Source organism: Pseudomonas rossensis (genome assembly GCF_039888995.1).
GTDB lineage: Bacteria > Pseudomonadota > Gammaproteobacteria > Pseudomonadales > Pseudomonadaceae > Aquipseudomonas > Aquipseudomonas rossensis.
In genome coordinates, this window is the sequence record NZ_JBBWCB010000020.1 from 1 (window position 1) to 57,671 (window position 57,671).

A 57,671-nucleotide genomic window follows, 5' to 3' on the forward strand; every position below is an offset into this window, starting at 1 on the left:
GGCGGGGATGGATAGGGCCAGCGGCAATCTTGAAGCTGCAAGCCGCAAGAACGGGCAAAAGCGGCTTTGCAGGATGTCGTAAATGGACATGCCACCACGGCCCTGTGGGAGCGAGCTTGCTCGCGATAGCGGCGGGTCAGTCACAGAAATGTTGAATGTGCTGCCGTCATCGCGAGCAAGCTCGCTCCCACAGGGACTGCGGTGTTCTTTAGAGGAGTTTGTGCTCCATCGCGTACTTCACCAGTTCCGCCAGGGAGGTGATGTTGAGTTTCTGCATCAGCCGCGCCTTGTGGGTGCTGATGGTTTTACTGCTCAAGGCCAGTTGCTGGGCGATGTCGTTGACGTTGGCGCCCTGGGCCAGGCGTTCGAACACCGAGAATTCGCGCTCAGACAACAACGAGTGCAACGGCCGCGAATCGGTCAGGCCGACTTCGAAGACCATACGGTCGGCCAGGTCCGGGTCGATGTAACGCCCGCCCGCCGCGACCTTGCGGATCGCCGTCAGCAGCAGTGCCGGATCGCTGTCCTTGGTCGCATAACCCGCGGCGCCAACCTTCAACGCTCGGGCGGCCATTTGCGCTTCGTCGTGCATCGACAACACCAGAATCGCCGGCGGATTGTTCAGCGCGCGAATCCGCGGAATCGCCTCCAGCCCGTTAACCCCGGGCATGGAGATGTCCAGCAAGACCACTTCGCAGGGAACATGGCGCAAGGTCTCGAGCAATTGCTCGCCATTACTCGCCTCCCCTACCACCAGCAAATCCTTGGCCAGGCCGATCAATTGCTTGATGCCTTCGCGGACGATGGTGTGGTCTTCGGCTACCAGTACACGGATCACTTACTTCTCCTCATCCAGCGGCACTCGCACGCTCAGGGTCGTGCCTTCACCCGGTTCACTCTCAAGCGACAATTGCCCGCCCATGATCAACACTCGCTCGCGCATGCCGACCACCCCGAAGGAGGTTGACCTACCGGTTGCGGGGACAAATCCTACGCCATCATCGCTGACGGTCAGACACAACTCGTCGCCTTCCAGCGCCAATGTCAGTTCGACAGTATGCGCCTGGGCATGGCGCATAACATTGGTCAGCGCTTCCTGAAGGATCCGGAACAGGCCAATAGCCTTGGCATCACTGAGCACCGGCAGGTTCTCCGGCACCTGCACCAGACACGGAATCTGCGTGCGCGCCTCGAATCGGCGGGCCTGCCACTCGATGGCCGAGGCGATCCCGGCGTCGAGAATCGGCGGTCGCAGCGCTGTGGCCACGTCGCGTACCAATTGGAACAGCTGCGCTATCAGTCGCTTCATGCTGTTCAAGCGTTCGTTCAGACCGGGGTCGAGCTGCGCGTAGGCCAGTTCGCACATGGAGGTTTCCAGCTTCAGCACGGTGAGCATCTGACCCAGCTCGTCGTGAACTTCCCGGGCGATGCGGGCCTTTTCCTCCTCCCGCACGCTCTCCAGGTGCGCGGACAATTCGCGTAACTGCTCGCGAGAGCTGGCCAGTTCCAGTTCGATGCGCTTGCTCTCGCTGATGTCCCAGACGATCCCGTCCCAGACATAGGCGCCGTCTTCGAGTCGGCGGGTGATGGCCTTGATTTCGGCCCAGCGCTGTTCGCCGGATCGGGTGAGAATCCGTCCCTGCCACGACCAGTCACTGTCGGTATCCAGCGCATGGTCCTGGGTTTGGTGATAACTGGCCTTGTCGTCGGGGTGCACCAGGCTGCGCAGGCCTTTGTCGCGATGGGCCAGGGTGGCGGGTGAGTAACCCACCAGGCTCTCACTGCCTTCACTGATGTAGGCAAAGTCGATCTGCCCCGTCACCGGTGCTCGCTCCAGACGAAAGACCAGTCCTGGAACGTTGGCGGCGATCCCTTGCAGACGCGCTTCGCTTTCCTGCAACGCGGCCAATGCACGGCGGCGCTCGGTGACGTCGTTGAGGTAAACCACCAGGTATTCGCCGTCGCGAAACCGCAAAAAGCTCAGCGAAACGTCCACCGGCAGATTGCTGCCATCCGCCCGTACGCAGTTGGTTTCGAAACTTTGCGGGCCTTCCTCGCTGGCCCGGGCGCGTTTCCACAGGTTCAGCCAGCGGTCCATGTGCAAGCCGGGTTCGAAGTCGATCAGCGGCCGATCAATGATCCCGCCCGCCGGATAACCCAGCATGGTTTCGGCCGCTCGATTGGCGTAGCGCACATGGCTGTCCCAGTTGACCCAAAGGATACCGACGGTGCTCTGGTCGATGGAAAACTGCGTGAGGCTCAAGGCTTCTTCGCTGGCGGCACGCAACGCAATGTCTTCGCGCGCGGCCCGCAAACGATGCTCAAGACTGTGCTGCTGCCGACGCTGCCAGAACACGATGGCCATGCTGCTGAGCATCAACACCACCAACAGCAGGCAGAGGTTTTGCCAGAACCCCGGGGACTCGGTCAGCCTCGGGTATTTGGGTTGCAGCCATTGGTTGTGCAGTTGCTCCAGGTCCTTGGCCGGGATCGCCCGCAGCGCGCTTTCGACGATGCCGGCCAGTTCCGGCCAGTCCCGGCGCGTGGCCACCCGCAACAGTTGCGGCAGGCCGATATCCCCGACCACCACCAGCCCGGCGAACTCAGGTTCGACGGACAAACGCCCCAGCTGCGCTTCGTCGACCACGGCGTAACTGGCCTGCTGACTCAATAACAGTTGCAGTGCCTGACGCTCGATCGGTACGCCTTGAAGGTTTAGATGCGGGTAATTGCTGCGCAGGTAATCGGCGGTGGCGCCGGGCATGCGCACGGCGACGCGGGTCTGGCTGTCGAGTTTTTCCAGCTCCACCACGCCGGTGCTTTTCTGGTCGCTGACCACCAGTTGCGGCACCCGCATATACGGGTCGGAAAACTGCCAGAGCCGCAGGCCACCGGGGGTTTGGGTCAGCCCCGGAGCGATGTCGATTTCACCCTCGCGCGCGGCGGCTTCCAGTTGCGCCAGGTCGGGAAAGTTGCGCCAGCTCAGCTCGACTTTGAGCGCCTTGGCCAGCCACTTCATCAGTTCGACATTGACCCCGGACAAACGCTGCAAGCGGCGATCGTATTGGGCGTAGGGCACCTGCAACACCAGCCCTACGCGCAATTCGCCATGTTGCGCCAGCCATTGCTGCTGGCCCGCGGACAATTGCGCGACGTGCACCGGTGGCGCGGGAGCCGCCCAGCCCATCAAGGGAAACCACAAACAGCCGATAACCCACAGGCAGCGAAAACGCATCATCGAAATCTCACACACTGACAAATACTGACCAACCCATTAGGCTGCCGGAATAACTTCTGGCCTGGAATATCCGATGCCCCCTGTCTACCGCCTGGCACTGCCAGCATTGTGCCTGTCGCTGATCCTGCCTTGTGCCTTTTCCGTCGAGGCCGCCGACCCGGCGCCTGCCACTACGGGAACACCCGCCGAAGAAAAACCGGTCGAGCGCCAGCCGCTGCTTGAGCGTAGTCAGGAAGAAGCGTCTGCACTTGAGCGACAGATCCCGGCTCAGGAACAGCAGCAACTGCAAGCGGGCAGCGACACGTTTCTGGCCTTGTGGAAACCGGCCAATACCGGCGAACCCAAAGGCGCGGTGATTATCATCCCGGGCGCCGGCGAAACCGTTGACTGGCCGCAAGCAATCGGTCCATTGCGACGTAAATTGCCGGACGCCGAATGGAGCAGCCTGAGTATCACCTTGCCGGACCTGCAAAGCGATGCCATTGCGCCGCGTATCGTAGAAGTGGCACCCACACCCAAAGCCCCTGACACCGGCAGCAAAGACTCGACCACCGCCGCGCCCATCGAAAAAGCGGCGGGCGGTGAAGCGGAGGTGGCGGACAAGGCGATCGCCGAAACCACCGAGGAACAGGCAAAAGCCGACGCCGAACGAATCTTCGCCCGCATCGACGCCGCCATCGCCTACGCCGAACAGCAAAGCGCTCGCAGCATTGTCGTTCTGGGGCATGGCACTGGCGCTTACTGGGCCGCGCGCTACCTGAGCGAAAAGCAGCCCTCGCAAGTGGAGAAGTTTGTGATGGTCGCCGCTCAGATGCCGGCGAAAGCCAAACCAGAGCTGGCCGAACTGACACCGAGCCTGAAGCTGCCCACCGCAGACATCTTCTATATGGACAAGCCGCTGGATCGCAACCTGGCGCTGGAACGCTTGCAAGCCAGCAAACGTTTGAAGACTTCGGGGTTCAGTCAGGTCTCGCTCAAGGCTTTGCCGGGTAATTCCAAGGCTGAGCAAGAGCAGCTGTTCCGTCGGGTGCGGGGCTGGTTGAGTCCGCAGAACGCGAATTAAGCAAAAGCAAAAGAAAAAGCAAAAGATCGCAGCCTGCGGCAGCTCCTACAGGTGTACGCATAACCCGGTGTAGGAGCTGCCGCAGGCTGCGATCTTTTGATCTTCCGGGCCACTACCGAAAATCCCGCCGCTCGCGAATCAATGTGTAGGCGCTATGCAGTTCGCGAGTCTTGTCTGTGGCTTCACGCACCTGCAGCGCCGTCGCACCGCTGCCGGCGATCTTGTCCGGGTGATGGCGACTCAGCAAGCGTCGATAAGCACGCTTGATCTGCGCCGGCTCGCTGGTCGCCGAAACGCCCAAAAGCCGCAGAGCATCTTGATAGGTCAGCGCACTGCTGGCCTGTGCAAACTTGTGCTGCTCGTAATCGGCCGACAGCGCCTGCACCTGTCGTGACGTCCAGCCCAGCCATTTACCCCACTGTCTGATCAGCTCTCGCTCAGCGCTACCGGCGCGGCCATCAGCCCAAATCATCCGCCAACAGGCGCGCAAGACGCCTTCGGCCGCATGGGGCTGAGCGCTCAAGCGGCGCAAATAACCGCGCAACCGGTCATCTCCCGACTTGCCACGATTGAACGCGGCAATGGCCCGACGCTGGGCCGACTCGGTCATTTCCAGCGAACGCATTTCCTGACGGGCCTGCTGGATGTGGCCTTCCACCACCCGTCCATCGCACTTGGCCAGCCGCCCCAACAACACAAACAGCAGTTCATCGTTGCGCAGCACCGAGCGGCCACCGAGCTTTTCTCGCAAGTGCGCCCAGCTCTGCAAGTGCAAGTGCCGGTCCAGCACCTGCCCCAACAAGGCGCCAAGCATGGCCCCCGGAATGCTGGCGATGTAAAAGCCCGCTCCGGCTCCAATCAGAGTCCCTGGCCACAACATGTCAGCGTCTCGCTTCTAACAGGGTTTCGACTTCAGCCAGACGTTCGTGAGTGCCAACATCCACCCAATGTCCATTCAAGTGCTCGCCGGTGACGTGTCCATCGGCCATGGCCTTGCGCAGCAGCGGTGCAAGCTTGAACGCCCCGGCAGAGCATCCTTCGAACAGCTGCGGGTGCAGCACCGCGATGCCGCTGTAGGTCAGGGTTGCAGTATCTGGCTGACCGTCGCGTACTTGCCCGTCGATCAGGCTGAAATCGCCGGCCGGATGATGGGCCGGGTTATCCGCCAACACCAAATGCGCCAGCCCGGTGATGGGTTGGTGCAACACGCTGAAGTCGTAGTCGGTCCAGATGTCACCGTTGACCACCATAAAGGCCTCGTCACCCAGCAACGGCAGCGCACGGAAAATCCCGCCTCCGGTTTCCAGTGGCTCACCTTCCGGCGAGTACTGAATACGTACGCCGTATTGCGAGCCATCACCCAGGTAGTTTTCGATCAGTTGGCCGAGCCAGGCATGGTTGATCACCACCTCGGTAAACCCCGCCACCGCCAAGGCTTTCAAGTGATACTCGATCAACGGTATACCGCCCGCGCGAACCAGCGGTTTCGGCGTGGTCAGGGTCAGCGGGCGCATGCGCTCGCCTTTGCCTGCTGCCAGAATCATTGCCTTCATGCATTCGCTCCAGCACGCAGACTCAGCAGCAACACATCCAGCTCGGCCAGTTCAGGACGGCGGGCGATCACGGCGTCTATATAAGCAAAGAAGCGCGGCACATCGCCGAGATAGCGCGGCTTGCCGTCGCGGTGGCAGATGCGGGCAAAGATGCCGATCACTTTCAGGTGCCGCTGCACGCCCATCAGGTCACTGGCACGCAGGAACTCTTCGAAGTCGGGCTGAACCGGGATCCCGAGATCGCCCGCTTGCTGCCAGTAAACTTCCAGCCAGCCGCGCACACGCTCCTCGGGCCAGCTGAGGAACGCATCCTTGAACAGGCAGGTCACGTCGTAGGTCACGGGGCCATAGACGGCGTCCTGGAAATCCAGCACGCCGGGATTTGGCTCGCTGAGCATCAGGTTGCGCGGCATGTAATCGCGGTGCACCAGCACTTTAGGCTGGGCCAGTGCGCTGTCGATCAATAGCTCGGTCACGTTCTGCCAGAGCATTTGCTGCGCCGAGTCGAACTCGATGCCCAACTCGCGCTTCACGTACCACTCAGGGAACAATTCCAGCTCGCGTCGCAGCAGCGCCACGTCATAACTTGGCAACGGTGCAACCATCGGCAACTGCTGAAAAGCCAGCAGCGCTTGCAGGGCATCCTTGAACAAATCGTCGGCATTTTCGCTGTCGATCACGTCAAGGTAAGTCTTGTTGCCCAGGTCATTGAGCAAAAGAAAACCACGTTCGAGGTCTTCGGCATAAATTTTCGGAACATTTATTCCGGATTTCGCCAGCAAAAAAGCGATATCCACGAAGGGTTTACAGTTTTCCTGGGGCGGTGGCGCGTCCATCACGACGAAGCTTCTGCCCTCGCCTTCCCAGCGGAAATAGCGTCGGAAACTCGCATCGCTGCTGGCCGCGGTCAACGTGGCCGGGGGTACGACACCCCAACCCTGTTCTGCAAAGAGGGCAGCCAATTGCTCATCGAGCCAAACTTTCAGGTGTTGCAAACGTACATCTTGGTCAGGCATTGCAAGGGTCTCCGACGGCGCTAGCCGTCAAGCGGGTCATGCTTTATTATCCAGCATCTTTTTCAGACCATCGAGAGGCGTGCGGCCCACACCGCGGGCAGATGGCACGCAGGAAGCCCGGACTAATAAGATGGCATTGAAATCCCCCGCGTTTCGTAAAAAATTTCCGTTGTTGGTTACCGGCAGTCTGCTGGCCCTGCAACCTCTAGCCACTTCGTTCGTGGTTGCCGCGGAACAGTATGACTGCTCAGTCTCTGCTTCGGGTGCCTGGAACTGTGCGCCAAAATCTCCAGCAGCTGCGCTGCCACCTCGCCCCGTCCATGACGGCAGTGCGGCGGTAAGCACGAGCGGCGAGACTCCGGCCGACAGCGGTTTTAGTCAAGACACCGGCGCCAAGCCTGTGCTGGTGACCGAATCCAAGGGCCGCGGCCTGAAGTCGCGTAGCGAAGACTACAGTCACCTCGACTGGGTTCCGCGCGAGAAGCTCACTGCAGCGCAATTGGCCGAAACCGGTCCTTACTGCGCTGGTTCCTATATCGAACCGATTCGTCCTGGCATGAATGACAAGACGAATAAAAGTGACGCTCCGACCTTTCTCGGCGCCAAAGCCTCTCGCTATAAGCAGGATGAGCAGGTCGCGACCCTGGCGGGTGACGTGGTCATGCGTCAAGGCAGCATGCAGGTCGAAGCCGACGAAGCGAACCTCTACCAGGCCGAGAGCCGTGGCGAACTGAGTGGCAACGTCCGTGTTCGCGACAACGGCGCCCTGATCGTGGGCGACCACGCCGACGTGCAGCTCGACACCGGTGAAGCCAAGGTCGACAACGCCGAATACGTGATGCATAAATCCCGTATCCGCGGTAATGCGCTGTACGCCAAGCGTGCCGAAAACGCGATCATCCGCCTCAAGGATGGTACGTACACCACGTGCGAACCGGACAGCAACGCCTGGCAGCTCAAGGGCAACAACATCACCTTGAACCCGGCCACCGGTTTCGGTACCGCGACCAACGTGACGCTGCGGGTCAAAGACATTCCGGTCCTTTACACGCCGTACATCTATTTCCCGATCGACGACCGTCGCCAGTCCGGCTTCCTGCCGCCGACCATCGGCACCGGCACCGATACCGGCTTCATGCTGGTCACACCGTATTACTTCAACCTGGCACCGAACTACGATGCCACGTTGTACCCGCGCTACATGAGCAAGCACGGCTTGTTGATGGAAGGCGAATTCCGTTACCTGACCCCGTCCAGCGAAGGTCAGTTCGGCGCCGCGTACCTCAACGACGAAGACACTGATCGCAGCAAGCAGACCGACTACCAGAAAAACCGCTACATGTATAACTGGCAGCACAAGGGCGGTCTCGACTCGCGCGTTCTGACACAAGTCGATTACACCAAGATCAGCGATCCGTATTACTTCCAGGATCTGGAAACCGATCAGATCGGGGTAAAAAGCTCTGACTTCGTGAACCAGCAGGGTTCTGTCACCTATCGTGGCGATAGCTACACCGCTCGTTTGAATGCACAGGCTTATCAGCTCGCGACCGTTTCGGACATTACACCGTACGACCGCTTGCCGCAGATCACTTTCAATGGTCAGTTGCCGACTCACCCTGGCGGCTTGAATTTCGACTATGAGACAGAAGTCGTACGGTTTGACCGTGACCTGAAGGACGGTGACTTCGTAAACGAAGATGGCACCGCTGAACCGCGCCTTGATAGAAACGTTCAAGGCCTTGCACGTGCCAACGGCGACCGTTTGAATCTCAAGCCAGGTGTCAGCCTGCCTTTGGACTGGACTTATGGCTTCGTGAAGCCATCGCTCAAGTACCAATACACCCAGTACCAACTGGACCTGGACGGTACCGGCAAAAGCCAGATTGACGCGCAAACCGCGGAGCAGCAAAAGCTCAACGGTACCTTCAGCAGCAGCCAGAACCGTGGCGTGCCGATCGCCAGTATCGACAGCGGCCTGTACTTCGATCGCAACACCCAATGGTTCGGCAAGAACTATCGCCAGACCCTCGAACCGCGCCTGTTCTACCTGTACGTCCCTGAAACGGACCAGGAAGACATTCCGGTCTTCGACACCGGCGAATACACCTTCAACTACGCGTCGCTGTTCCGTGACAACCGCTTCTCCGGCGCCGACCGCGTCGGCGACGAGAACAAACTGTCTCTGGGCGTAACCAACCGCTGGATCGAAGACAATGGCTTCGAACGTCAACGCATCAGCGTCGGCCAGGCCGTGTACTTCAAGGATCGCGAAGTTCAGTTGCCGGGTATCGATGCAAAAACCCGCGACGATGCGCAGGCTAATGTCTCGCCTTATGCGCTGGAATACGAATACCGCTGGAACCGCGATTGGCGCACCACGGCCGATTACAACTGGGACCCGGACAGCCGCAGCCCTCGCTCGGGCAGCGCGATGTTCCACTACCAGCCTGAAGACAACCCGAACAAGGTCATCAACGCCGGCTATCGCTATCGCAATGACCAGATCCGTTACGACCAGAACACCGGCAAATGGCAAGTCGGCGGTGGTGACTACGGCACCCCAGGCCAACCTGGCTACGTGAAGGACTACTACAAGATTGAGCAGCACGATTTCTCGGTGATCTGGCCGATCGTGCCGCAATGGAACGCCATCAGCCGCTGGCAGTATGACTACAACCGTAACCGTACCCTGGAAGCTTTCGGTGGTTTCGAGTACGACAACTGCTGCTGGAAACTGCGCCTGATCAACCGTTACTGGGTTTCGTATGACGAGTTCAGTCAGAACGCCCCGGAAAACGAAAAAGGCGACCACGGCATCTTCCTACAAATTGTTCTGAAGGGACTCGGCGGCCTCACCGGCGCCAAAGTAGAGAGCTTCCTCGACAAAGGCATCCAAGGTTATCGTGAACGTGAAGACCAAGCTTTCTGATTGTCTGCGCCCGCTGATGCTGGGCGCGCTGTTCCTGGGTACCGCGGCGAACGCCGCGGTACAGTCCATCGATAAAGTGGTGGCCATTGTCGACAACGACGTGGTCATGCAGAGCCAACTGGACCAACGCGTCCATGAAGTTCAGCAAACCATCGCCAAGCGCGGTTCAGCCGTGCCGCCGGCCGGCGTGCTGGACCAGCAGGTGCTTGAGCGCCTGATCGTCGAAAACCTGCAACTGCAGATCGGCGAACGTTCCGGTATCCGCATTACCGATGAAGAACTGAACCAGGCTGTCGGCACCATTGCCCAGCGAAACAACATGTCCGTGGATCAATTCCGCGCCGCCCTGACTCGCGATGGTCTGTCTTATGAAGACGCCCGCGACCAGATTCGCCGCGAGATGGTCATCAGCCGTGTGCGTCAGCGTCGTGTGGCCGAGCGTATCCAGGTTTCCGAACAGGAAGTGAAGAACTTCCTCGCTTCCGACCTTGGCAAAATGCAGCTGTCCGAAGAATTCCGCCTGGCCAACATCCTGATTCCTACGCCGGAAAGCGCCAACTCCGACGCGATTCAGAATGCAGCCAAACAGGCAGACGCGGTTTACCAACAGCTCAAGCAAGGCGCTGACTTCGGTCAGTTGGCAATCGCCAAATCCGCCAGCGAAACCGCACTGGAAGGTGGCGACATGGGCTGGCGTAAAGCCGGTCAGCTGCCACCTCCGTTCGATCGCATGCTTAGCACCATGACTGTCGGCGACATCACTCAACCGATGCGCACACCGGGCGGCTTCATCATCCTGAAGATCCTCGACAAGCGTGGCGGTGAGACTCAGACACGCGATGAAGTGCACGTGCGTCATATCCTGGTCAAACCGAGTCCGATCCGCGACGAAGCAAAAACCAAAGCCCTCGCTGAGTCCCTCTACACCCGAATCGAAGCGGGCGAAGATTTCGGCGAATTGGCGAAAAGCTTCTCGGAAGATCCGGGTTCCGCCCTCAACGGTGGCGACCTGAACTGGATCGACCCGAATGCACTGGTGCCTGAATTCCGCGAAGTGATGGCCAAGACCCCGCAAGGTCAGCTGTCCAAGCCGTTCCAGACCCAATATGGCTGGCATGTTCTGGAAGTCCTTGGCCGTCGTGCCACTGACAGCACCACCCAGGCCCGCGAGCAGCAAGCAATGACCGTATTGCGTAACCGCAAATATGACGAAGAGCTGCAAACCTGGCTGCGTCAGATCCGTGACGAAGCGTACGTAGAGATCAAACTCCCTGGTGCAGACCAGGCAGCGCAGTGAAACCCAAACGTTTCGCGCTGACACCCGGTGAACCGGCCGGCATAGGTCCTGACCTGTGCCTGCTGCTCGCCTCGCAAGCCCAGCCACATCCCCTGATTGCCATTACCAACCGCGACCTGCTCCTTGAGCGGGCCGTGCAGCTGGGTGTGGTTGTCGATTTGCTGCCGGTAAACCCGGACAGCTGGCCGGATGTACCCGCGCCAGCCAACAGCGTGTATGTCTGGGATACACCGCTCAACGCCAAGGTCACTGCCGGGCAACTGGACAAGGCCAACGCGGCTTTCGTTCTCGAAACCCTGACTCGAGCTGGCCAAGGCTGCCTGGACGGGCATTTTGCCGGCATGATCACAGCCCCTGTGCACAAGGGCGTGATCAATGAATCCGGGATCGCCTTTTCCGGGCACACAGAATTTCTCGCCGACCTGACCCATACCGCACAAGTGGTGATGATGCTCGCTACTCGCGGATTGCGCGTGGCGCTGGTCACCACTCACCTGCCTCTTCGCGAGATTGCCGATGCGATCACGCCGGAGCGTCTGGAACGGGTCACGCGAATTCTGCACGCCGATCTACAAGAAAAATTCGGCATTGCCCAGCCACGCATCCTCGTGTGTGGGCTCAACCCCCATGCTGGCGAAGGCGGACACCTGGGCCATGAAGAAATCGACATTATCGAACCTACATTAGAGCGCCTGCGCGGCGAAGGAATGGACCTTCGTGGCCCCCTGCCCGCCGACACTCTGTTTACCCCCAAGTATCTGGAGCACTGTGATGCAGTGCTGGCGATGTACCACGACCAGGGCCTGCCTGTGCTGAAGTACAAAGGCTTCGGTGCGGCAGTCAACGTGACCCTCGGCTTGCCGATCATCCGCACATCGGTCGACCACGGCACTGCCCTGGACCTGGCCGGCAGCGGCAAAATCGATACCGGCAGCCTGCAAGTCGCCCTGGAAACCGCCTACCAGATGGCCGAGACCCGTTTATGACCGAGCATTACCAACACCGTGCGCGCAAGCGCTTCGGCCAGAACTTCCTGCACGATGCCGGCGTAATCGACCGCATCCTGCGCGCCATCCACGCCAAGCCCGAAGACCGTCTACTGGAAATCGGCCCTGGCCAGGGTGCGCTGACTCAAGGCCTGCTGAACAGCGGCGCCCAGTTGGACGTGGTGGAACTGGACAAGGATCTGATCCCGATCCTTAACCAGCAGTTCGCCGGCAAGAGCAATTTCAACCTGCATCAGGGCGACGCGCTGAAGTTCGACTTCACCAGCCTGAACGCCGCGCCGAACAGCCTGCGGGTGGTCGGCAACCTGCCGTACAACATCTCTACGCCGCTGATTTTTCACCTTCTGCATAACGCCAGCCTGATTCGCGACATGCATTTCATGCTGCAAAAGGAAGTGGTCGAGCGCCTGGCAGCAGGCCCTGGTGGCGGTGACTGGGGTCGCTTGTCGATCATGGTTCAGTATCACTGCCGGGTTGAACATCTGTTCAACGTTGGCCCGGGCGCGTTCAATCCGCCGCCCAAAGTCGATTCGGCGATCGTGCGCCTGGTGCCTCACGCGGTACTTCCGCACCCGGCAAAAGATCACAAGCTGTTGGAGCGTGTCGTGCGCGAAGCCTTTAACCAGCGCCGCAAGACCTTGCGCAACACCCTCAAGCTGCTGCTGAGCAACGCTGAAATCGAAGCCGCCGGCGTTGATGGCAGCCTGCGCCCCGAACAACTCGATCTGGCCGCCTTCGTGCGCCTGGCCGACAAGCTCAGCGAACAAGTCCTACAGAAGCCCGACGCCGACTGACAGGCTATGAGCGTTATCGGGTAGGACACCAGCCTTCATGTCTGGTTTACTACCCGATACTTGGCCTAGACTGATCTCCATCAGCTACGCCCCGCGTTCCGCTTCGTTTAAGGCCTCTTGCATGTCCGATCCTCGTTACCAGGTCGACGTCAGCGTCGTCACCCGCTATCTGGCAGAACAATCGCAACCCGAGCAAAACCGCTTTGCCTTCGCCTACACCATCACCGTGCACAACAATGGCGAGCTACCGGCCAAACTGTTGTCGCGGCACTGGGTGATCACCGACGGTGACGGGCATGTCGAAGAGGTTCGCGGTGCGGGCGTTGTTGGCCAGCAACCATTGATAGATGTGGGCGAAAGCCACACCTACAGCAGCGGCACCGTCATGACCTCCGAGGTCGGCACGATGCAGGGCACTTATGAAATGGTTGCCGACGACGGCAAACACTTCGACGCCATCATCGCCCCATTCCGTCTGGCGGTGCCCGGAGCCCTGCACTGATGGCAACGTACGCCGTCGGCGATCTGCAAGGCTGCCTTCAAGCATTGCAATGCCTGCTCAAGCAGGTCGCCTTCGACCCGACACGGGATCGTCTGTGGCTGGTAGGCGACCTGGTCAACCGTGGGCCGCAGTCCCTGGAAACCTTGCGCTTCCTCCATAGCATCCGCGAATCGCTGGTATGCGTGCTCGGCAACCACGACCTGCACTTGCTGGCGGCAGGGAAAAACATCGAACGCTTGAAGAAGTCCGACACCCTGCTCGAGATTCTCGCAGCGCCCGATTCCGCGGAACTGCTGGCGTGGCTGCGTCAGCAAAAGCTCATGCATTACGACGAACAGCGCGATGTCGCCCTGGTACATGCTGGCATTCCGCCCCAGTGGTCACTGCGCAAGGCCTTGAAGTATGCCGCCGAAGTAGAGACTGCATTGCGCGATGACAACCTGTTGCCGCCCTACCTCGATGGCATGTACGGCAACGATCCGGCGAAATGGGACAACGACCTCAAAGGCGTGACACGCCTGCGGGTGATCACCAACTATTTCACCCGCATGCGGTTTTGTACCGCCGAGGGTAAGCTTGACCTCAAAAGCAAGGAAGGCCTCGACAATGCGCCACCGGGCTACAAACCCTGGTTTCAGCACAAAGAGCGCAAGACCAAGGGCCTGAAGATCATCTTCGGCCACTGGGCCGCTCTGGAAGGCCGATGCAATGAGCCGGGCATCTCGGCCCTCGACACCGGTTGTGTCTGGGGTGGCGCACTGACCCTCATGAATGTCGACAGCGGTGAACGCCTGTCTTGCAAATGCGACGAGCATGGCCTTGCCCTGCCGCCAGTCGCCGCACTTATCCCCGAACCATCGTCAGCAAGCGCCCCGCGCTAGACTGCGCTTTCAGCCGAGCCACAGGAGCCCGCAATGAGCGAATTCAAACGTATCCCCCCGGAACAGGCCCAGGCCCTGCGCGAACTAGGCGCGGTGGTGGTCGATGTTCGCGACCCAGCGACCTTTGCCGCACTGCACATCGCCGGCTCGAAGCATCTGGATAACCACTCCATCTCGGATTTCATCCGCGCTGCCGACCTCGACGCACCGACCGTGGTCGTCTGCTACCACGGCAATTCCAGCCAGAGCGCCGCTGCGTACCTCATTAGTCAGGGCTTCTCCGACGTCTACAGCATGGATGGCGGTTTTGAGCTGTGGCGTACGACTTACCCTTCGGAAACGGCACAAGGCACTTGCGAATAATTTTTTTGTAACGCGCAAGCCCCGGTCCCCGCGGGCTCGCGCGGTGGCAGACGAACGGTCTGCCACAACTAATTACGTATCTCGCCTTTACCTCCCGAATTCCCAACTATCCTTAAGCGCAGGCCATCCAAAACAGGGGAGAGCCGGTACACCGGCGCGCGGGTCATCGGGAGTAGCTTTCGGGGTAGTCAGCTTCGAAAGAGTTCTGGGGGGTAAACAGCGACTGCATATTCGGTCGCTGCCAGCATCGACTGAATGATCCGGCGTCGGCTCCACGTATCGAGCGAGGTGACGTCATGAGTATCTTTAGCCACTTCCAACAACGCTTCGAGTCCACACGCCAGGAAGAACTCTCGCTGCAAGAGTATCTTGAGCTGTGCAAAAGCGACCGCAGCGCCTACGCCTCCGCCGCCGAGCGTCTGTTACTGGCCATCGGTGAACCGGAGCTCCTCGACACCTCGGCCAACTCGAGGCTGTCGCGAATCTTTTCCAACAAGGTAATCCGCCGCTATCCGGCCTTTGAAGACTTCCACGGGATGGAAGAATGCATTGACCAGATCGTGTCGTATTTCCGCCATGCCGCTCAGGGCCTGGAAGAGAAGAAACAGATTCTCTATTTGCTCGGCCCTGTGGGTGGCGGTAAATCGTCCCTGGCCGAGAAGCTGAAACAGCTGATCGAGAAAGTGCCCTTCTACGCGATCAAGGGCTCGCCGGTATTCGAATCACCTCTGGGTCTGTTCAACGCCACTGAAGATGGCGCGATCCTCGAGGAAGACTTCGGCATTCCACGGCGCTACCTCAACACCATCATGTCGCCATGGGCTACCAAACGCCTCGCCGAATTCGGCGGCGACATCAGCCAGTTCCGTGTGGTGAAGCTGTATCCGTCGATCCTCAACCAGATCGCAGTGGCCAAAACCGAGCCGGGAGATGAAAACAACCAGGACATCTCGGCGCTGGTGGGCAAGGTCGATATCCGCAAACTCGAAGAATTCCCGCAGAACGATGCCGACGCCTACAGCTACTCGGGCGCGCTGTGCCGGGCCAACCAGGGCCTGATGGAATTCGTCGAAATGTTCAAGGCACCGATCAAGGTGCTGCACCCACTGCTGACCGCCACTCAGGAAGGCAACTACAACAGTACCGAAGGTCTGGGGGCAATTCCGTTTACCGGGATCCTGCTGGCCCACTCCAACGAATCGGAATGGCACACCTTCCGCAACAACAAGAACAACGAAGCCTTCATCGACCGGATCTACATCGTCAAAGTGCCGTACTGCCTGCGGGTCAGCGACGAAGTGAAGATCTACGACAAGCTCTTGTTCAACAGCTCCCTGGCCAAGGCTCACTGCGCTCCTGACACCCTGAAGATGCTTGCCCAGTTCACCGTACTCTCGCGACTGAAAGAGCCGGAAAACTCCAACATCTACTCCAAGATGCGCGTGTATGACGGCGAAAACCTCAAGGATACCGATCCGAAGGCCAAGTCGATCCAGGAATACCGCGACAACGCGGGTGTCGACGAAGGCATGAACGGCTTGTCGACCCGCTTCGCGTTCAAGATCCTTTCGAAAGTGTTCAACTTTGATCCGCACGAAATTGCTGCCAACCCGGTGCACTTGCTTTACGTGCTGGAACAACAGATCGAACAGGAACAATTCCAGGCGGAAACCCGCGAACGCTATCTGCGCTTCCTCAAGGAGTACCTGGCACCGCGTTATATCGAGTTCATCGGCAAGGAAATCCAGACCGCCTACCTCGAGTCTTACAGCGAGTATGGCCAGAACATCTTCGATCGCTATGTGCTGTACGCCGACTTCTGGATCCAGGACCAGGAATACCGCGACCCGGAAACCGGCGAGATCCTCAACCGCGTAGCGCTGAACGAAGAACTGGAGAAAATCGAAAAACCGGCCGGAATCAGCAATCCGAAGGATTTCCGCAATGAAATCGTCAACTTCGTACTGCGCGCCCGGGCCAATAACAACGGCAAGAACCCGACCTGGCTCAGCTACGAAAAACTGCGGGTGGTCATCGAGAAGAAAATGTTCTCCAACACCGAGGACCTCCTGCCCGTCATCAGCTTCAACGCCAAGGCCAGCAAAGAGGACCAGCAGAAGCACAACGACTTCGTCACACGGATGGTCGAGCGGGGTTACACCGACAAACAGGTTCGACTGCTGTCCGAGTGGTACCTGCGGGTCAGAAAATCACAATAACCCGCTGCCGGTCAGACCGGTTGTCGTCAGCCAGAGGCCTGTGTACTCATTTTCTGTTACACAGACTTCTGGGAGGTGTTCGAAAGTCGGTAGCGAGGTTCAGGCAGCGTCCAAAAGCGCTTGGGGGAGCGTGAACATCCCTTGGCACCGTCGATGCTGCATAACCGCTCGCCCCTTTCAGGACAGCTTCTAAGGAGCAGTCATGAGCTATGTGATCGACCGACGTCTCAATGGCAAGAACAAGAGCACGGTGAACCGTCAGCGGTTTCTGCGGCGCTACCGTGATCACATCAAAAAGGCTGTCGAAGAGGCGGTCAGCCGGCGCTCCATTACCGATATGGAACACGGCGAACAGATCAGCATCCCCGGCCGCGACATTGACGAGCCGGTGCTTCACCACGGTCGCGGTGGCAAGCAGACCGTCGTGCACCCGGGCAACAAGGAGTTCACCAGCGGCGAGCACATTGCCCGCCCGCCCGGAGGTGGCGGTGGCAGAGGCCCCGGCAAGGCCGGCAACTCGGGCGAAGGGATGGACGAATTCGTCTTCCAGATCACCCAGGAGGAATTCCTTGAATTCATGTTCGAGGACCTTGAGCTGCCGAACCTGGTCAAGCGCAACCTGACTGGCACCGACACCTTCAAGACCGTTCGTGCCGGGATCAGTAACGAGGGCAATCCGTCGCGGATCAACATCATCCGCACCTTGCGCTCGGCCCATGCACGGCGAATCGCCCTGTCTGGCAGCAGCCGGGCAAAATTACGCGAAGCCAAAGAAGAACTGCTGCGATTGAAGCGGGATGAACCGGACAACTTCGGCGATATTCAGAAAATCGAAGCAGAAATCGAAAAACTCAGCGCGCGCATTCATCGCGTACCGTTCCTCGATACCTTCGACCTCAAGTACAACCTGCTCATCAAGCAACCCAACCCCAGCTCCAAAGCAGTGATGTTCTGCCTGATGGACGTGTCCGGCTCCATGACCCAAGCGACCAAGGACATCGCCAAGCGTTTCTTTATCCTGCTGTACCTGTTTCTCAAGCGTAACTACGACAAGATCGACGTCGTGTTCATCCGCCACCACACCAGTGCCAGGGAAGTGGACGAAGAGGAGTTTTTCTATTCTCGCGAAACCGGCGGCACCATCGTTTCCAGCGCCTTGAAACTGATGCAGGAGATCATGGCCGAACGCTATCCGAGCAATGAGTGGAATATCTATGCCGCCCAGGCCTCCGACGGCGATAACTGGAACGACGATTCGCCAATCTGCCGCGACATTCTGATCAACCAGATCATGCCGTTCGTGCAGTACTACACTTACGTTGAGATCACCCCGCGCGAACATCAGGCCTTGTGGTTCGAGTACGAACGCATCGCCGAAGCCTTCTCTGACACTTTTGCCCAGCAACAACTGGTCTCGGCCGGGGATATCTATCCGGTCTTCCGTGAACTCTTCCAGCGCAGGTTAGTGACATGACCGCCAAAGAGCAGAAGCGCCAACCCATTTCCACCGGCTCCGAATGGACGTTCGAGCTGATTCAGGCCTACGACAAAGAAATCAGTCGTCTGGCGGCTCGCTACGCGCTCGATACTTACCCCAACCAGATTGAAGTGATCACCGCCGAGCAGATGATGGACGCCTACGCCTCCGTCGGCATGCCCCTGGGTTATCACCATTGGTCCTACGGCAAACACTTCCTCAGCACCGAGAAATCCTACTCTCGCGGCCAGATGGGGCTGGCGTACGAAATCGTGATCAACTCGGACCCGTGCATCGCCTATTTGATGGAAGAAAACACCATCTGCATGCAGGCTTTGGTCGTCGCCCATGCCTGCTACGGGCATAACAGCTTTTTCAAAGGCAACTACCTGTTCCGCACCTGGACTGACGCCAGTTCGATCATCGATTACCTGGTCTTCGCCAAGCAATACATCATGCAGTGCGAAGAGCGCCACGGTATCGACGCGGTCGAAGACCTGCTGGATTCCTGCCACGCCCTGATGAACTACGGGGTCGATCGCTACAAACGCCCATATCCGATTTCCGCCGAAGAAGAACGTCGCCGGCAAAAGGATCGGGAAGAGCATTTGCAGAAACAGATCAACGATCTGTGGCGGACCATTCCAAAAGGTGCGGACAAGTACAGCGACAAGGACAACGCACGCTTCCCCGCCGAACCTCAGGAAAATATCCTCTACTTCATCGAAAAACACGCACCACTGCTGGAGCCATGGCAGCGGGAAATCGTGCGGATCGTGCGCAAGATCGCTCAGTATTTCTACCCGCAACGTCAGACTCAGGTGATGAACGAAGGGTGGGCCACGTTCTGGCATTACACCCTGATGAACGACCTGTATGACGAAGGCCTGGTAACCGACGGCTTCATGATGGAGTTTTTGACGTCCCACACCAGCGTGGTCTATCAACCCGGCTTCGACAGCCCCTACTACAACGGCATCAACCCCTACACGCTGGGTTTTGCCATGTACCGGGACATTCGCCGCATGTGTGAACACCCTACCGAAGAGGACTACCGCTGGTTCCCTGAGATTGCCGGCACCGACTGGCTGTCGAGCATCAAGTTCGCCATGAGCAGCTTCAAGGATGAGAGCTTCATCCTGCAGTACCTGTCACCCCAGGTGATCCGTGACCTGAAGTTGTTCAGCATTCTTGATGACGACCAGAAGGACGATCTGCTGGTCCCGGCCATTCATGACGAAGGTGGCTACCGCATCATCCGTGAAACCCTGGCGGCGCAATACAACCTCGGCAATCGTGAACCCAACGTGCAGATCTACAGCATCGACCGGCGTGGTGACCGCTCGCTGACCTTGCGTCACCAGCAACACGACCGCAAACCGCTGGGCGAGTCCACCGAGGAAGTGCTCAAACACCTGCATCGCCTCTGGGGCTTCGATATTCATCTGGAAACCCTGCAAGGGGACCAGGTGATGAAAGTCCATCATGTCCCACCCAGAGGTGAACACAGCGAGGGGGATTACGGCCGACTGGACCTCGCTGTCATCCATCTTTGATCCTGTTTCTGCCTCCGGAGGTTCGACGCAAAGGTTATTCTGTCGGGCTAACGGAGGTTTTTTATGCAGATTTATAAAGTCGGCGGCGCGGTACGTGATCGCCTGCTGGGCAAGCCTGTCACCGACATCGACTGGGTTGTGGTTGGCGCCACCACGGAAGAAATGCTCGCCAAGGGCTTTCGCCCGGTGGGCGCGGACTTCCCGGTGTTTCTTCACCCCAAAAGCGGTGAGGAATACGCCCTCGCCCGCACCGAGCGCAAAAGCGGACGCGGTTACGGCGGCTTTACCTTTCACGCCAGCCCCGAAGTTACCCTCGAAGAAGACCTGATCCGTCGTGACCTGACCATCAATGCCATGGCCGAAGACGATCAGCAGAACCTGACCGATCCTTACCACGGCCAGCGCGATCTCGAGGCGCGCTTGCTTCGTCACGTTTCCCCCGCGTTCGCCGAAGATCCGCTCCGGGTTTTGCGTGTTGCCCGCTTCGCTGCTCGTTATGCGGGGCTTGGTTTCACCGTTGCGCCAGAGACAGTGGAACTGATGCGCCAACTCAGCGAGTCAGGTGAGCTGGAAGCCTTGACCGCCGAACGCAGCTGGAAGGAAATTTCCCGCGCCCTGATGGAAGATCAGCCACAGGTGTTCATCGAAGTGCTGCGCGAGTGTGGCGCTCTCAAGGTATTGATGCCGGAAGTCGATGCCTTGTTCGGCGTACCGCAACCGGAGGCCCACCACCCGGAAATCGACACGGGCGTGCACACCTTGAGCGTGCTGGAGCAAGCGGCGCAGCACAAACAATCACTCACCGTGCGCTGGGCCTGCCTGCTGCACGACCTCGGCAAGGGACTGACGCCCGAGGAGGAGTGGCCGCGACACATTGCTCACGAGCACAAGGGCTTGAAGCTGATCAAAGCGGTCAACGAACGCTTCAAGGCACCGAAGGACTGTCAGGAACTGGCTCTGCTGGTGGGCGAATATCACACCCACGGCCATCGCGCCCTGGAGCTGAAGCCGTCGACGTTGCTAGAGTTGCTGCAGAGTTTCGACGTTTACCGTCGGCCGCAGCGGTTCGAGGAATTTATCGCCGCGTGCGAGATGGACGCGCGTGGACGTAAAGGCCTGGAACAGCGAAGTTATCCACAGGCTGATTATTTGCGGGGGGCGGCGAATGCTGCTCGGACCGTGGCAGTTCAGCCGTTGCTGGAGAAGGGATTCAAAGGGCCGGAGCTGGGCGAGGCGATCAAGCGTGAGCGGCTCAAGGCGCTGAAGGCCTACAAAGACGCTGCGCCTGCCTGAAAAGCATCGTCGGATCGCCGCCCGGAGCAAGCTCGCTCCCACATTGGATCTCTGGTGCTCACACAATCCAGGGTGGGAGCGAGCTTGCTCGCGATGGCGTCACCCGCTTCACAATAAATTTGAAGGGGTCAACTGCTCACCGCGCCATTCAAACGCCACCGGCGCCAACACCTGGTCAATCTGCGCCTCGCGCCACAACGCCGCAAAGCTCTTGCCTACACCCGGATGCACGCGATCCGGCGCAATCAGCGACAACGGCCACAGCACGAAGGCATTTTTCAGAATTTCTGCCCGCGGCAGGATCAAGCCATCGAAGTTGCCCACCAGATCGCCGAACAGCAGCACGTCGATATCCAGCGGCAAACCCTTGCGATCCGGCGCATAACGGCCGTTGTCCGCCTCGATGAATTTCAACCGGCGATCCAGCTCAATCAGCGGCAAATCGGTAAAAGCCGACACCACAAAATTGAAGAACGGCCCGCTCTTGATCCCCACCGGCTGGCTTTCGAACACCGCCGAGCAGCGTATATCCACCAGAAAACCTGCCAAGGCTTCCAGGCCAGCCTGCAAATGGGATTCGCGCTCGATATTGCTACCGAGCCCGAGAAACACCTGAGTCAGCGACATCCGCGCTCGATCTCCACGCCCACACCACCCGTGGCAGCCGGGATGGCGCCTGGCTTGGTCAGCTTGAGGCGCATCCAGGTGATGTTGAATTCGCTCATCAGCACTTCAGCCAGACGCTCGGCGAACGTCTCGACCAGTTGGAACTGCGCCTGCTCGGCAAAGGCCTGGATTCGCGACGACACACTGGCGTAATCGAGCGCCAGCGTCAGGTCATCACCGGCGGCGGCCGGGCGATTATCCCAGGCGAAGCTCAGATCAAGACGCAAGCACTGTCGGATGCCTCGCTCCCAGTCGTAGGCACCAATCACGGTGTCGACTTCCAGGCCCTCGATAAACACTCTGTCCAAGCACTTTTCTCCGCTGCACGACAAGGGCGCAATGCGCCGTTAGAATCAGGGCGTCCTCGCCCGGAATAGTTAGCATGTTTTGGTTACTGGCGACCCTCGCCTACCTGCTCGGCTCTCTGTCCTTCGCCATTTTGCTCAGCCGCCTGACCGGTAACCCCGATCCGCGAATGAGTGGCTCGGGCAATGCCGGTGCCACCAACATGTTGCGCCTGGCCGGCAAAAAACTCGCCGTCCTGACCTTGCTCGGGGACCTCTTCAAAGGCCTGCTACCCGTACTGATCGCCGGCGTTGCGGACCTTTCGCCTCAAGAACAGGCCTGGATCGGCGTCTGTGCCGTTATCGGTCACCTGTTCCCGCTGTACTTTCGCTTTCGCGGTGGCAAGGGTGTCGCCACCGCTGCCGGCATGTTGCTGGGCCTCTACCCGCCCGCCGCACTGCTGGCGGTCTGCGCCTGGCTGCTGACGTTCTACCTGACTCGCACCAGCTCACTGGCGGCCTTGATCGCCACACCCCTGACCCTGCCGCTGCTGGCCTGGCAAGAACCGGCGGCACTGCTGCCCATGAGCGCACTCACGGGACTGATTGTCTGGCGTCATCGGGGCAATCTACGCGACCTGTTTGCCGGGCGCGAACGGCATTTTTAATTACCGGGCATGAGCGCCGCTCATCACAGCGCCGACAATTGCTCCATCGGCCAACGCGCCTGCACGCTGATCGCCAGGCTTTCATGCTGACCGGCCTGCAAACGCTGGCAGCCGGCAAAGGCAATCATCGCGCCGTTGTCGGTGCAGAACTCCGGACGGGCATAAAAAACATCGCCCTTCATGTCGGCGAGCATCTTCTCCAGTGAGGTACGCAGTGCCTTGTTGGCGCTGACGCCGCCAGCGATCACCAGACGCTTCATACCGGCCTGTTTCAGGGCACGCTTGCACTTGATGGTCAAAGTCTCCACCACGGCCTGCTGGAACGCCAGCGAGATGTCGCAACGGGCTTGCTCGCTGTCGTCCCCGGCGCTGACGCTCTGCTGCCAGGTGTTCAGGGCGAAGGTTTTCAAGCCACTGAAACTGAAAGCCAGTCCTGGACGGTCGCACATCGGGCGCGGGAAAGTGAAACGTCCTGCAACTCCTTGCTCCGCCAGCCGAGCGATTTCCGGACCACCCGGATAATTGAGCCCCATCATCTTCGCGGTCTTGTCAAAAGCTTCACCGGCGGCATCGTCGAGGGTATCGCCCAAGAGCGTGTATTGACCGATCCCGTCGACCTGAACCAGTTGCGTATGACCGCCAGACACCAACAAAGCGACGAACGGGAATTCCGGTGGTTGCGACTCCAGCATCGGCGCCAGCAGGTGACCTTCCATGTGGTGCACACCCAGCGCCGGAATCCCCCAGGCGAAGGCCAGCGCCTGAGCGCAAGAGGCGCCCACCAGCAAGGCACCGACCAGGCCAGGACCCGCGGTATAAGCGATGGCGTCGATCTCGGTCGGCACACAGTCAGCTTCGGCCAACACCTGACGAATCAAGGGCAGCATGCGTTTGACGTGGTCACGCGAGGCCAGCTCCGGCACGACCCCGCCATAGGCGCGGTGCAGGTCGATCTGGCTGAACAGCGCGTCGGCCAGCAGGCCGCGTTCGCTGTCATATAATGCGACACCGGTTTCGTCGCAGGAGGTTTCTAATCCCAGTACTAGCATGGGTTTGCGCCTTGTTTAGGCTGAATTCGAAGGCGCGCATAATAGTCGCCATGGGATGCCCCGACCAGCGGTTTTCGATCAGAGGCTTTGCATTCCGAGCGATGAGGGGTTAACATCCGCAACCCTTAAAAACCGACGTCTTCAAGTGCTCTTTTGCCACGAGGATGTTGACCCCGGTAATGAATGAAGGTAGCTCTGGATGCCAGCCGTCAAAGTAAAAGAGAACGAACCCTTCGACGTAGCTCTGCGTCGTTTCAAGCGCTCCTGCGAAAAAGCCGGTGTACTGGCTGAAGTTCGTAGCCGCGAATTCTACGAGAAGCCTACTTCTGAGCGTAAACGTAAAGCAGCAGCCGCTGTTAAGCGTCACGCCAAGAAAGTACAGCGCGAACAGCGCCGCGCCGTTCGTCTGTACTAATACACAGACGTTCGTAGCAAGCTTCTGCCAAGCCCGGCCCTCAGCCGGGCTAATGGCATTTGCGGACAACGCTTGATGCTTCACCGTCAAAGCCGCACACGCGACCAAGACAAATCTGCTTCACAGCGTCAGACCTGGCTCTTTTGCCAGCGGTGCACGTCTTTTCTGACGAGCCTTCCAAGGCTACTGACGAGCACACCCACTGATTCCTCTCACGACGATCAGCCCAAGGCACCTTCTTGCGTGCCAGCTTATGAGCTATCCGAGGCCATCGACAGGCCGTAGCCGGATTCAGCGCAACACTTTCAAATAGTCGAGTACTGATTGGTACTAACGTCAGTGGATTTTCGGCAGATACACTTCCCGACAGCGATTACGCAGACGACACTGGTCGAGCCGCACATTTTGCGCGCCTCAAACAACGACCCGGCTCAGCCGCTCTTCGTTTCGGATCCATTGCAGCGCAGATGACGAGAACGCCATGGCCGGGCTAATTCCCCAGAGCTTCATTGACGACCTTCTGAACCGCACCGACATAGTCGATGTGGTCAGCTCGCGCCTGCAAATGAAAAAGGCCGGCAAGAATTACACCGCTTGCTGCCCGTTCCACAAAGAGAAAACCCCCTCCTTCAGCGTCAGCCCCGACAAGCAGTTCTATTATTGCTTTGGCTGCGGCGCTGGCGGCAACGCCCTCGGCTTCATGATGGACCACGACAATCTGGATTTCGTCCAGGCTGTCGAAGAACTGGCCAAAGCCGCCGGCATGGAAATCCCCCGCGAAGAAAGCGGACGGCCGCACAAACCGCGACAGCCGACCGATTCGCCGCTCTACCCGCTACTCACCGCCGCCGCCGACTTTTACCGTCAGGCACTGAAAAGCCATCCATCGCGAAAAGCAGCTGTGGATTACTTGAAAGGTCGCGGACTGACCGGCGAAATCGCCCGAGACTTCGGCCTCGGCTTCGCCCCGCCTGGCTGGGACAATCTGTTCAAGCACTTGAGCAGCGACACCCTGCAACAGAAAGCCATGATCGATGCCGGCCTGCTGATCGAGAACGCCGAAACCGGCAAACGCTATGACCGCTTCCGCGATCGCGTGATGTTCCCGATCCGCGACAGCCGCGGACGAATCATCGCCTTCGGCGGCCGGGTATTGGGCGACGACAAGCCGAAATACCTGAACTCACCGGAAACCCCGGTATTCCATAAGGGCCAGGAACTCTACGGCCTTTATGAAGCACGCAAGAACAACCGCAACCTCGACGAAATCATCGTCGTCGAAGGCTACATGGATGTTATCGCCCTCGCCCAGCAAGGCCTGCGCAATGCTGTCGCGACCCTGGGCACCGCCACCAGCGAAGAGCACTTGAAGCGCCTGTTTCGCGTCGTGCCCAACGTGCTGTTCTGTTTCGACGGCGATCAGGCAGGTCGAAATGCCGCCTGGCGGGCATTGGAGGCAGCGCTGCCGAGCCTGCAGGACGGGCGGCGCGCACGCTTTCTGTTCCTCCCCGAAGGCGAAGACCCCGACACGCTGGTCCGCTCCGAAGGCACTGATGCCTTCCGCGCACGGATCAACCAGCACGCCCAACCATTAGCGGATTATTTTTTTCAACAGCTGACCGAGGAATCGGACCCACGCTCGCTCGAAGGCAAGGCCCACATGGCCACCCTCGCCGCGCCGCTGATCGACAAAGTCCCGGGTGCAAACCTGCGCATCCTGATGCGTCAGCGCCTGACCGAAATTACCGGGCTTAGCGGTGAAGCCGTGAGCCAACTGGTACAAAGCGCACCTCAGGAAGCACCGCCGGCGTACGACCCGGGCATCGATTACGACGCCATGCCAGATTACAGCGACTACCATCAGCCACAGGCACAAGAGATGTATGTGCCGCAGCAGGAATGGACGCCGAAGAAACCCGGCGCCGGCGGCAAAAAATGGGACAAAAAACCATGGGACAAAAACGGCAAACGCGGTGGTGATCACGATCAACCCCGCGCGCCACGGGTGCCGGCCGCTGTAGAGCCGCCGACCCTGGCCGCCTTGCGCACGCTATTGCATCACCCGCAATTGGCCGAGAAAGTCGAGGATGCCGGGCACTTTGCTGCCGAGGATCACACCAACACGCAATTGCTGGTGGCCCTTCTCGAAGCCGTACAGAAGAATCCCAAGCTAAACTCATTTCAGTTGATTGCACGCTGGCACGGTACGGAGCAAGGACGCTTGCTCAAGGCGCTGGCGGAAAAGGAATGGCTGATTGATGGAGATAACCTTGAACAACAGTTTTTCGACACCATTACTAGCTTGTCAGCCCGCCAACGCGAGCGAAACCTGGAACAACTTCTCAGGAAAGCACGTCAAAGTGAACTGAGTGCCGAAGAGAAAAATCAACTGCGCGACCTATTAAGTCGCAATGTTTCCGCAACAAGCCCGACCTCAACTGGCGCGTGAGGTCATAGCTCAGGTATAATCCTCGGCTTGTTTTTTGCCCGCCAAGACCTTCAGTGGATAGGGTGTTATGTCCGGAAAAGCGCAACAGCAGTCTCGTATCAAAGAGTTGATCACACTTGGTCGTGAGCAGGGTTACCTGACTTACGCGGAGGTCAACGACCACCTGCCGGAGGATATTTCAGATCCGGAACAGGTGGAAGACATCATCCGCATGATCAATGACATGGGGATCAACGTATTCGAGGTTGCGCCAGATAAGGATTCCCTTATGCTGGCCGACGCCGATACCGACGAAGCCGCGGCCGAAGAGGCAGCAGCAGCGTTGGCAGCGGTCGAGACCGACATTGGTCGCACCACCGACCCAGTGCGCATGTACATGCGTGAAATGGGTACGGTAGAGCTCCTCACACGTGAAGGCGAAATCGAAATCGCCAAACGTATTGAAGAGGGCATCCGCGAAGTGATGGGCGCAATTGCGCACTTCCCTGGCACGGTTGACCATATTCTCTCCGAATACACTCGCGTCACCACCGAAGGTGGCCGCCTGTCCGACGTCCTGAGCGGTTATATCGACCCGGACGACGGCATTGCGCCGCCTGCTGCAGAAGTGCCGCCGCCTGTCGACCCGAAAGCCGTGAAAGCGGACGACGACACCGACGACGATGACGCTGAAGCCAGTACCGACGACGAAGAAGAAGCCGAAAGCGGTCCGGATCCGGTTATCGCAGCTCAGCGCTTTGGCGCTGTCTCCGATCAGATGGAAATCACCCGCAAGGCGCTGAAAAAGCACGGTCGTGGCAACAAGCTGGCAATTGCCGAGCTGGTGCTCCTGGCTGAGCTGTTCATGCCGATCAAACTGGTTCCGAAGCAATTCGAAGGCCTGGTCGAGCGTGTTCGCAGTGCCCTGGATCGTCTGCGTCAGCAAGAGCGCGCGATCATGCAACTTTGCGTTCGTGATGCCCGCATGCCGCGTGCCGACTTCCTGCGCCAGTTCCCGGGCAACGAAGTTGACGAAAGCTGGACCGATGCACTGGCCAAAGGCAAAAGCAAATACGCTGAAGCCATTGGTCGCCTGCAACCGGACATCATTCGTTGCCAGCAGAAGCTGACCGCGCTGCAAACCGAAACCGGTTTGACGATCGCCGAGATCAAGGACATCAACCGTCGCATGTCGATCGGTGAGGCCAAGGCCCGCCGCGCGAAGAAAGAGATGGTAGAAGCGAACTTGCGTCTGGTGATCTCCATCGCCAAGAAGTACACCAACCGTGGTCTGCAATTCCTCGATCTGATCCAGGAAGGCAACATCGGTTTGATGAAAGCGGTAGACAAATTCGAATACCGCCGCGGCTACAAGTTCTCGACTTATGCCACCTGGTGGATCCGTCAGGCGATCACTCGCTCGATCGCCGACCAGGCCCGCACCATCCGTATTCCGGTGCACATGATCGAGACGATCAACAAGCTCAACCGCATTTCCCGCCAGATGTTGCAGGAAATGGGTCGCGAACCGACCCCGGAAGAGCTGGGCGAACGCATGGAAATGCCTGAGGACAAGATCCGCAAGGTATTGAAGATCGCTAAAGAGCCGATCTCCATGGAAACCCCGATAGGTGATGACGAAGACTCCCATCTGGGTGACTTCATCGAAGACTCGACCATGCAGTCGCCAATCGATGTCGCCACTGTTGAGAGCCTTAAAGAAGCGACTCGCGAAGTTCTGTCCGGCCTCACTGCCCGTGAAGCCAAGGTTCTGCGCATGCGCTTCGGTATCGACATGAATACCGACCACACCCTCGAGGAGGTTGGTAAGCAGTTCGACGTGACCCGTGAACGGATTCGTCAGATCGAAGCCAAGGCGCTGCGCAAGCTGCGCCACCCGACGAGAAGCGAGCATTTGCGCTCCTTCCTCGACGAGTAACAACAAAACCCCCGGCCCAGGCCGGGGGTTTTGCTTTTATACAGATTAAATCCCCCGCACCTCCCTCCCTCCGAATTGCCCGTCTACACTCGAAACATTCCCAGAGCCATAACGAGACCGTTATGCCCAGACTGCCGACCGTGCTTTTTTTGCTGTCGCTATTGACCTGGACCGCAACGGCTGGCGCGCTGACTCTTACCGACGAAGAACGTAGCTGGCTGGCGGCTCACCCGGACTTGCGCCTGGGTGTCGATGCGTCATGGCCACCCTTCGAGTTTCGCGACGATCAGGGTCGCTATCAGGGCCTTGCAGCAGACTATATCGACCGGATCCGTCAACGCCTGGCCATCAAGCTCACGCCCATCGAGCCCGTCAGTTGGACAGTCGTCCTGGAGCAGGCCAAACAAGCCAAGCTGGACCTGTTGCCCGGCATCATGTCGACCCCGGAGCGCCAGACTTATCTGTCATTCACCCGCCCCTACCTGGACTTTCCGATTGTCATCCTTGCCCATGTCGGAGGTCCCCAGCCACGCAAACTCGAAGACCTGTACGGACTGAAAGTCGCCGTGGTGGAAAACTACGCACCCCACGAGCTGTTGCGCACCCACAATCCCGACCTCAATCTGGTGGCGATGCCTAACGTCAGCTCAGCGCTGCAGGCGCTGGCTACCGATGAAGTGGATGCGGTGGTCGGCGATCTCGCCTCCAGCGTCTGGAGCCTGCGTCAGCTCAAGCTCGACGGGCTCTACGTCAGCGGCGAAACCCCCTATCGCTATCAATTGGCGATGGGCGTGCCCCGGGACAACAAGATACTGGTCGGCATTCTGGATAAAGTCCTGGCGGACATGACCCCGAATGAAATCAATGAGATTCAGGAGCACTGGGTCGGCAACGTCCTCGATCATCGAACATTCTGGAACGATCTGCTGGTTTACGGTCTGCCGGGGTTGCTGCTGCTGATCATCGTGCTGGCGATGGTTATCCGGATCAACCGCCGGCTGAGTTCAGAAATTTCCCGCCGGGTCGACCTGGAACAAGAACTGCGCAGCAGCGAATACCACTACCGCGGGCTGGTGGAGAGCCTTTCGGCCATCGCCTGGGAAGCGCGGATCAGCGATTTCACGTACAGCTATGTGTCGCCCCATGCCGAGGATCTGCTCGGTTACCCCTTGTCTCATTGGCTGATTCCGGGCTTCTGGCGCAACATTATCCACCCGGCCGACCTGACCCGCGCCCAGACCTTCTGCGATCACGAAGTACTGGCCGGACGCGATCACAGCCTCGATTACCGGGTCATCACTGCCGATGGCCGCTGCATTTGGGTGCGAGATATAGTCAGCCTGATCGAGCACGGCCATGAACCGGTGATGCGCGGGCTGATGATCGACATCAGCGAAGCCAAGCGCACCGAAGAGGCGTTGCGCCTGTCGGAACAGAAGTTCGCCTCGGTGTTCCAGCAATGCCCGGACATTCTGGTCATCGCACGACTCTCCGACGGCTGCCTGCTGGAGGTCAACGAAGCGTTCGAAGAACAGATCGGTCTCAAGGCCGAAGACGTCATCGGCCAGACGGCCACCGACCTGAACATCTGGGGCATACCCGGCGTCGGGCCGGGCTTGTTGCAACGGTTGCAGGCCGGCAGCATCCGTAACCTGGAGATGCCCTTTCGCCGCAACAATGGCCAAGTGTTTACCGGCCTGATCTCCGCTGAGCCGTTCGACCTCGATACAACCCCTGCGCTGGTAGTGGTCGTGCGGGACATCAGCCAGCTCAAAGAAACCCAGAAACAGCTGCAAACCTCCGAAGAGAAATTCGCCAAGGCCTTCCATGCCTCACCCGACGGCTTGTTACTGTCACGGCAGAGCGACGGTTTACTGATTGAGGTCAACGAGGGTTTCAGTCGCATTACCGGTTTCAACAGCGCGATGTCCGTGGATCGCTCCGCCCTCGAGCTGGGAATCTGGGTCAATCTCAACGAACGCAAACAGATGCTCGATCTGCTGCACCGGGACGGTTTCGTCCGCGACTTCAGTTGCCATATACGCCGCAGCGACGGACAGATCCGCCTCTGCGAGGTGTCCAGCCGTCCGCTACCGATCGGCGATGAAGATTGCATGCTGACCATCGCCCGGGACATCACCGAGCGACACCTGATGCAGGAGAAACTGCAACAGGCTGCCACGGTATTCGAGAGCACCGCCGAAGGTGTATTGATCACCGACACCCAACAGCACATCAGCGCGGTCAACCGTGCGTTTACCGAAATCACCGGCTACAGCGAGAGCGAAGCATTGGGCCACACCCCTCGCCTGCTCGCCTCGGGCCTGCACGACAGCGCATTTTATGCCGCCATGTGGCATCAACTGACCGCCGAAGGTCATTGGCAGGGCGAAATTTCCAACCGGCGCAAGAATGGCGAGCTCTATCCGAGCTGGCTGACCATCAGTGCGGTGCGTAACCGGGACAAATTCATCACCCACTTTGTCGCGGTGTTCGCGGACATTTCCAGCCTCAAACACGCCCAAGCCAAACTCGATTATCAGGCCCACCACGACCCGTTGACCGGGCTGCCAAATCGCACGCTGTTCGAGAGCCGATTGCTGACCGCGCTCAACAACCAACAGGAAAACGGCGGCCAGGGCGCGGTGCTGTTCCTGGACCTGGACCGTTTCAAACACATCAACGACAGCCTGGGTCACCCGGTCGGCGACCTACTGCTCAAGGGCATTGCCGTGCGCCTCAAGGAGCAGTTGCGCGACATCGACACCGTGGCGCGCCTGGGCGGCGACGAATTCATCATCCTGCTGCCCGGGCTGCAGCAAGCCAGTGACGCCGACAACATCGCGACCAAATTGCTCAATTGCTTCGGTGCACCGTTCCAGGCCGGCGAACATGAGTTTTTTATCAGCGCCAGTATCGGCACCAGCCTGTATCCCAAGGATGGCTGCGACGTCGCCACGCTGGTCAAGAACGCCGATGCGGCGATGTATCGCTCCAAGGCGAAGGGTCGCAACCGGGTCGAAAGTTACACCCGCGACCTCACCGCTCAAGCCAGCGAGCGAGTGGCACTGGAACATGAACTGCGACGCGCTATCGAGCGCAACGAACTGCACCTCCATTATCAACCGAAGATCAGCCTGATCGACCATCGCCTGGTCGGCGCAGAAGCGCTCATTCGCTGGCACCACCCGGCCTTCGGCGATGTGCCGCCGGAGCACTTCATTCCGCTGGCCGAAGAAAACGGCATGATCCTGCAAATCGGCGATTGGGTTCTCGAAACCGCCTGCCGGCAGATGTTCGAGTGGAATCAGGTTTACGAACCCGTCGGCCCGCTGTCGGTCAACCTCGCGGGCGCTCAATTGCGCCAGCCGAACCTGCTCGGCCGGATCGAACAAATGCTCAAGGACAACCGCCTCAAACCCGGTTTCCTGCAACTGGAAATTACTGAAAACTTCATCATGAGCCAGGCTGAAGAAGCGCTGGCAGTGCTGCATCAACTCAAACACCTGGGCGTGCAACTGGCGATCGACGACTTCGGCACCGGTTACTCGTCCCTGAGTTACCTCAAACGTCTGCCACTGGACATTCTCAAGATCGACCAGTCTTTCGTCCGCGGCCTGCCGGATGATCCCCACGACGCAGCCATCGTTCGCGCCATCATCGCCCTGGGCCGCAGCATGCAATTCACCATCATTGCCGAGGGCGTCGAAACCCTCGCACAGCAGCAATTCCTCGCGGCCGAAGGCTGTGAACAGATCCAGGGCTACATCGTCAGCCTGCCCTTGCCACCGGAAGAATTTGCCGCGACGTTTCTTCGTATAGCCATTTCAGACTTTTCGGATAGCACAGCCGAGAAACCGTCGCTATAATCCGCGGCCTACTGAGGGCCTATAGCTCAGTTGGTTAGAGCAGAGGACTCATAATCCTTTGGTCCACGGTTCAAGTCCGTGTGGGCCCACCAAACAAGAAAGCCGCGCAATGCGCGGCTTTTTCGTGCCTGTTGGAATAACTCAATCGTGACGACCGCCTGCCGAAACATCACTCAGTTGGCGAAATTCTCGATCCTGACCTGGCCCTCAGGAAAGGTCGCGATAATTTCCAGTTCGCCGCCCATGGCGCGGATGTAGTTTCGCAAGGTGCTGATGTACATGTCTGTGCGCCGCTCCATTCTGGAGATCGCTGCCTGGTTGACGTGCAACGTCTTGGCCAGCGTTTCCTGACTCAGCTCTTGGGCCTTACGCAGCTCGTGCAGAGGCATTTCTTTCAGGTGCTGCTGGAACAACCGCTCTGCGTTAGCGCGAGACTCCGGCGTCATGCGAGCTTGAAGTTCAGCAAATTTTTTAGCCATCGTTGCGGCCCTCTTTACGCAATGTTTCCAAATGGTCGTCATACAATGTTTCCGCCTGCGGGACATGCTCGTCATACAACGGTTTCGACCGGTTTTGTCCCCTCCGATTAAAAGTAACGCGCATCGGCGTGGATCAAACGCATAGAGCACACGATAAGGCCGACCCGCATACTGGACCCGCAACTCTCGGAGATTGCCCAGTCGCGAGCCTTTAATATCGCTGCTATGCGGGTAACGCAGACCCGGCCCGAAAAACCCCAGCAGATCGACGCTGGCTGAAACCGAGGCTTGCTCCTTTGCATCCAACCCCTCCCACCAACCTTCAAATTCATCGGTGTATTCAATCTCCCAGCCCATACCAATATGCCACCCAAGGAATATGACCTCAAGGGAATAACTTTAGGCTTTAACGGCCGTGCGACCACCTTGGTTGCCAATGAAATTGTTAACGGTGGTTTCTGGTTGGATCTGGGTGTTCGGTGCCTGGCGTTTGGTTGTGTTTACCTAAGGTGTCGAAATATCGGATGACGCCTGAGGACCTTGTAGGCAAACTCCGAAAATTGCATTTTGGCACTCTGCTGCCATGTTGCGCTTTTCTTCGACGGGATACTCTCGGACGTCGCTGACCATTCAGCGATCGGGCTTGGAAACCCGTCGAACCTCAGCGCAACAGCACCCCATCAGGACTGCGGACGTTTTATACGATTGCAAGACCTGTGTTATGGCGGCTGTGCGTGGGACGCCTTCGGGCGTGCCGGTTCCTTGGTTCCCGGTTTTCCAACCTGCGTACAGCCGTCACCCATTCGCTTGGAAACGAATTTGCCGGCTCCTTGAACCCAGGAGATTGAGCATGACCAAAACAAACCCGTCCGAACCTTCAGAACTGAAAACTATCGGTTTCACACCTTTCATCTACCGCTCAAATCAAGCGCTGTTCAACGTCCGCGCCGGCGTCCCGATCAGCGATGCATTGGCCCAAGCTTCCGATCTGCTGTTCCTCGCCAAAGCGCTCGCCGTGGATGCCGCCTACGCAAAAGAAACCGACCATCAAGCATGGGCCGCACACTATCTGACGGCGATGAGTAAAGCGGTGATTGATGATGTGGTGAAGGTGCTGACACGCTGACCTGCTCGGACGGCGACGAAATCTGAAGAGTAGCGGCAGCCCCCATGAATACGCCCCGAGTTATCGGGGCTTTCACCCTCAGCTTAAGAAGCAACACTTAACGATGGAATAGCCTGCACGGGCCGCATCCGCTCAAGCATTTCACCCGTCCATACGACTTCATACATATCCGCCGCCCTGCCCCACTGCTCCACGATGACCATGCCGTCGACCAGTACGCGTCCCAATTCGGTAATCGTATCGGCCAATTGCTCTACGATCGTTTGAGTCCGAAACCACACACGATCAGTAATCTCTTTCAGCTCGGCCGTGATGCGGTCAGACGACGCCGGATCCGTATCGGGATAGGCGATATTGCGCAGCAAGTGCCGTAACTCCCTTATTTTTGCGTAATCCTGTTCCGCCCCGAGCTCTCCTTTGAGGATGGCTGTCGCTTTCGACTTATCCACGCGCTTTTCGGGCGCATGCTTTGAAACTAATGCCTGCCCCATAGCGCCAGCAAACAGGACCATCAACCGCGCTTCCAGATGTTCCCTCATGGCTTCTATCGACGAAATTGACCGCGCCAAGCTTATGGACGCCCCGCCTTGATGCCTTAAGTCCATGGTCACTGTCAGGGTCACGCCACCCGTTTCAAACCCCAAGGCTCGGGCAATCACGTAATGAGCCATTTCATGATTGGCAATCTGCAATGCATGATCCCGCAATGCGGGAGGTATTTTGTTTGTCATTTCCATTGCCTCGCATCCCTCGATTTCGCATTCGACTACGACTGACTGTTGGTGTCCATCCTGTCGATCGCGCCTTGCTCAAGCCAAAGAAAAACCCGAGATGTAGAAAACGGTATGAATGGTACTGAGGCGAGATCAAACATCCGCTGTGCGAGATGTGCCTGTAACATGCCAACCCATTGATGTGCCGCTGGAGACGACCCTTGCCTGACACTCGCCCGCCCGTTCTTGACGAAATCGACCGACAATTGATTGCAGCCCTGCAGATCAATGCCCGCGAAAGCGTGGCCATGCTCGCGCGACAATTGGGCATTGCTCGCACCACCGTGACTTCGCGATTGGCCCGGCTGGAAAAAGCCAAGGTGATCACCGGTTACGGCGTGCGTTTGGGTCAACGTGTCGTGGATGGCGGATTGCAGGCGTACGTCGGGATCACGGTGCAACCGCGCTCGGGCAAGGAAGTGTTGCGACGCCTCAGCGCGATGGCTCAAGTGCAGCAATTGTGCGCGGTGAGTGGCGAATTTGATTATGTGGCGTGGTTGCGCACCGATTCACCTGAGCAGCTGGATCAGTTGCTCGATCAAATTGGCAGCGTGGATGGCGTGGAGAAGACCACGACCTCAATCATTCTCAGCAGCAAGATTGATCGCGGCCAGCCGGTTTAATCCAATTTGTTCGTCGCATTCGTCTAATTGAAGTAATTACAAGCAAAACGACGACACATTGCGTCTTATTAACGTGTTCTACGCTCTCTAGAATGGCTGCCATCTTTTCCTATACTCAGACGCGCATTCCGCGTCCGGTCGCCAGCAAGGTCAGCCATGAACAAGAACAATCGCCATCCTGCAGACGGTAAAAAACCAGTCACCATTTTCGGTCCGGACTTTCCCTTCGCCTTCGACGACTGGATCGAACACCCGGCCGGCCTGGGCAGCATCCCTGCGCACAATCATGGCGCTGAGGTAGCGATCGTCGGTGCCGGCATCGCAGGTCTCGTGGCAGCGTACGAATTGATGAAACTGGGCCTAAAACCCGTCGTCTACGAAGCTTCGAAAATGGGCGGTCGTCTGCGCTCGCAGGCGTTCAATGGCGCCGAAGGCATCATCGCCGAGCTCGGCGGCATGCGTTTCCCGGTGTCGTCCACCGCGTTTTATCACTACGTCGACAAGCTCGGCCTGCAAACCAAACCGTTCCCTAACCCGCTGACGCCTGCCTCGGGCAGCACGGTGATCGACCTCGAAGGTCAGACCCACTACGCACAGAAGCTGGCGGATCTTCCTGCACTGTTCCAGGAAGTCGCCGACGCCTGGGCCGATGCGCTGGAAGCCGGTTCGCAGTTCTCTGACATCCAGCAAGCGATCCGCGACCGTGATGTGCCGCGCCTCAAAGAGCTGTGGAACACCCTCGTTCCGCTGTGGGACGACCGCACTTTCTACGACTTCGTTGCCACCTCCAAAGCCTTCGCCAAGCTCTCGTTCCATCACCGCGAAGTGTTTGGTCAGGTCGGTTTCGGTACCGGCGGCTGGGACTCGGACTTCCCGAACTCGATGCTGGAAATCTTCCGCGTAGTCATGACCAACTGCGACGATCACCAGCATTTGGTGGTCGGCGGCGTGGAGCAAGTACCGTTGGGGATCTGGCGTCATGTGCCGGAGCGTTGCGTGCATTGGCCTGAAGGCACCAGTCTCAGCTCGTTGCACAGCGGCGCACCGCGTTCCGGTGTGAAAAAAATCGCCCACGCACCGAACGGCCGTTTTACGGTCACTGACAACTACGGCGACACACGCGAATACGCGGCTGTACTGACCACCTGCCAAAGCTGGCTGCTGACCACCCAGATCGAATGCGACGAAACCCTGTTCTCGCAAAAGATGTGGATGGCCCTCGACCGCACCCGCTACATGCAATCGTCGAAAACTTTCGTGATGGTCGACCGGCCATTCTGGAAGGACAAGGATCCGGAAACCGGCCGCGACTTGATGAGCATGACCCTCACCGATCGCCTGACTCGCGGTACTTATCTGTTCGACAACGGCGACGACAAGCCGGGCGTGATTTGCCTGTCGTACTCATGGATGAGCGACGCGCTGAAAATGCTCCCGCAACCCGTGGAAAAACGCGTGAAGCTGGCGCTGGATGCGTTGAAGAAGATCTACCCGAAAGTCGACATCGCTGCGCGGATCATCGGCGATCCGATCACCGTGTCCTGGGAAGCCGACCCGCATTTCCTCGGGGCTTTCAAAGGCGCCCTGCCCGGCCACTATCGCTACAACCAGCGTATGTACGCACACTTCATGCAGGCCGACATGCCGGCCGAGCAGCGCGGGATTTTCATCGCCGGCGACGATGTTTCGTGGACGCCTGCGTGGGTCGAAGGCGCGGTGCAGACCTCGCTCAATGCGGTGTGGGGCATCATGAAACACTTCGGCGGTGAAACTCACGTCGAGAACCCGGGTCCAGGAGATGTGTTCAACGAGATCGGTCCGATCGCCCTGCCCGAATAAGAGGAATCCCGAATGCGCGTAGCCCTTTACCAATGTCCACCGCTGCCCCTGGATGTCGCCGGCAATCTGCAACGTCTGCATCAATTGGCGCTGGAGGCCAAGGGCGCGGATTTGCTGGTGCTGCCGGAGATGTTCCTGACCGGCTACAACATCGGCCTCGACGCGGTCAGCGTGCTGGCGGAGGTGCACAACGGTGAGTCGGCGCAGCAGATCGCGCGCATCGCCAAGACGGCCGGGATCGCCATTTTGTATGGCTATCCCGAGCGCACCGAAGACGGGCAAATTTACAACGCCGTGCAGTTGATCGATGCCAATGGCGAACGCCTGTGCAACTACCGCAAGACTCACCTGTTCGGCGACCTCGATCACTCGATGTTCAGCGCCGGGCCGGATGAGTTTCCGCTGGTTGAACTCAATGGCTGGAAGCTCGGTTTCCTGATCTGCTACGACCTGGAGTTCCCGGAAAACGCCCGACGCCTGGCCCTGGCCGGCGCCGAGCTGATTCTGGTGCCGACGGCGAACATGGTTCCCTACGACTTCATCGCCGACGTCACCGTCCGTGCCCGGGCCTTCGAAAACCAGTGTTATGTGGCTTACGCCAACTATTGCGGCAACGAAGGCGAGATCCAGTATTGCGGCCAGAGCAGCATCGCCGCGCCGGATGGCAATCGCATCGCCCAAGCGGGCCTTGATGAAGCACTGATTGTCGGCGAGCTGGATCGTCAGTTGATGGTCGATTCCCGCGCCGCCAATCGCTACTTCCTCGATCGCCGCCCAGAGCTTTACAGCGAGCTGAACAAGCGCTGACCACCTAGGGGGCGTTCTCAATTAGTTTCCCCGCCGCGTTGTCGCCTTAAAGCGGGCCAGGCAAGGCGCAGGCCGCTGGGAATGGTTGCTCCCTTTCCAAGGCCTGCAACGCAGCCTGGCCCGCTTTAAGGCACAACCCGAAGGGCCGGGCCTGCTGTTGTGCAGGGCTGCGTTGCTCGAAGCTTATTTGGAATGACCAAACCACGCTTCTCGCGCCTTGCCCTGCACAACAGCAGACCCGGCGCGGTGTGGAAACTAATTGAGAACGCCCCCTAATCCGCTAGCATTAGCGCTTCTCTGCTCTGGAAGTGCTCATGCCTGCGCTGAACCACCCCCACCTTCACACTGAAACCCTGGCCAACGGTCTGCGGGTGACGCTGCGTCATGTTCCTGATTTGAAGCGCAGTGCTGCTGTGTTGCGGGTCGCGGCTGGCAGCCATGACGTGCCGGCGGCCTGGCCCGGGCTGGCGCATTTTCTCGAACACTTGCTGTTTCTCGGCACAGAGCGTTTTCCTGCAGGCCTTGGGCTGATGGCCTACGTCCTGGGTCATGGTGGCCAGGTGAATGCGCGGACCAGCGAACGCACCACGGACTACTTTTTCGAGTTACCGCCTCAGTCGTTTACCGGGGGACTGGAGCGCCTGTCGGACATGCTCGCTCATCCGCGTATGAATCCGGACGATCAGCGGCGGGAACGGGAAGTGCTGCACGCAGAATTTGTCGCATGGTCTCGGGATACGACCGCTCAACAGCGATTCGCGCTGGTCGACGGTCTTTCAGCGGCGCATCCACTCCGGGCGTTTCATGCCGGTAACCGCTACAGCCTGCCGGTCCCGCAACCTGAGTTCCAGCACGCTTTGCTGGATTTCTATAAGCGGTTTTATCAGACCAGGCAGATGACCTTGAGCCTGGCCGGGCCGCAGAGCATCGATGAGTTGAGGGCGATGGCTCAGAGCTTTGGCGCGGCTATTCCCGTAGGGGAAAAGGTCCCGCAACAAGCACCTACATCGCTGATGGATTCTTCGAACAAAAGTTATCAACAGGTTGGTGCACGTCGACTGGATCTGCTGTTTGCCTTCGACGCGCTGCCCGATTCATCGCCCGAGGCACTGGCGTTCCTGTGTCATTGGCTGAATGCCGCGAAACCCGGTGGTCTGCTGGCGCAATTGCGCGAGCGCGGGCTGGCTGACAGCCTGAAAGCTGCGCCACTGTATCAATTCGCCGGCCAGGCTTTGTTGCACATCGAGTTCACGTTGCCTGCCGACGCGACTCCCAACGGGATCCGCGAGCGGCTACTGGATTGGCTTGGATTCTTTGCCTCACAGCAACCCTGGACCGGTTTGCAGGAAGAATACGCCGCCCTGCTGCAACGTCAGCAGCAAATCAGCGGCGCCCTGCAACTGGCCCGACTGGACAGCGAACAGCGTGAAGCCGGGTTATCCGAATCGGGCGTTGCAGCCCTCAAGGAAGTCCTGAAACAAATTGGCGCTGTGGATAACTTCACCGGCCAATGGCAACTGCCAACACCTAATCCGTTTTTACGCGCCGAAGCTCCGGCCCCGAGTGCCGGACTGATCCGCGGCCAGACCAGCAAACACCGAGGCTTGCGGACCTTTGCTCAGGATCGTTCGCGCGGTCGTCGCGAACGGTCACCCATGCAGTTCAGTCAGGCGTTGCCCGATAGTAGTGCCGAAGGCGCCGTTTACCTGCGCTGGCGTCTGGACTTGGCACCTCGCAGCAACCTTCAGGCGAGCCTGGAACACCGCCTTCAGCCGTTGCGTGAAGACGCTCGTCAGGCAGGTGTCGATTTTTCCTTCAGCGCATCAGGCAATGAATGGCTGCTGAAAATGACCGGGCTACAGGAGCCGATACCGACCATCCTTGAACACGCGCTGAAAGAACTGACAACACCTGATGCCGGTTTCTCGCAAGAGGAGCCGCCGAGCGTTGCGATGATGCCGATTCGACAGTTGCTTAAAGCGCTGCCTGATCACTGCCTTGAGCGCACCGCTGACTCGGAAGATTTGATGCAGCTTTGGTCGAGCGCGCGCTGGGACGGTCTGGCGACCGGCCTGTCCGCCCAGACACAAGCGGCGATGGGCCTTGCCTTGAGTCGTGTGCCTGGCACTGCGGACAATCAACTGACGCCACCCTCCCCGATAAACGCGCAGCATCTGTGGAGCGCGGTCGATACCGGGTCCAGCGAACACGCCTTGTTGCTCTTCTGCCCGACCGCAACCGCGGACATCGCTGACGAAGCCGCCTGGCGCTTGCTTGCTCACGTCTGCCAGACGCCGTTTTACCAACGCCTGCGGGTAGAACTGCAGCTCGGCTATGCGGTGTTCAGCGCCCTGCGGCAGGTCCACGGGCAGACCGGGCTGCTGTTCGGCGTGCAATCACCCAGCGTCGCCCCTCAGGATCTGCTGGAACACATCGAACACTTCTTGTGTGGATTGGCCGGGATGATCGAAGACATCAATGACGAGACCTTCATCGACCAGCGCCGGGCACTGGCCGATCAATTCGATAGCGCGGCACTGCCCAATGCGCAGGCCGCCGAACTGGTCTGGCAGGGCAAACTGGCCGGCCGCTCATCGGATTATCTGGAGCTTCTACCTCAGACGATTCTGATGATCGACCGTGAAACGTTACTGGCCGCAGCACAACGACTGAATCAGGCCGAAGGCGGTTGGCGCAGTCTGGCCAGCGGAACTTGCCCGGCCTCGCCTTGGCAAGCGGCAAAATGATCATTACCGGTGCTGCAATTAGCTTTCTCAAAGATTCCCGGCCAATCGCCCTGTAATTTTGAGTAACATAGCCAACTAACTATCTGAACATCTCCGGCTGGAGGTGGACTATATGTATAGATCTCAACTGTCCCATCACCTGAAGGAGCGCTTCTATGTCCTGGTCCAAACCTGCTTACACCGACCTGCGTATCGGCTTTGAAGTCACCATGTACTTCGCAAGCCGCTAATCTTTTTGTAGCGCAGTGCAACGCCTCGGCTCGCCGAGGCGTTTTTATTTTCAGTTTTCGAATGATGGAGCGGCCATGTTTGTCCAGATTCTAGGTTCCGCCGCCGGCGGTGGTTTCCCCCAGTGGAACTGCAACTGCGTGAACTGCGCCGGTTTTCGCGATGGCAGCCTGAACGCCAAAGCGCGGACCCAGTCGTCCATCGCGATTTCCGATAACGGCGTGAACTGGGTGTTGTGCAACGCATCGCCGGATATCCGCGCCCAGCTCCAGAGCTTCGCCCCTATGCAACCGGGCCGCGCCCTGCGCGATACCGGCATCAACGCGATCATCCTGATGGACAGCCAGATCGACCACACCACCGGCCTGCTCAGCCTGCGCGAAGGGTGCCCGCACCAGGTCTGGTGCACCGACATGGTCCACGAAGACCTGAGCACCGGTTTTCCGCTGTTCACCATGCTGACCCACTGGAACGGCGGGCTGACCTGGAACCAGATCGAGCTCGACCGCAGCTTCACCATCCCGGCCTGCCCGAGCCTGCGCTTCACCCCATTGCCGCTGCGCAGCGCCGCACCGCCGTACTCGCCGCACCGTTTCGACCCGCACCCGGGCGACAACATCGGCCTGATCGTTGAAGACCTCAGCACCGGTGGCAAACTGTTTTACGCACCGGGCCTGGGCAAGGTCGACGCACCGCTGCTGGAGATCATGGCCGACAGCGATTGCCTGCTGGTGGACGGCACGATGTGGGATGACGACGAAATGCAGCGCCGTGGCGTCGGCACCCGCACCGGCCGGGAAATGGGCCACCTGGCACAGAACGGCCCCGGCGGCATGCTGGAAGTGCTGGAACAACTGCCCAAACAGCGCAAAGTGCTTATCCACATCAATAACACCAACCCGATTCTCGATGAGGATTCGCCAGAGCGTGCAGAACTGGTTCGGCGCAATGTTGAAGTGGCGTATGACGGCATGAGTATTGTGTTGTAGCGGATGGCCCCGGAGAACCGAAATGACTGATACAGCAATGTCCCCCGCCGAGTTTGAAGCAGCCTTGCGAGCCAAGGGCGCTTATTACCACATCTATCATCCGTATCACGTGGCGATGTACGAAGGCCGGGCAACGCGCGAGCAGATCCAGGGCTGGGTCGCCAACCGTTTCTATTATCAGGTGAACATTCCCCTCAAGGACGCCGCGATCCTCGCCAACTGCCCGGACCGCGAGATTCGTCGCGAGTGGATTCAGCGCCTGCTCGACCATGACGGCGCCCCCGGCGAAGACGGCGGCATCGAAGCCTGGCTGCGTCTGGGCCAGGCCGTCGGCCTCGACCCGGATCAGCTACGCTCGCAGGAATTGGTACTGCCCGGCGTGCGTTTTGCCGTGGACGCCTACGTCAACTTCGCCCGCCGTGCCAATTGGCAGGAAGCCGCCAGCAGCTCGCTGACCGAACTGTTTGCGCCGCAGATCCACCAGTCGCGCCTGGACAGCTGGCCGCAGCATTACCCGTGGATCGACCCGGCCGGTTACGAGTATTTCCGCACGCGTCTGGGCCAGGCGCGCCGCGACGTCGAACATGGCTTGGCGATCACTTTGCAGCACTACACGACGCGGGCCGGCCAAGAGCGCATGCTGGAAATTCTCCAGTTCAAACTGGACATTCTTTGGAGCATGCTCGATGCCATGAGCATGGCCTACGAACTGAAACGCCCGCCGTATCACAGCGTGACCGAGCAACGGGTCTGGCATAAAGGAATCACCTTATGAGTTTTGATCGCAGCAAGACCCCGAGCTGGCGTACCGGCTACCGCTTCCAGTACGAACCGGCGCAGAAAGGTCATGTGCTGCTCTACCCGGAAGGCATGATCAAACTCAACGAAAGCGCCGCACTGATCGGCGGTTTGATCGACGGCGAGCGTGACGTTGCGGCGATCATCGCCGAACTGGACGCGCAGTTCCCTGGCGTGCCCGAGCTCGGTGACGACATCGAGCAATTCATGGAGGTCGCCCGTGCTCAGCACTGGATCGAACTTGCCTGATTGCGCGTCAGACAAGTTACCGCCCAAACCGGAAATCGGCCTGCCGCTGTGGCTGCTGGCCGAGCTGACGTATCGCTGCCCGCTGCAATGCCCGTACTGCTCCAATCCGCTGGACTTCGCCGAGCAAGGCAAAGAACTGAGCACCGAACAGTGGATCAAGGTCTTTCGCGAAGCGCGGGAAATGGGCGCGGCGCAATTGGGCTTCTCCGGCGGCGAACCGCTGGTGCGCCAGGACCTTGCCGAGCTGATTGCCGAGGCGCGCAAGTTGGGGTTCTACACCAACCTGATCACCTCGGGCATCGGCCTGACCGAGCAGAAAATCAGCGACTTCAAAAAAGCTGGCCTGGACCACATTCAGATCAGCTTTCAGGCCAGCGACGAGCAAGTGAACAACTTGCTGGCCGGCTCGAAAAAGGCCTTCGCCCAGAAGCTGGAAATGGCTCGTGCGGTGAAAGCCCACGGTTATCCGATGGTGCTGAACTTCGTGACCCATCGGCACAACATCGACAAGATCGACCGGATCATCGAGCTGTGCATCGCCCTTGAGGCGGACTTTGTGGAACTCGCCACTTGCCAGTTCTACGGTTGGGCGCAGCTCAACCGGGTCGGTCTGTTGCCGACCAAGGAACAACTGGTCCGCGCCGAACGCATCACCAACGAATACCGCGCCAAACTGGAAGCCGAAGGGCACCCGTGCAAGCTGATTTTCGTCACCCCTGACTATTACGAAGAGCGCCCGAAAGCCTGCATGAATGGCTGGGGCAGTATTTTTCTGACAGTCACGCCGGACGGAACCGCTCTGCCCTGTCACGGCGCCCGACAGATGCCGGTGCAGTTTCCCAACGTGCGCGACCACAGCATGCAGCACATCTGGTACGACTCATTCGGCTTCAACCGCTTTCGCGGTTACGACTGGATGCCCGAGCCGTGCCGTTCCTGCGACGAGAAAGAAAAAGACTTCGGCGGCTGTCGCTGCCAGGCATTCATGCTCACGGGGGACGCGAGCAACGCCGACCCGGTGTGCAGCAAGTCGGAACATCACGGCGTGATCCTCAAGGCTCGCGAAGAAGCCGAACACGCGACCCAGACCATTGAACAACTGGCCTTTCGCAATGAACGAAATTCACGACTCATCGCTAAAAGCTGAACCCTTCAGCGCTGCCAGGGCCGTCGCGGCCGGCATCGACTTCGCCGAGTTGCAGGTCGGCCCACATGGCTTGTTCTGGAACGAGTACCGTCCCGAGGACGCCGCCTGCCGAATCTGGCATTGGCGTGACGGCCAGGCGCATTGCGTGACGCCTGCGGGCTTCAGTGTGCGCAGTCGGGTGTACGAATACGGCGGCGGCGCGTTCTGTCTGACCGATGACGGGATAGTGTTCGTCAACGAGGCGGATCAACAGCTGTATCGACAGTCGCTGGCCGGCGAGACACCTGAGTTACTGAGCTCAGGCGAATGCCGATACGGCGATCTGCAGTTCGCTAACGGGCAGGTATTGGCGGTTGAAGAAAACCGCGATCGGCATCGTCTGGTGGCTATCGATGTGGCTGACGGGGTACGTCATCTACTGGCCGAAGGCGCTGATTTCTATGCCGCGCCGACGTTGAGTCCCGACGCACAACGATTGGCGTGGATAGAATGGAGCCGCCCCGATCAGCCATGGACCGCGACTCGCCTGATGGTTGCCGAACGCCAGAACGATGGCCGTTTTGCTCCGCCGCATTGCGTGGCGGGCGAAGATGCTGAGGAATCGCTGCAACAACCGAGGTTCGATACCAGCGGCCGTCTGTTTTGCCTGACTGATCGCGGTGGCTACTGGCAGCCTTGGGTGGAATCGGCAGACGGTTTGAGTCCGCTACCGAGTGCCGCAGCGGATCATGGGCCAGCGCCGTGGCAGTTGGGTGGCAGCACCTGGTTGCCGCTGAGCGAAGGCAGCTATCTGGCGAGCTGGACCGAAGACGGGTTTGGCAAACTGGGTCTTGGTGGTGACGCTGGTGAAGATTTCACGGGCGATTACAGCCGCTTCCGCTCTCTCGCACTGGATGAGCAGTTCATTTACTGCATCGCCGCTTCGTCAGTCAGTTCGTCGTCAGTCATTGCCATCGACCGCCAGACCCGGCAGGTCAAAACACTGGCTGGCGGTATTGCACCGTTGCCTGCCGAGCAGATCAGCGTCCCGCAAACCCTGCGCTACCCGAGCGGTTCGGGCGAGGCACACGGCTTCTTCTATCCAGCGATGACCGATGATGCAAAACCGCCTCTGGTGGTGTTTATCCACGGTGGCCCGACTTCGGCCTGCTACCCCATGCTCGATCCGCGAATCCAGTACTGGGCGCAACGTGGCTTCGCCGTGGCCGACCTCAACTACCGCGGCAGCAGTGGCTATGGCCGGGCTTATCGACAAGCGCTGCATTTGAGCTGGGGCGAAGTGGACGTGGAAGACGCTTGCGCAGTCGTCGCTCATCTTGCCGAACGCGGACTGATCGACGGCGACAAGGCGTTTATTCGCGGTGGCAGCGCAGGTGGCTACACCACCCTGTGTGCGCTGGCCTTCCACAACGTCTTTCGCGCCGGCGCCAGCCTGTATGGCGTCAGTGATCCTGCGGCACTGGGCCGGACGACTCACAAGTTCGAAGGCGATTATCTGGATTGGCTGATCGGCGACCCGGTGCAGGATACCGAACGCTACGCCGCACGAACGCCGTTGTTGCACGCGGACAACATCAGTGTTCCGGTGATTTTCTTTCAGGGTGAACTGGACGCCGTGGTAGTGCCGCAACAGACCCGCGACATGGTCACGGCGCTTCAGGACAACAGCATTCTGGTTGAAGCGCATTACTACGCTGACGAACGCCATGGCTTTCGCAAGGCCGGCAATCAGGCCCATGCGCTGGAGCAGGAGTGGTTGTTTTATCGAAGGGTGATGTCGTTGGCGGACTGAGATCGCAGCGTTCCATTCGCGGGCAAGCCTTGCCTGCGAATGCAATCTATCTGACGCCGCGAAACTCAGCGTTTGGCGATGATGTACACCGCATGCACGATCCCGGGGATGTAACCGCACAGCGTCAGCAGAATATTCAGCCAGAACGCCCCGGCGAAACCGACTTGCAGAAACACACCCAGTGGCGGCAAGAGAATGGCGATGATGATGCGAATAAAGTCCATGGGGTCAGCTCCTGATTAAAGTTGGCTCGTGTGAGCCTACAGCTAATCGACCTTTGCCGTTCGTCAGGGTTCAGTTCTGTGACTTCCGAGCACCAAGCCATCGCGGTGAATTTCGCAGACAAAAAAACGCCCCACGCCAAAAGAATCAGGCATGGGGCGATGCGTTATACCGCGAGACGGTTCGGAAATTCGTGTAGGTCCTGATCAGACGGCAATCCCTTTGCGGCACTGCAGTTGCGCAGTGCGCACACGGGAGAAGGCGCGGGCCAGGCGCAGGAGCATTTCGTCGATATTGGCTTTGCTGACGGTCAGGGCCGGGGTAAAGCGCAGGCAATCGGGCTGCGGAGCGTTGAGCAGCAGGCCTTCGTACAACGCAGCTTTGACGACGGCGTCAGCCGATTCGTCGGACAAGGTAAGCCCCCAGAACAGACCTTGCCCGCGCAACTCGCCGGGACCATAGCGATGGGATAAACGCTGCAAACCTTCGCTCAGGTGCTGACCGATTTCCCCGACATGATCGAGAAACCCCTTGTCCTGAACGCTGTCGAGGACGGCAAGACCGGCAGCCGTCATCAGTGCATTGCCATGATGAGTACCTGTCACTTCGCCGACCTCGAAACAGCAGGCCTTACCCCGCGCCAGCAACGCCGCCAATGGCACGCCACCGCCCAGCCCTTTACCGAGAACAACGATATCTGCCCGCACGCCGTAGGATTGTTCGGCGAGCAAGGTGCCACAACGCCCTAAACCGTGTCCGAGGCTATTGGCCCCGTCACCCTGTGAGAAATCCAGATACGCGCGGTCATCGCTGTCCCACAACCATGAGCCCTGACCGCGCACGAATATTTGTTTCGGTCACGCCCAGACCGTGGCGATCATGCTCGAACCGATCCAGAGCGAAGCCGGGGTGATACCGGCCACCGGGCATTACCTCAAAGGGGCAACAGTTGTTGGCAACGATGATCCGCGAAGCCCCGCCGCGATGCCGTTGGCCCCATTTGCGCGCCAGTTTGATCGCCGCGTCACAGGCTTCGCTGCCACTGTTGAGCAGGTACGCCTGATCACTGCCGGTGCTGGAGCACAGTCGCTCAGCAAGATTGTGCCGCGGTTATGGAGGCCGAAGCCGGGGCTGGAAAGATTGTCGCCTTTGGACGGCAAGAAGGTGCCTACCGTCAGGTCATCAAGACTCGGAGGATTGCGCCGCAAGCTGAACAAGTTCATCTGATCAAACCTCGTGCGAGGTTTTTTGCCTTACCTATGTAAACACCATCGAAGCAAACGGTATTCATCGCGCTCTGTAGCCCTGTAAGCCTTGTGAATGCGGTTAGACTAGGCTCAGCCAAGGCCTTGAGCCATTTCGATTTCCGAGCATTTTCGATAAGCACACCTTATGGATTTCAAGCAACTGCGTTATTTCGTCGCGGTCTACGAAGAAGGTCATGTGGGCCGGGCTGCCGAGCGGCTTTCAATCTCCCAACCGGCACTGTCCCAGCAGATCCGCCACCTCGAACAAAACCTCGATGTGAGCCTATTCGAACGCAGCAGCAAACGTCTGCTGCCAACCCTGGCTGCTCATACGTTGTACAACCATGCCCTGCCCTTGCTGGATGGATTGCAGCGGGCACGGGAAGCCTTGGGCAACTTCAAGGGCCGCCTCGTCAGCCAGGGCTACACGGCGTGATGCTGTACGAAGACGAGCTGACCCTGGTCATCCCGGCGGATCACCCGTTGCGGGAATTCAAGAAAGTCTCGATGAGTCAGGCTGCCGAATTGCCGATGTTGCTGCTGGGTGAAGAGTTTCAAGTGCGGCAGATCTGGCAAGCGCAACTGGCCAATCTGGGACGACGTCCGCAGGTACAGGCAGCCGCTTAAAGTTGGATTGGTGTGTCGGGATGTGCAGCGACAACAGGCCTCGCTGGCCTTATTGCGTACGTTGCTGGAAGAAGTGATGAATGGCACGGATGTGCGTTTGAGCAGCCCGGCAACACTGGATGAAATGAGCTGAGCACTTTTCCGCAGGTAAAAGAAAACCCCGCCGAAGCGGGGCTTTGCAGACTGTATCCCTGACATCCATTTCACTCCGCCGTCCTGGCAGAATCCTACGTGTCCGTGTTGTTGCTTTGCGCTTCCTGCGCGACGTCCATGTGAAGTAGATTAGCTGTGGATCCAATCTTCATCTATGGGAGAAGAGCAGCACGCCATGTAAGAGAATGCTTACATGACGTTACATTGTCAGAACTGTCCTGCGTCCAGCAGGAATAGTGACTCGCTACCGGCCTTCACCGACGCGCTCAACGAGTGGATACGCGGCAGCAGACGTGCGAAATAGAAGCGCGCCGTGCCCAACTTGCTCGCGTAGAAATCTTCTTGCGCTTCTTTGCCAAAAGCGGCCTTGGCCATCAGTGCCCACATGTACGCATACGCCACGTAACCGAATGCTTGCAGATACTCGACCGAGGCAGCACCGATTTCGTTCGGGTTGTTTTTCGCCCGATCCAGCAACCAGGCGGTCAGTTCGTCGAGGGTAGTCACCGCATCGTTCAGCGGTTTGGTGAACTCCACCAGATCAGCGCTGGCGGTCGCGGTGAAATGACGGATCTCGTCAGCGAACAGGTTGTAGAACGCCCCGCCGGTGCCGACGATCTTGCGTCCTACCAGGTCCAGCGCCTGAATGCCGTTGGTGCCTTCGTAGATCTGGGTGATGCGCACGTCGCGCACCAGTTGCTCCTGGCCCCACTCACGGATGTAACCGTGGCCGCCGAAAACCTGCTGGCCGTGAATGGTGGTTTCCAGACCCAGGTCGGTCAGGAACGCCTTGGCCACCGGGGTCAGCAAGGCCACCAAATCTTCCGCGCGTTTGCGGGTCGTGGCGTCTTCGCTGAACTTGGCGGTGTCCAGTTGCATGGCCACGTACGTCGAAAAGGCACGACCGCCTTCGTTCGAGGCTTTCATGGTCAACAGCATGCGACGCACGTCCGGGTGGACAATGATCGGGTCAGCGACCTTGTCCTTGTTTTGCGCGCCGGTCGGCGAACGGCTTTGCAGACGGTCGCGGGCGTACTCGACGGCGCTCTGGTACGAGCGCTCTCCGGTGGCCAGGCCCTGGATGCCAACACCCAGACGTTCGTAGTTCATCATCGTGAACATCGCGGCCAGGCCTTTGTTCGGCTCGCCGACCAGATAACCCACGGCCTCGTCGAAGTTCATCACGCAGGTCGCGGACGCCTGGATGCCCATCTTGTGTTCGATCGAACCGCAGGTCGCCGGGTTGCGCGCGCCCAGGCTGCCATCGGCATTGACCATGAACTTGGGCACCAGGAACAGCGAAATACCCTTCGGCCCCGCCGGTGCGTCCGGTAGCTTGGCCAGCACCAAATGAATGATGTTCTCGGTCAGGTCGTGCTCACCGCCGGTGATGAAGATCTTGGTGCCGCTGACTTTGTAGGAACCGTCGGCCTGAGGGTCGGCTTTGGTGCGAATGATGCCCAGGTCCGTACCGGCGTGTGGCTCGGTCAGGCACATGGAGCCAGCCCAGACGCCGGCGTACATGTTTGGCAGGTAGGCGGCTTTCAGCTCTTCGCTGGCGTGGGCGTTGATCGACAGGCAGGCGCCAGCGGTCAGCATCGGGTACAGGCCGAACGACAGGCTGGCGGAGTTGACCATTTCCTCGACTTGCGCCGAAACGGCCTTGGGCATGCCCATGCCGCCGTAGGTCGGATCGCCACCGACACCGACCCAACCGCCTTCAGCGTAAGTCTGATAAGCCTGTGGGAAACCTGCCGGCGTGGTGACGGCACCGTCCGCCCAATGGCAACCCTCTTCGTCAGCCGCACGGCTCAGGGGCGCAATGCTTTTGCTGGTGACCTTGCCGGCCTCTTCAAGAATGGCTTCGACCGTTTCAGCATCGACAGTCTCGGCCAGCGCAGGCAGCTCGGCCCAGAGTTTGGCGACCTCGAAAACTTCATTGAGGACGAAGCGCATATCGCGCAGGGGCGCTTTGTAGTCAGCCATGGCAAACCTCGCAAGATCTAAACAGGTGATTCGTAGGAGTGGTGCTTTCGTTGAGTTTGAGTGTAACCCAACAACTTTTACGACACATAGGGTCAGCTCATGACCGTTTTGTTATTTTTAGTCACTGAAAAGTGAACCATTAAAGAAGCCCGCAACTAGGCGGGCTCTTTTACGTCGGCTTGAAACACTATAGTGCGAATAACTCCGCAGGCAGGTTCATCAAACAATCGCTGCCCGCCTCGATTGACGCACGATGAGCCGCCGTGCGTGGCAGCAATCGCTTGAAGTAAAACTCGCTGGTCGCCAGTTTTGCCTGGCAGTAATCGGCATCGCCGCTGCCCGAATCGAGCTGTGCCTGAGCGACCAACGCCATGCGCAGCCACAGATAGCCGAGGATGATGTAACCGCTGTACATCAGGTAATCCACCGAAGCCGCGCCGACTTCATCCGGATTTTTCATCGCCGCCATGCCGACCTTGGTGGTCACCTCTCCCCACTGCTGATTCAGGTCGTTGAGCTGCGCCACGTAGCTGGCAAGTTGCGGATGTCCGGCGTTTGCCGCACAGAATTTGTGGACGATTTTGGTGAACCCGCGCAGCAATTTCCCCTGGCTGCCGAGGACTTTTCTTCCGAGCAAGTCCAGCGCCTGAATGCCGTTGGTGCCTTCATAGATCGGTGCGATCCGGCAGTCGCGTACCAGCTGCTCCATGCCCCACTCGCGGATAAAACCGTGACCACCGAACACTTGCATGCCGTGGTTGGTCACTTCCAGCCCGGTATCGGTCATGAAGGCTTTGCAGATCGGCGTGAGGAACGCCAGCAGGTCTTCGGCATCCTGACACGCCGTCTCATCCGTACTCAGATGCGCCACGTCCAGCAACTGCGCGGTGAAGTAAGTCAGCGCCCGATTGCCTTCGTTGAACGCCTTCATGGTCAGCAACATCCTGCGCACATCAGGATGAACAATAATCGGATCGGCGGCTTTTTCCGGCGCTTTCGGGCCGGTCAGCGCACGCATTTGCAAGCGATCGTTGGCGTACTTGATCGCCCCCTGAAAGCTCGCCTCCCCCAGACACAAACCCTGCATGCCGGTGCCGAGCCGTGCGTGGTTCATCATGGTGAACATGCAGTTCAGGCCCTTGTTCGGCTCACCGATCAAGAAGCCCTTGGCGTCGTCGAAGTTCAGCACGCAGGTAGCCGAGGCCTTGATGCCCATTTTGTGTTCGATCGAGCCGCAGGAAACGCCGTTGCGCTCTCCCGCCTCACCTTCGTCGTTGGGTAGGAATTTTGGAACGATAAACAGCGAAATGCCCTTGGTGCCTGCCGGAGCGTCCGGCAGTTTCGCCAGCACCAAGTGAATGATGTTTTCACTCATGTCGTGCTCGCCGGCAGAGATGAAAATCTTGCTGCCGGAGATCGCATAACTGCCGTCGGCCGCAGGCACGGCGCGGGTTTTGATGATGCCCAGGTCAGTGCCGCAATGGGCTTCGGTCAGGCACATGGTGCCGGTCCATTGGCCGGCGGTGAGCTTGCTCAGGTAAGTCTGCTTCTGTTCTTCAGTGCCATGGGCGTGGATCGCCGACATTGCACCGTGAGTCAGACCGGGGTACATGCCCCAGGAGGTGTTGCTGGAGCCAACCATTTCGCTGATGACCAGCCCCAGCGAACTCGGCAACCCCTGGCCACCGTAAACCGGATCAGCCGCCAGACCGTGCCAACCGCCCTCAACGTATTGTGCGAAGGCCTGCTTGAAGCCTGTAGGCGTAGTCACCACGCCATTGTCGAAATGGCAGCCTTCTTCGTCGCCGCTGCGGTTTAGCGGGGCAAGAACGTTCTCACAGAATTTCGCACCTTCTTCGAGGATCGCATTGACCATGTCCGGGCTGGCATCGGTGGCGCCCAGCGCGGCGTAATTGCTGTGAAAATCAAAGACGTGGTCGATCAGAAAGCGCATGTCGCGCAGGGGAGCTTTGTACTCAGGCATGGTCATTTCTCCGGCAGCAGATTCCCCAAACCTACTGCCGCGCCCCCGGCCTCACAATCACAGTCCAGACGCTGAATGCGCCATCATCACTCAATCAGTAGCGGCGTCCATGCGCACTGCGCCACGACGGTTCTGACCGAATGCCACCACACAGTTTCGCCCCGCACCCTTGGCACTGTAGAGCGCCTCGTCAGCGGACTTGAGCACTTTTTCGGGGGTGCGCTGCTCTAGGCGTTCGGCGACGCCGATGCTGACGGTGACCGACACACTTGAGGCGCCCGAGCCCGCGCGACGTTGACGACCTTGCTGGTCGTCCTGAGGACGGCTGTCCTGATTGCGCAGCTGAATGTTGTAGGTGGCGATGGACTCGCGGATCACTTCCAGGTGCGGCATACACTCTTCGAGGGTCTTGCCTGCGAACACCAGGGCGAATTCCTCACCACCGTACCGATACGCCCTACCGCCACCACCGATTTTCGACAGCTTGCTGGCGACCAGCCGCAGTACCTGATCGCCGACATCGTGACCGTGGGTGTCATTGAATTTCTTGAAGTGATCGACATCGCTCATCGCCAGCACGTAATTGCGCCCCAACCGCTGCATCCGCTCGTTCAAGGCGCGGCGGCCCGGCAGACCGGTGAGTTCGTCGCGGAAGGCCATTTGGTAGGCCTCATGGGCGACCGCTGCGGCAATCATCAACATCACCTGACTGCACATGATATTCAGGGTGAACGGCAGGATGAAGGTTTTCGGCAACATCCAGAACAACCCGAGCAAACCCACCAATTGGGCAGCATGCAAGGGTCTCGGGTTGCGCCAGTATTGCCAGGCCAATAACGCAAACGAAGCGACGAACACGGGATAGGACAGCTGGATCAGGCTCATCCAGGCGCCATGCAACGCTGGCCAGCGGATCTCCGACAGCCACATCAACAGCGCCTGTGGGTAACTTTGTTCCAGCCCCAACGCCACGCTACCAAAGGCCAGCAACACGGCGAAGCGCGCCACCATGTCCTGGAACAGGTGGGTGCGCTCCTGCCACGCGGCGAACACACCAAATAGCAGCGGCAGCAACAGGCAGCACAGATGGAAGACCACAGCGGCGTCTTCACGAACCTTGCCGTTGTCGCGGTAATAGTCGGTCTGGGTGTCGAGCAGGAAGTAGGCGATGTACACCGTGACCATCAGGAACAGCTCGCGCTGTCGCCGATAAACCGCACAATACGACCCGCCAAGCAGCAGGACCAAGGTCGGCAGGACGTTGAACAATGACGTGAAGAATACGTTGAGATCTTTGACGTAGGCCGCGGCAAGCCCCGCCAGTAACAGGACCAGCGACGGCAGGAAATGGTTGATATGAACAGCAGAAGAACGCGGCAAGGGGTTGAGCTCCGGCCCGGGCAAATCAAAGATGGCATTGTGCCTTCGCTTGGCGCAATTAAGCACACGCAATGTGATCTGCATCACACCGCACCCTCTATAACGGCAGGAATTCGGTTTTTCTGAGCGATTTGCCAGGTATTTCAGAAAAAAAGTGGCTGATAGCCATTATATCGATCAACCATGGCTTTTTTACAGATGTTGGATCGCCGTAGCAGGAAGCCTTCAGAGCTTCGCGCTTGGCACCACCACGCCTCATGCAACATGCGCGCCATTGAGACTGTCAGTTATGACAGTATCGTCCGGTATTTTTACGGCGTTTAATTCCCTGTACCACTCACCGGAGCCCGACCACCACTTTCGGGATAGGAGAGTGTCGTCCGAACCTGACAGGAGTGACACGTATGGAAGACCCAATTATCGAGGCAGTCAGCACCACTTCACTTACTCTGATTCGTGATGCGATACCCAGGCTGCTACCGCTGAGCGTGGTGGAAGCCATACCCAATTTCGGTGGCTTGATTCCCCTGACGGCGACGGCACGTGACCTGCGTATTGGCATCCCGGCATTGCCACAGCCCGGTCCCGCTAGGTCGCGCCCCATTATCCGGATATACGCAGAGTTACCGTCTCCGGGTGAGTATGAGATCCTTGCCCACCATCAAATGGCGGCGTATCCCGCCGGGGATTTCGAGGTGCTTGTACCGCGCCGTAAGGTAGGCAGTGAAGGCGAGTATCGGCTCACGTACGTTCTGGATGACGGCGACAATTTACTGAGCGCCACCGCCAGCACCCGGTTGCTGATTCAGAAGACTGCACCTTTTGGCCACCTGACCATCACACCGCCACGCCCGCTGCTACCGCTCAACCTCGACACTGCGCTGATCAGCGAGGCTTATCTGCTCGCCAACGACCCCGTCATGTTCCGGATGCCACCGCACCCCGAAATCGATACCCAGATTGCCCTGCGCTACGTGCCCTACTACGGCAATACGGATAGCCAAATGCAGGTTTCTTACGCTGATCCAGCGGTGATTACGCTGCCCGACACTCCGGCTGACCGATTTATCCCCGTACCAGCGGCAACTATTCGCGCCCGAGGCAATGGCCTACAGCAACTGACCTACCGTTGCATGGACCGGGCCGGCAATCGTGCTCGAGACTCATTGATCCTTGAAGTCAGGGTCGCGCTTCAAATAACGCCTTCAAATATTCCCGTGCCGCGGGTGACGCAGGCTATTGCGCCAGACAACACGGTGACCCTGGCTGACATCACCCCAGCCGGGATGGAGGTGTGGCTGGACAGTGTCGACGGTTTGCAGATTGGCAACTCCATCACGGTGCTCGTCGGTACGCTGGCGGCGGTGGCTGTTGTGTATGCAGGGCAGTCGTTGCCGATGCGGTTGGTGGTCCCTGCGGCACGCGTGCAAGCCGCTGTTCCGGGAGCCACCACCAATGATACGCCGGCATCCGTCAGGTTCAGGATCACCAGTGGCGGGGTAAACTTCGACGGGCTGGTCGCCAGGAATCTGATCTTCAATCTGTCGACCTTCATGCAGTTGCTGCCGCCAGTGATGAGAAACCTGAACAACGGCAATCTCACCTGCAACTCCCCGCAACCCAGCGACCTGCCCTATTCCAACCGTATCATTGAGGTATTTATCCCGCCCTCGGTGCTCTTGCGGGCCAATGCGACGGTTACTGTGAACTGTGCACTCAGTCGACAGGACGATGGCTCGACGCTGATCAATCCGCCAGTCACCGTCTCTGCCTTGCTGTCGGCCGACGCTGCGACGCTGGGTCAGACCTTGAACGTGCCGTATCCATCGACCATGGGCCTGATCGGCAGAGGGGTAATGTACGTCTTCTATACGACGCTCAATGCGGCCGGGCAAGCGATTCGATCAGCCCCGGTGCCCGTACCGGTCAGGGGTGTTTTGCCGGGGAACTTCTATTGCGACGGCACACCTTTTATCCCGACGCCTTGATGGACGCTGCAGCGTTGCGTGTCTGGCGCCCATAAAAAAACCGCCGCTCCCAAAAGAAGCGGCGGTTTATTGAAGAGCGGCGTGAGGCTTAGTAACCCAGCGCGAAGTCTTCTTCTTTCATGTCCATCAGATTGTTAGCGCCCGACAGCATGGTGACAACGTGAGTGCGGGTGCGCGGCAGGATGCGCTGGAAGTAGAAGCGCGCAGTCTGCAGCTTGGCGGTGTAGAACGCCGTTTCGGTGGTGCCGGCAGCCAGTTTCTCGGCCGCCAGACGCGCCATGTCAGCCCAGAAGTAAGCCAGGCAGGCGTAACCGGAGTACATCAGGTAATCCACCGACGCTGCGCCGACTTCTTCGCGATCCTTCATGGCCGCCATACCGACCTTCATGGTCAGCTCGCCCCACTCTTTGTTCAGCGCAGCCAATGGCTCGACGAACTCTTTGACCGCTTCGTTGCCTTCGTTGGTCTGGCAGAACTTGTGGACGATCTTGGTGAAGCCTTTCAGGGCTTCGCCTTGAGTCATCAGCACTTTACGGCCCAGCAGATCGAGTGCCTGGATACCGGTGGTGCCTTCGTACAGCATCGAAATGCGGCTATCGCGAACGTTCTGCTCCATGCCCCACTCAGCGATGAAGCCGTGGCCGCCGTAGATTTGTACGCCGTGGTTGGCGGATTCGAAGCCGACTTCAGTCATGAAGGCTTTGGCGATCGGCGTCATGAACGCCAGCAGTGCGTCGGCCTTCTTCTTCTCTTCTTCGTCCACGCCGTACTTGACGATGTCGACTTGCTTGGCAGTGAAGTAAACCATCGCACGGTTACCTTCGGCGAAGGCCTTCATGGTCAACAGCATGCGACGTACGTCAGGGTGAACGATGATCGGGTCAGCGGCTTTTTCCGGCGCTTTCGGGCCAGTCAGGGAGCGCATTTGCAGACGATCACGAGCGTATTTCAGACCGCCCTGGAAGCCGATCTCGGCGTGGGCCAGACCTTGCAATGCGGTGCCCAGACGTGCGGTGTTCATGAAGGTGAACATGCAGTTCAGGCCTTTGTTCGCCGGGCCGATCAGGAAACCGGTGGCCGCGTCGAAGTTCATCACGCAGGTGGCGTTACCGTGGATGCCCATCTTGTGTTCCAGGGAACCACAGGTCACAGCGTTGCGTGCGCCGACCGAACCGTCTTCGTTCGGCATGAACTTGGGAACGATGAACAGCGAAATGCCTTTGGTGCCAGCCGGTGCATCCGGCAGACGTGCCAGCACGATGTGGACGATGTTGTCGGCCATGTCGTGTTCGCCGGCCGAGATGAAGATCTTGGTGCCGGAGACTTTGAAGGAACCGTCGGCCTGTGGTTCAGCCTTGGTGCGCAGCATGCCCAGGTCGGTGCCGCAATGCGGTTCGGTCAGGCACATGGTGCCGGTCCATTCGCCAGAAACCAGCTTGGTCAGGTAAGCCTCTTGCTGCTCAGGCGTGCCGTGCTCGGAAATGGTGTTCATCGCGCCATGGGACAGGCCTGGGTACATGCCCCACGACCAGTTGGCTTCGCCAACCATTTCGCTGACAGCCAGGCCCAGAGATTCTGGCAGACCTTGGCCGCCGTGCTCTACGTCATGGGCCAGGCTTGGCCAGCCGCCTTCGACGAATTGTTTGTAGGCTTCTTTGAAGCCCGTCGGGGTTTTAACGCCGGACTCGCTCCAGGTGCAGCCTTCGGTGTCACCCACGCGGTTCAGCGGAGCCAGCACCTGCTCACAAAACTTGGCGCCTTCTTCGAGAATGGCGTCAACCATGTCTGGAGTTGCGTCCGAGCAAGCCGGAAGGCTCTGATAGTGCGCTTCGTAGCCGAGCAGTTCGTCACGAACGAAGCGAATATCACGCAAGGGGGCCTTGTAGTCAGGCATAGCGATAAACCTCTGCTGATGTAACCGGGGATGAACGACCGTATTGATTTGTTGTGACGGTCAAACAGTTGTTTGAAACATACG

At 59.0% G+C, this 57,671-nt stretch carries 46 protein-coding genes, 1 tRNA gene and 3 pseudogenes; 32 read left to right on the forward strand and 18 right to left on the reverse strand.

Annotated elements, in window-relative coordinates; translation table 11 throughout:
• Window positions 1-208: 208 nt before the first annotated feature.
• Together WLY71_RS08085 and WLY71_RS08090 are read right to left on the reverse strand one after the other, a co-directional pair.
• Window positions 209-838: a response regulator gene (locus WLY71_RS08085; protein ID WP_003210977.1), complete on the reverse strand. Its 630-nt coding sequence runs from the start codon at window positions 836-838 to the stop codon at window positions 209-211.
• Window positions 839-3,238 (reverse strand): PAS domain-containing sensor histidine kinase, encoded by a 2,400-nt coding sequence (locus WLY71_RS08090; RefSeq protein WP_347803152.1) that lies wholly within the window; start codon window positions 3,236-3,238, stop codon window positions 839-841.
• Window positions 3,239-3,311: 73 nt separating this feature from the next.
• Here WLY71_RS08090 and WLY71_RS08095 point away from each other — a divergent pair, with 73 nt between their 5' ends.
• Window positions 3,312-4,301 carry an alpha/beta hydrolase family protein gene (locus WLY71_RS08095; protein WP_347803153.1) on the forward strand — a complete coding sequence of 330 codons (990 nt, stop codon included), beginning with the start codon at window positions 3,312-3,314 and terminating at the stop codon, window positions 4,299-4,301.
• Window positions 4,302-4,413: 112 nt separating this feature from the next.
• On the opposite strand, the gene WLY71_RS08100 is transcribed toward WLY71_RS08095, so the two are convergent.
• Genes WLY71_RS08100 through WLY71_RS08110 form a run of 3 tightly spaced genes read right to left on the reverse strand, consistent with a single transcriptional unit; the run spans window position 4,414 to window position 6,870 of the window.
• A complete protein-coding gene (locus WLY71_RS08100; RefSeq protein WP_347803154.1) occupies window positions 4,414-5,181 on the reverse strand; it encodes a TerB family tellurite resistance protein in 768 nt (255 codons plus the stop codon).
• A gap of 1 nt (window position 5,182) precedes the next feature.
• Window positions 5,183-5,854 (reverse strand): N-acetylmuramate alpha-1-phosphate uridylyltransferase MurU, encoded by a 672-nt coding sequence (gene murU / locus WLY71_RS08105; RefSeq protein WP_347803155.1) that lies wholly within the window; start codon window positions 5,852-5,854, stop codon window positions 5,183-5,185.
• Window positions 5,851-6,870: an aminoglycoside phosphotransferase family protein gene (locus WLY71_RS08110; RefSeq protein ID WP_347803156.1), complete on the reverse strand. Its 1,020-nt coding sequence runs from the start codon at window positions 6,868-6,870 to the stop codon at window positions 5,851-5,853. The genes murU and WLY71_RS08110 overlap by 4 nt, the downstream gene beginning before the upstream one ends.
• 130 nt (window positions 6,871-7,000) lie before the next feature.
• On the opposite strand from WLY71_RS08110, the gene WLY71_RS08115 reads away from it, so the two are divergent.
• From WLY71_RS08115 to WLY71_RS08165, 11 genes are all read left to right on the forward strand, one after another.
• Window positions 7,001-9,802: an LPS-assembly protein LptD gene (locus WLY71_RS08115; protein ID WP_347803157.1), complete on the forward strand. Its 2,802-nt coding sequence runs from the start codon at window positions 7,001-7,003 to the stop codon at window positions 9,800-9,802.
• Complete coding sequence (gene surA / locus WLY71_RS08120) at window positions 9,783-11,099, forward strand: peptidylprolyl isomerase SurA (protein ID WP_425589917.1); 1,317 nt, start codon at window positions 9,783-9,785, stop codon at window positions 11,097-11,099. The genes WLY71_RS08115 and surA overlap by 20 nt, the downstream gene beginning before the upstream one ends.
• On the forward strand, window positions 11,096-12,085 hold the full coding sequence (gene pdxA, locus WLY71_RS08125) for a 4-hydroxythreonine-4-phosphate dehydrogenase PdxA (protein WP_347803159.1): 990 nt from the start codon (window positions 11,096-11,098) through the stop codon (window positions 12,083-12,085). Before surA ends, pdxA begins: the two co-directional genes overlap by 4 nt.
• Window positions 12,082-12,900, forward strand: a complete 819-nt coding sequence (gene rsmA, locus WLY71_RS08130) for a 16S rRNA (adenine(1518)-N(6)/adenine(1519)-N(6))-dimethyltransferase RsmA (protein WP_347803160.1) — start codon at window positions 12,082-12,084, stop codon at window positions 12,898-12,900. Before pdxA ends, rsmA begins: the two co-directional genes overlap by 4 nt.
• Window positions 12,901-13,021: 121 nt before the next feature.
• A complete protein-coding gene (gene apaG, locus WLY71_RS08135) occupies window positions 13,022-13,402 on the forward strand; it encodes a Co2+/Mg2+ efflux protein ApaG (protein WP_347803161.1) in 381 nt (126 codons plus the stop codon).
• Window positions 13,402-14,283: a symmetrical bis(5'-nucleosyl)-tetraphosphatase gene (locus WLY71_RS08140; protein ID WP_347803162.1), complete on the forward strand. Its 882-nt coding sequence runs from the start codon at window positions 13,402-13,404 to the stop codon at window positions 14,281-14,283. The genes apaG and WLY71_RS08140 overlap by 1 nt, the downstream gene beginning before the upstream one ends.
• Before the next feature lie 33 nt (window positions 14,284-14,316).
• Window positions 14,317-14,646 (forward strand): thiosulfate sulfurtransferase GlpE, encoded by a 330-nt coding sequence (gene glpE / locus WLY71_RS08145; protein ID WP_347803163.1) that lies wholly within the window; start codon window positions 14,317-14,319, stop codon window positions 14,644-14,646.
• Between the two features lie 296 nt (window positions 14,647-14,942).
• Window positions 14,943-16,865, forward strand: a complete 1,923-nt coding sequence (locus WLY71_RS08150) for a PrkA family serine protein kinase (protein WP_033056218.1) — start codon at window positions 14,943-14,945, stop codon at window positions 16,863-16,865.
• A gap of 202 nt (window positions 16,866-17,067) precedes the next feature.
• Window positions 17,068-18,339, forward strand: coding sequence for a YeaH/YhbH family protein (locus tag WLY71_RS08155; RefSeq protein WP_095127215.1), 1,272 nt, complete (start codon window positions 17,068-17,070; stop codon window positions 18,337-18,339).
• Window positions 18,336-19,898 carry a SpoVR family protein gene (locus tag WLY71_RS08160; protein ID WP_347803164.1) on the forward strand — a complete coding sequence of 521 codons (1,563 nt, stop codon included), beginning with the start codon at window positions 18,336-18,338 and terminating at the stop codon, window positions 19,896-19,898. The genes WLY71_RS08155 and WLY71_RS08160 overlap by 4 nt, the downstream gene beginning before the upstream one ends.
• A 63-nt stretch (window positions 19,899-19,961) precedes the next feature.
• Window positions 19,962-21,191 carry a multifunctional CCA addition/repair protein gene (locus WLY71_RS08165; protein WP_347803165.1) on the forward strand — a complete coding sequence of 410 codons (1,230 nt, stop codon included), beginning with the start codon at window positions 19,962-19,964 and terminating at the stop codon, window positions 21,189-21,191.
• A 108-nt stretch (window positions 21,192-21,299) separates the two neighbouring features.
• Here WLY71_RS08165 and folK read toward each other — a convergent pair whose 3' ends face one another.
• Together folK and folB are read right to left on the reverse strand one after the other, a co-directional pair.
• Entirely contained in the window at window positions 21,300-21,818 is a 519-nt protein-coding gene (gene folK / locus WLY71_RS08170) for a 2-amino-4-hydroxy-6-hydroxymethyldihydropteridine diphosphokinase (RefSeq protein WP_347803166.1), read from the reverse strand.
• Window positions 21,809-22,165, reverse strand: coding sequence for a dihydroneopterin aldolase (folB, locus tag WLY71_RS08175; RefSeq protein ID WP_008008297.1), 357 nt, complete (start codon window positions 22,163-22,165; stop codon window positions 21,809-21,811). Before folB ends, folK begins: the two co-directional genes overlap by 10 nt.
• A 74-nt stretch (window positions 22,166-22,239) precedes the next feature.
• Here folB and plsY point away from each other — a divergent pair, with 74 nt between their 5' ends.
• A complete protein-coding gene (plsY, locus tag WLY71_RS08180; RefSeq protein ID WP_347803167.1) occupies window positions 22,240-22,809 on the forward strand; it encodes a glycerol-3-phosphate 1-O-acyltransferase PlsY in 570 nt (189 codons plus the stop codon).
• A 23-nt stretch (window positions 22,810-22,832) separates the two neighbouring features.
• Here the strand turns inward: plsY and tsaD are convergent, their stop codons facing one another.
• A complete protein-coding gene (gene tsaD / locus WLY71_RS08185; protein WP_347803168.1) occupies window positions 22,833-23,858 on the reverse strand; it encodes a tRNA (adenosine(37)-N6)-threonylcarbamoyltransferase complex transferase subunit TsaD in 1,026 nt (341 codons plus the stop codon).
• A 199-nt stretch (window positions 23,859-24,057) separates the two neighbouring features.
• On the opposite strand from tsaD, the gene rpsU reads away from it, so the two are divergent.
• The 5 genes from rpsU to WLY71_RS08210 all read left to right on the forward strand — a co-directional run bounded on the left by rpsU (window position 24,058) and on the right by WLY71_RS08210 (window position 32,601).
• Window positions 24,058-24,273, forward strand: a complete 216-nt coding sequence (gene rpsU, locus WLY71_RS08190) for a 30S ribosomal protein S21 (RefSeq protein ID WP_002551877.1) — start codon at window positions 24,058-24,060, stop codon at window positions 24,271-24,273.
• Between the two features lie 481 nt (window positions 24,274-24,754).
• Complete coding sequence (gene dnaG / locus WLY71_RS08195; protein WP_056741298.1) at window positions 24,755-26,722, forward strand: DNA primase; 1,968 nt, start codon at window positions 24,755-24,757, stop codon at window positions 26,720-26,722.
• Window positions 26,723-26,789: 67 nt separating this feature from the next.
• Window positions 26,790-28,640 carry an RNA polymerase sigma factor RpoD gene (rpoD, locus tag WLY71_RS08200; RefSeq protein ID WP_008147190.1) on the forward strand — a complete coding sequence of 617 codons (1,851 nt, stop codon included), beginning with the start codon at window positions 26,790-26,792 and terminating at the stop codon, window positions 28,638-28,640.
• Between the two features lie 122 nt (window positions 28,641-28,762).
• Window positions 28,763-32,509, forward strand: coding sequence for an EAL domain-containing protein (locus WLY71_RS08205; protein ID WP_347803169.1), 3,747 nt, complete (start codon window positions 28,763-28,765; stop codon window positions 32,507-32,509).
• Window positions 32,510-32,524: 15 nt separating this feature from the next.
• Window positions 32,525-32,601 (forward strand) — tRNA-Ile (locus WLY71_RS08210).
• Between the two features lie 81 nt (window positions 32,602-32,682).
• On the opposite strand, the gene WLY71_RS08215 is transcribed toward WLY71_RS08210, so the two are convergent.
• The gene (locus WLY71_RS08215) at window positions 32,683-32,988 is read right to left on the reverse strand and encodes a helix-turn-helix domain-containing protein (RefSeq protein ID WP_056741296.1); all 306 of its coding nucleotides are present in this window, start codon (window positions 32,986-32,988) and stop codon (window positions 32,683-32,685) included.
• A pseudogene (locus WLY71_RS08220) lies at window positions 32,981-33,345 on the reverse strand (type II toxin-antitoxin system RelE/ParE family toxin). The gene WLY71_RS08215 and the pseudogene WLY71_RS08220 overlap by 8 nt, the downstream one beginning before the upstream one ends.
• Window positions 33,346-33,838: 493 nt before the next feature.
• Here WLY71_RS08220 and WLY71_RS08225 point away from each other — a divergent pair.
• Window positions 33,839-34,114, forward strand: a complete 276-nt coding sequence (locus WLY71_RS08225; protein WP_347803170.1) for a DUF3077 domain-containing protein — start codon at window positions 33,839-33,841, stop codon at window positions 34,112-34,114.
• Between the two features lie 83 nt (window positions 34,115-34,197).
• On the opposite strand, the gene WLY71_RS08230 is transcribed toward WLY71_RS08225, so the two are convergent.
• Entirely contained in the window at window positions 34,198-34,845 is a 648-nt protein-coding gene (locus WLY71_RS08230) for a peptidase M41 (protein WP_347803188.1), read from the reverse strand.
• 203 nt (window positions 34,846-35,048) lie between these two features.
• Between WLY71_RS08230 and WLY71_RS08235 the strand changes: the two genes are divergently transcribed.
• The 10 genes from WLY71_RS08235 to WLY71_RS08280 all read left to right on the forward strand — a co-directional run bounded on the left by WLY71_RS08235 (window position 35,049) and on the right by WLY71_RS08280 (window position 46,106).
• Window positions 35,049-35,510: an Lrp/AsnC family transcriptional regulator gene (locus WLY71_RS08235; RefSeq protein ID WP_007980298.1), complete on the forward strand. Its 462-nt coding sequence runs from the start codon at window positions 35,049-35,051 to the stop codon at window positions 35,508-35,510.
• Between the two features lie 156 nt (window positions 35,511-35,666).
• Window positions 35,667-37,349 (forward strand): flavin monoamine oxidase family protein, encoded by a 1,683-nt coding sequence (locus WLY71_RS08240; RefSeq protein ID WP_347803171.1) that lies wholly within the window; start codon window positions 35,667-35,669, stop codon window positions 37,347-37,349.
• A gap of 12 nt (window positions 37,350-37,361) precedes the next feature.
• The gene (locus WLY71_RS08245; RefSeq protein ID WP_347803172.1) at window positions 37,362-38,156 is read left to right on the forward strand and encodes a carbon-nitrogen hydrolase family protein; all 795 of its coding nucleotides are present in this window, start codon (window positions 37,362-37,364) and stop codon (window positions 38,154-38,156) included.
• 314 nt (window positions 38,157-38,470) lie between these two features.
• Window positions 38,471-40,903 carry a pyrroloquinoline quinone biosynthesis protein PqqF gene (gene pqqF / locus WLY71_RS08250; RefSeq protein WP_347803173.1) on the forward strand — a complete coding sequence of 811 codons (2,433 nt, stop codon included), beginning with the start codon at window positions 38,471-38,473 and terminating at the stop codon, window positions 40,901-40,903.
• A gap of 155 nt (window positions 40,904-41,058) precedes the next feature.
• Complete coding sequence (gene pqqA, locus WLY71_RS08255; protein WP_009045898.1) at window positions 41,059-41,133, forward strand: pyrroloquinoline quinone precursor peptide PqqA; 75 nt, start codon at window positions 41,059-41,061, stop codon at window positions 41,131-41,133.
• Between the two features lie 75 nt (window positions 41,134-41,208).
• Complete coding sequence (pqqB, locus tag WLY71_RS08260) at window positions 41,209-42,120, forward strand: pyrroloquinoline quinone biosynthesis protein PqqB (RefSeq protein ID WP_347803174.1); 912 nt, start codon at window positions 41,209-41,211, stop codon at window positions 42,118-42,120.
• A 22-nt stretch (window positions 42,121-42,142) separates the two neighbouring features.
• On the forward strand, window positions 42,143-42,895 hold the full coding sequence (gene pqqC, locus WLY71_RS08265; RefSeq protein WP_347803175.1) for a pyrroloquinoline-quinone synthase PqqC: 753 nt from the start codon (window positions 42,143-42,145) through the stop codon (window positions 42,893-42,895).
• Window positions 42,892-43,167 (forward strand): pyrroloquinoline quinone biosynthesis peptide chaperone PqqD, encoded by a 276-nt coding sequence (gene pqqD / locus WLY71_RS08270; protein ID WP_347803176.1) that lies wholly within the window; start codon window positions 42,892-42,894, stop codon window positions 43,165-43,167. Before pqqC ends, pqqD begins: the two co-directional genes overlap by 4 nt.
• On the forward strand, window positions 43,160-44,314 hold the full coding sequence (gene pqqE, locus WLY71_RS08275) for a pyrroloquinoline quinone biosynthesis protein PqqE (protein WP_165353321.1): 1,155 nt from the start codon (window positions 43,160-43,162) through the stop codon (window positions 44,312-44,314). Before pqqD ends, pqqE begins: the two co-directional genes overlap by 8 nt.
• Window positions 44,280-46,106 (forward strand): S9 family peptidase, encoded by a 1,827-nt coding sequence (locus WLY71_RS08280; RefSeq protein ID WP_347803177.1) that lies wholly within the window; start codon window positions 44,280-44,282, stop codon window positions 46,104-46,106. The genes pqqE and WLY71_RS08280 overlap by 35 nt, the downstream gene beginning before the upstream one ends.
• A gap of 65 nt (window positions 46,107-46,171) precedes the next feature.
• On the opposite strand, the gene WLY71_RS08285 is transcribed toward WLY71_RS08280, so the two are convergent.
• The 3 genes and pseudogenes from WLY71_RS08285 to WLY71_RS08295 all read right to left on the reverse strand — a co-directional run.
• Window positions 46,172-46,330: a YqaE/Pmp3 family membrane protein gene (locus WLY71_RS08285; protein WP_007904205.1), complete on the reverse strand. Its 159-nt coding sequence runs from the start codon at window positions 46,328-46,330 to the stop codon at window positions 46,172-46,174.
• A gap of 204 nt (window positions 46,331-46,534) precedes the next feature.
• Window positions 46,535-47,080: pseudogene (locus tag WLY71_RS08290) on the reverse strand (aminotransferase class III-fold pyridoxal phosphate-dependent enzyme); the annotation flags it as partial.
• A 195-nt stretch (window positions 47,081-47,275) separates the two neighbouring features.
• Window positions 47,276-47,467: pseudogene (locus WLY71_RS08295) on the reverse strand (aminotransferase class III-fold pyridoxal phosphate-dependent enzyme); the annotation flags it as partial.
• A 253-nt stretch (window positions 47,468-47,720) separates the two neighbouring features.
• Between WLY71_RS08295 and WLY71_RS08300 the strand changes: the two are divergent.
• Together WLY71_RS08300 and WLY71_RS08305 are read left to right on the forward strand one after the other, a co-directional pair.
• Window positions 47,721-48,011 (forward strand): LysR family transcriptional regulator, encoded by a 291-nt coding sequence (locus WLY71_RS08300; RefSeq protein WP_347803178.1) that lies wholly within the window; start codon window positions 47,721-47,723, stop codon window positions 48,009-48,011.
• The gene (locus WLY71_RS08305; RefSeq protein WP_347803189.1) at window positions 47,942-48,202 is read left to right on the forward strand and encodes a LysR family transcriptional regulator substrate-binding protein; all 261 of its coding nucleotides are present in this window, start codon (window positions 47,942-47,944) and stop codon (window positions 48,200-48,202) included. The genes WLY71_RS08300 and WLY71_RS08305 overlap by 70 nt, the downstream gene beginning before the upstream one ends.
• Before the next feature lie 360 nt (window positions 48,203-48,562).
• Here the strand turns inward: WLY71_RS08305 and WLY71_RS08310 are convergent, their stop codons facing one another.
• The 3 genes from WLY71_RS08310 to WLY71_RS08320 all read right to left on the reverse strand — a co-directional run bounded on the left by WLY71_RS08310 (window position 48,563) and on the right by WLY71_RS08320 (window position 53,705).
• Window positions 48,563-50,341, reverse strand: coding sequence for an acyl-CoA dehydrogenase C-terminal domain-containing protein (locus tag WLY71_RS08310; RefSeq protein ID WP_347803179.1), 1,779 nt, complete (start codon window positions 50,339-50,341; stop codon window positions 48,563-48,565).
• 187 nt (window positions 50,342-50,528) lie between these two features.
• Window positions 50,529-52,325, reverse strand: coding sequence for an acyl-CoA dehydrogenase C-terminal domain-containing protein (locus tag WLY71_RS08315; protein WP_347803180.1), 1,797 nt, complete (start codon window positions 52,323-52,325; stop codon window positions 50,529-50,531).
• Between the two features lie 90 nt (window positions 52,326-52,415).
• Complete coding sequence (locus tag WLY71_RS08320; protein ID WP_347803181.1) at window positions 52,416-53,705, reverse strand: GGDEF domain-containing protein; 1,290 nt, start codon at window positions 53,703-53,705, stop codon at window positions 52,416-52,418.
• 404 nt (window positions 53,706-54,109) lie between these two features.
• Here WLY71_RS08320 and WLY71_RS08325 point away from each other — a divergent pair, with 404 nt between their 5' ends.
• Window positions 54,110-55,693: a hypothetical protein gene (locus WLY71_RS08325; RefSeq protein ID WP_347803182.1), complete on the forward strand. Its 1,584-nt coding sequence runs from the start codon at window positions 54,110-54,112 to the stop codon at window positions 55,691-55,693.
• 88 nt (window positions 55,694-55,781) lie between these two features.
• Here the strand turns inward: WLY71_RS08325 and WLY71_RS08330 are convergent, their stop codons facing one another.
• Window positions 55,782-57,587, reverse strand: a complete 1,806-nt coding sequence (locus tag WLY71_RS08330; protein ID WP_347803183.1) for a phenylacyl-CoA dehydrogenase — start codon at window positions 57,585-57,587, stop codon at window positions 55,782-55,784.
• Between the last annotated feature and the right edge of the window lie 84 nt (window positions 57,588-57,671).

Coding starts and splice junctions, on each gene's coding strand:
- WLY71_RS08245 (WP_347803172.1), top strand. CDS start 37,362: ATGCGCGTAGCCCTTTACCAATGTCCACCGCTGCCCCTGGATGTCGCC.
- WLY71_RS08215 (WP_056741296.1), bottom strand. CDS start 32,988: ATGGCTAAAAAATTTGCTGAACTTCAAGCTCGCATGACGCCGGAGTCT.
- rpoD (WP_008147190.1), top strand. CDS start 26,790: ATGTCCGGAAAAGCGCAACAGCAGTCTCGTATCAAAGAGTTGATCACA.
- rpsU (WP_002551877.1), top strand. CDS start 24,058: ATGCCAGCCGTCAAAGTAAAAGAGAACGAACCCTTCGACGTAGCTCTG.
- WLY71_RS08090 (WP_347803152.1), bottom strand. CDS start 3,238: ATGATGCGTTTTCGCTGCCTGTGGGTTATCGGCTGTTTGTGGTTTCCC.
- folK (WP_347803166.1), bottom strand. CDS start 21,818: ATGTCGCTGACTCAGGTGTTTCTCGGGCTCGGTAGCAATATCGAGCGC.
- WLY71_RS08115 (WP_347803157.1), top strand. CDS start 7,001: ATGGCATTGAAATCCCCCGCGTTTCGTAAAAAATTTCCGTTGTTGGTT.
- pqqF (WP_347803173.1), top strand. CDS start 38,471: ATGCCTGCGCTGAACCACCCCCACCTTCACACTGAAACCCTGGCCAAC.
- tsaD (WP_347803168.1), bottom strand. CDS start 23,858: ATGCTAGTACTGGGATTAGAAACCTCCTGCGACGAAACCGGTGTCGCA.
- WLY71_RS08325 (WP_347803182.1), top strand. CDS start 54,110: ATGGAAGACCCAATTATCGAGGCAGTCAGCACCACTTCACTTACTCTG.
- WLY71_RS08285 (WP_007904205.1), bottom strand. CDS start 46,330: ATGGACTTTATTCGCATCATCATCGCCATTCTCTTGCCGCCACTGGGT.
- dnaG (WP_056741298.1), top strand. CDS start 24,755: ATGGCCGGGCTAATTCCCCAGAGCTTCATTGACGACCTTCTGAACCGC.
- WLY71_RS08160 (WP_347803164.1), top strand. CDS start 18,336: ATGACCGCCAAAGAGCAGAAGCGCCAACCCATTTCCACCGGCTCCGAA.
- WLY71_RS08310 (WP_347803179.1), bottom strand. CDS start 50,341: ATGGCTGACTACAAAGCGCCCCTGCGCGATATGCGCTTCGTCCTCAAT.
- pqqD (WP_347803176.1), top strand. CDS start 42,892: ATGAGTTTTGATCGCAGCAAGACCCCGAGCTGGCGTACCGGCTACCGC.
- rsmA (WP_347803160.1), top strand. CDS start 12,082: ATGACCGAGCATTACCAACACCGTGCGCGCAAGCGCTTCGGCCAGAAC.
- WLY71_RS08300 (WP_347803178.1), top strand. CDS start 47,721: ATGGATTTCAAGCAACTGCGTTATTTCGTCGCGGTCTACGAAGAAGGT.
- WLY71_RS08100 (WP_347803154.1), bottom strand. CDS start 5,181: ATGTTGTGGCCAGGGACTCTGATTGGAGCCGGAGCGGGCTTTTACATC.
- WLY71_RS08240 (WP_347803171.1), top strand. CDS start 35,667: ATGAACAAGAACAATCGCCATCCTGCAGACGGTAAAAAACCAGTCACC.
- WLY71_RS08315 (WP_347803180.1), bottom strand. CDS start 52,325: ATGCCTGAGTACAAAGCTCCCCTGCGCGACATGCGCTTTCTGATCGAC.
- pqqC (WP_347803175.1), top strand. CDS start 42,143: ATGACTGATACAGCAATGTCCCCCGCCGAGTTTGAAGCAGCCTTGCGA.
- murU (WP_347803155.1), bottom strand. CDS start 5,854: ATGAAGGCAATGATTCTGGCAGCAGGCAAAGGCGAGCGCATGCGCCCG.
- WLY71_RS08095 (WP_347803153.1), top strand. CDS start 3,312: ATGCCCCCTGTCTACCGCCTGGCACTGCCAGCATTGTGCCTGTCGCTG.
- WLY71_RS08140 (WP_347803162.1), top strand. CDS start 13,402: ATGGCAACGTACGCCGTCGGCGATCTGCAAGGCTGCCTTCAAGCATTG.
- WLY71_RS08150 (WP_033056218.1), top strand. CDS start 14,943: ATGAGTATCTTTAGCCACTTCCAACAACGCTTCGAGTCCACACGCCAG.
- WLY71_RS08280 (WP_347803177.1), top strand. CDS start 44,280: ATGAACGAAATTCACGACTCATCGCTAAAAGCTGAACCCTTCAGCGCT.
- apaG (WP_347803161.1), top strand. CDS start 13,022: ATGTCCGATCCTCGTTACCAGGTCGACGTCAGCGTCGTCACCCGCTAT.
- WLY71_RS08165 (WP_347803165.1), top strand. CDS start 19,962: ATGCAGATTTATAAAGTCGGCGGCGCGGTACGTGATCGCCTGCTGGGC.
- WLY71_RS08155 (WP_095127215.1), top strand. CDS start 17,068: ATGAGCTATGTGATCGACCGACGTCTCAATGGCAAGAACAAGAGCACG.
- WLY71_RS08225 (WP_347803170.1), top strand. CDS start 33,839: ATGACCAAAACAAACCCGTCCGAACCTTCAGAACTGAAAACTATCGGT.
- WLY71_RS08230 (WP_347803188.1), bottom strand. CDS start 34,845: ATGACAAACAAAATACCTCCCGCATTGCGGGATCATGCATTGCAGATT.
- glpE (WP_347803163.1), top strand. CDS start 14,317: ATGAGCGAATTCAAACGTATCCCCCCGGAACAGGCCCAGGCCCTGCGC.
- plsY (WP_347803167.1), top strand. CDS start 22,240: ATGTTTTGGTTACTGGCGACCCTCGCCTACCTGCTCGGCTCTCTGTCC.
- pqqB (WP_347803174.1), top strand. CDS start 41,209: ATGTTTGTCCAGATTCTAGGTTCCGCCGCCGGCGGTGGTTTCCCCCAG.
- WLY71_RS08205 (WP_347803169.1), top strand. CDS start 28,763: ATGCCCAGACTGCCGACCGTGCTTTTTTTGCTGTCGCTATTGACCTGG.
- WLY71_RS08330 (WP_347803183.1), bottom strand. CDS start 57,587: ATGCCTGACTACAAGGCCCCCTTGCGTGATATTCGCTTCGTTCGTGAC.
- WLY71_RS08110 (WP_347803156.1), bottom strand. CDS start 6,870: ATGCCTGACCAAGATGTACGTTTGCAACACCTGAAAGTTTGGCTCGAT.